Origin of the sequence: Cupriavidus sp. YR651 (assembly GCF_900101625.1) — a bacterium.
Taxonomy (GTDB): Bacteria; Pseudomonadota; Gammaproteobacteria; order Burkholderiales; family Burkholderiaceae; genus Cupriavidus.
Genome location: NZ_FMYZ01000008.1, coordinates 113,135 through 170,805, shown reverse-complemented (window position 1 = coordinate 170,805; position 57,671 = coordinate 113,135). Strand labels below are relative to the sequence as shown.

General features: G+C 66.2%; 45 protein-coding genes (2 of these 45 running past the window's edge). 28 read left to right on the top strand and 17 right to left on the bottom strand.

Annotation, left to right across the window (positions count from 1 at the left end):
* A protein-coding gene (pgl, locus tag BLR29_RS21730) for a 6-phosphogluconolactonase (RefSeq protein WP_092139441.1) crosses the window boundary here: on the bottom strand, positions 1 to 345 show its 5' portion. It extends 336 nt beyond the left edge of the window; only the first 345 of its 681 coding nucleotides appear in the window; the start codon lies at positions 343 to 345; the stop codon falls past the left edge of the window.
* Positions 346 to 401: 56 nt separating this feature from the next.
* Complete coding sequence (zwf, locus tag BLR29_RS21725; protein ID WP_092139439.1) at positions 402 to 1,850, bottom strand: glucose-6-phosphate dehydrogenase; 1,449 nt, start codon at positions 1,848 to 1,850, stop codon at positions 402 to 404.
* A gap of 426 nt (positions 1,851 to 2,276) precedes the next feature.
* Between zwf and edd the strand changes: the two genes are divergently transcribed.
* Entirely contained in the window at positions 2,277 to 4,103 is a 1,827-nt protein-coding gene (gene edd / locus BLR29_RS21720; protein WP_092139437.1) for a phosphogluconate dehydratase, read from the top strand.
* Positions 4,104 to 4,366: 263 nt separating this feature from the next.
* Here the strand turns inward: edd and BLR29_RS21715 are convergent, their stop codons facing one another.
* Positions 4,367 to 5,284 (bottom strand): AraC family transcriptional regulator, encoded by a 918-nt coding sequence (locus BLR29_RS21715; protein WP_092139435.1) that lies wholly within the window; start codon positions 5,282 to 5,284, stop codon positions 4,367 to 4,369.
* A 197-nt stretch (positions 5,285 to 5,481) separates the two neighbouring features.
* Positions 5,482 to 6,738, bottom strand: coding sequence for an MFS transporter (locus BLR29_RS21710; RefSeq protein WP_092139433.1), 1,257 nt, complete (start codon positions 6,736 to 6,738; stop codon positions 5,482 to 5,484).
* Positions 6,739 to 7,081: 343 nt separating this feature from the next.
* Here BLR29_RS21710 and BLR29_RS21705 point away from each other — a divergent pair, with 343 nt between their 5' ends.
* The gene (locus BLR29_RS21705) at positions 7,082 to 9,274 is read left to right on the top strand and encodes a TonB-dependent receptor family protein (RefSeq protein ID WP_092139431.1); all 2,193 of its coding nucleotides are present in this window, start codon (positions 7,082 to 7,084) and stop codon (positions 9,272 to 9,274) included.
* A gap of 134 nt (positions 9,275 to 9,408) precedes the next feature.
* Here BLR29_RS21705 and BLR29_RS21700 read toward each other — a convergent pair whose 3' ends face one another.
* A complete protein-coding gene (locus tag BLR29_RS21700) occupies positions 9,409 to 11,001 on the bottom strand; it encodes a peptide chain release factor 3 (RefSeq protein ID WP_092139429.1) in 1,593 nt (530 codons plus the stop codon).
* A gap of 130 nt (positions 11,002 to 11,131) precedes the next feature.
* The gene (locus BLR29_RS21695) at positions 11,132 to 12,127 is read right to left on the bottom strand and encodes a YihY/virulence factor BrkB family protein (RefSeq protein ID WP_092139427.1); all 996 of its coding nucleotides are present in this window, start codon (positions 12,125 to 12,127) and stop codon (positions 11,132 to 11,134) included.
* 258 nt (positions 12,128 to 12,385) lie between these two features.
* On the opposite strand from BLR29_RS21695, the gene BLR29_RS21690 reads away from it, so the two are divergent.
* Both BLR29_RS21690 and BLR29_RS21680 read left to right on the top strand, forming a co-directional pair.
* Positions 12,386 to 12,574 carry a hypothetical protein gene (locus BLR29_RS21690; protein ID WP_092139425.1) on the top strand — a complete coding sequence of 63 codons (189 nt, stop codon included), beginning with the start codon at positions 12,386 to 12,388 and terminating at the stop codon, positions 12,572 to 12,574.
* Between the two features lie 899 nt (positions 12,575 to 13,473).
* Positions 13,474 to 13,797: a hypothetical protein gene (locus BLR29_RS21680; protein WP_092139422.1), complete on the top strand. Its 324-nt coding sequence runs from the start codon at positions 13,474 to 13,476 to the stop codon at positions 13,795 to 13,797.
* Positions 13,798 to 13,938: 141 nt separating this feature from the next.
* Here the strand turns inward: BLR29_RS21680 and BLR29_RS21675 are convergent, their stop codons facing one another.
* The 3 genes from BLR29_RS21675 to BLR29_RS21665 all read right to left on the bottom strand — a co-directional run bounded on the left by BLR29_RS21675 (position 13,939) and on the right by BLR29_RS21665 (position 17,880).
* Entirely contained in the window at positions 13,939 to 15,312 is a 1,374-nt protein-coding gene (locus BLR29_RS21675) for a sigma-54-dependent transcriptional regulator (RefSeq protein ID WP_092139420.1), read from the bottom strand.
* Positions 15,313 to 15,437: 125 nt separating this feature from the next.
* Positions 15,438 to 15,902, bottom strand: a complete 465-nt coding sequence (locus BLR29_RS21670) for a hypothetical protein (protein ID WP_092139675.1) — start codon at positions 15,900 to 15,902, stop codon at positions 15,438 to 15,440.
* Positions 15,903 to 16,506: 604 nt separating this feature from the next.
* Positions 16,507 to 17,880 carry an NCS2 family permease gene (locus BLR29_RS21665; protein ID WP_092139418.1) on the bottom strand — a complete coding sequence of 458 codons (1,374 nt, stop codon included), beginning with the start codon at positions 17,878 to 17,880 and terminating at the stop codon, positions 16,507 to 16,509.
* A 324-nt stretch (positions 17,881 to 18,204) separates the two neighbouring features.
* On the opposite strand from BLR29_RS21665, the gene BLR29_RS21660 reads away from it, so the two are divergent.
* Complete coding sequence (locus BLR29_RS21660; protein WP_092139416.1) at positions 18,205 to 18,408, top strand: cold-shock protein; 204 nt, start codon at positions 18,205 to 18,207, stop codon at positions 18,406 to 18,408.
* A gap of 1,575 nt (positions 18,409 to 19,983) precedes the next feature.
* Positions 19,984 to 21,078, top strand: coding sequence for a replication protein RepA (locus BLR29_RS21655; protein WP_092139414.1), 1,095 nt, complete (start codon positions 19,984 to 19,986; stop codon positions 21,076 to 21,078).
* Positions 21,079 to 21,200: 122 nt separating this feature from the next.
* Here BLR29_RS21655 and BLR29_RS21650 read toward each other — a convergent pair whose 3' ends face one another.
* The gene (locus tag BLR29_RS21650; RefSeq protein WP_006159056.1) at positions 21,201 to 21,404 is read right to left on the bottom strand and encodes a cold-shock protein; all 204 of its coding nucleotides are present in this window, start codon (positions 21,402 to 21,404) and stop codon (positions 21,201 to 21,203) included.
* A gap of 412 nt (positions 21,405 to 21,816) precedes the next feature.
* Between BLR29_RS21650 and BLR29_RS21645 the strand changes: the two genes are divergently transcribed.
* Positions 21,817 to 22,473: an AAA family ATPase gene (locus BLR29_RS21645; protein WP_092139412.1), complete on the top strand. Its 657-nt coding sequence runs from the start codon at positions 21,817 to 21,819 to the stop codon at positions 22,471 to 22,473.
* A 5-nt stretch (positions 22,474 to 22,478) separates the two neighbouring features.
* On the top strand, positions 22,479 to 23,495 hold the full coding sequence (locus tag BLR29_RS21640; protein ID WP_092139410.1) for a ParB/RepB/Spo0J family partition protein: 1,017 nt from the start codon (positions 22,479 to 22,481) through the stop codon (positions 23,493 to 23,495).
* Positions 23,496 to 23,548: 53 nt separating this feature from the next.
* Here BLR29_RS21640 and BLR29_RS21635 read toward each other — a convergent pair whose 3' ends face one another.
* The gene (locus tag BLR29_RS21635; RefSeq protein WP_092139408.1) at positions 23,549 to 25,201 is read right to left on the bottom strand and encodes a phage integrase family protein; all 1,653 of its coding nucleotides are present in this window, start codon (positions 25,199 to 25,201) and stop codon (positions 23,549 to 23,551) included.
* A 492-nt stretch (positions 25,202 to 25,693) separates the two neighbouring features.
* Here BLR29_RS21635 and BLR29_RS21630 point away from each other — a divergent pair, with 492 nt between their 5' ends.
* The 11 genes from BLR29_RS21630 to BLR29_RS21580 all read left to right on the top strand — a co-directional run bounded on the left by BLR29_RS21630 (position 25,694) and on the right by BLR29_RS21580 (position 37,723).
* Positions 25,694 to 26,554: a helix-turn-helix transcriptional regulator gene (locus BLR29_RS21630; protein WP_092139406.1), complete on the top strand. Its 861-nt coding sequence runs from the start codon at positions 25,694 to 25,696 to the stop codon at positions 26,552 to 26,554.
* Positions 26,555 to 26,938: 384 nt separating this feature from the next.
* Positions 26,939 to 27,481, top strand: coding sequence for a helix-turn-helix domain-containing protein (locus BLR29_RS21625; RefSeq protein WP_255371352.1), 543 nt, complete (start codon positions 26,939 to 26,941; stop codon positions 27,479 to 27,481).
* 95 nt (positions 27,482 to 27,576) lie between these two features.
* Positions 27,577 to 27,852, top strand: a complete 276-nt coding sequence (locus BLR29_RS21620; protein WP_092139404.1) for a hypothetical protein — start codon at positions 27,577 to 27,579, stop codon at positions 27,850 to 27,852.
* Between the two features lie 481 nt (positions 27,853 to 28,333).
* Positions 28,334 to 29,014 carry a phosphatase PAP2 family protein gene (locus tag BLR29_RS21615; protein WP_092139402.1) on the top strand — a complete coding sequence of 227 codons (681 nt, stop codon included), beginning with the start codon at positions 28,334 to 28,336 and terminating at the stop codon, positions 29,012 to 29,014.
* Positions 29,015 to 29,120: 106 nt separating this feature from the next.
* Positions 29,121 to 30,524 carry an undecaprenyl-phosphate glucose phosphotransferase gene (locus tag BLR29_RS21610; protein WP_092139400.1) on the top strand — a complete coding sequence of 468 codons (1,404 nt, stop codon included), beginning with the start codon at positions 29,121 to 29,123 and terminating at the stop codon, positions 30,522 to 30,524.
* 94 nt (positions 30,525 to 30,618) lie between these two features.
* Complete coding sequence (locus BLR29_RS21605; RefSeq protein ID WP_092139398.1) at positions 30,619 to 30,870, top strand: acyl carrier protein; 252 nt, start codon at positions 30,619 to 30,621, stop codon at positions 30,868 to 30,870.
* On the top strand, positions 30,867 to 32,078 hold the full coding sequence (locus BLR29_RS21600) for an acyl-CoA dehydrogenase family protein (protein ID WP_092139396.1): 1,212 nt from the start codon (positions 30,867 to 30,869) through the stop codon (positions 32,076 to 32,078). The genes BLR29_RS21605 and BLR29_RS21600 overlap by 4 nt, the downstream gene beginning before the upstream one ends.
* A 10-nt stretch (positions 32,079 to 32,088) precedes the next feature.
* Positions 32,089 to 33,063, top strand: coding sequence for an amino acid--[acyl-carrier-protein] ligase (locus tag BLR29_RS21595; protein ID WP_092139394.1), 975 nt, complete (start codon positions 32,089 to 32,091; stop codon positions 33,061 to 33,063).
* On the top strand, positions 33,064 to 34,050 hold the full coding sequence (locus BLR29_RS21590; RefSeq protein ID WP_092139392.1) for a DUF1839 family protein: 987 nt from the start codon (positions 33,064 to 33,066) through the stop codon (positions 34,048 to 34,050).
* Complete coding sequence (locus BLR29_RS21585) at positions 34,047 to 36,608, top strand: glycosyl hydrolase 2 galactose-binding domain-containing protein (RefSeq protein WP_092139390.1); 2,562 nt, start codon at positions 34,047 to 34,049, stop codon at positions 36,606 to 36,608. The genes BLR29_RS21590 and BLR29_RS21585 overlap by 4 nt, the downstream gene beginning before the upstream one ends.
* Before the next feature lie 386 nt (positions 36,609 to 36,994).
* Positions 36,995 to 37,723, top strand: a complete 729-nt coding sequence (locus BLR29_RS21580; RefSeq protein WP_092139388.1) for a Crp/Fnr family transcriptional regulator — start codon at positions 36,995 to 36,997, stop codon at positions 37,721 to 37,723.
* A 50-nt stretch (positions 37,724 to 37,773) separates the two neighbouring features.
* On the opposite strand, the gene BLR29_RS21575 is transcribed toward BLR29_RS21580, so the two are convergent.
* The gene (locus tag BLR29_RS21575) at positions 37,774 to 38,844 is read right to left on the bottom strand and encodes a DUF1839 family protein (RefSeq protein WP_092139386.1); all 1,071 of its coding nucleotides are present in this window, start codon (positions 38,842 to 38,844) and stop codon (positions 37,774 to 37,776) included.
* Positions 38,845 to 39,172: 328 nt separating this feature from the next.
* On the opposite strand from BLR29_RS21575, the gene BLR29_RS21570 reads away from it, so the two are divergent.
* The 3 genes from BLR29_RS21570 (at position 39,173) to BLR29_RS21560 (ending at position 45,286) form a co-directional block, all read left to right on the top strand.
* Positions 39,173 to 40,729 carry a mannose-1-phosphate guanylyltransferase/mannose-6-phosphate isomerase gene (locus tag BLR29_RS21570; RefSeq protein WP_092139384.1) on the top strand — a complete coding sequence of 519 codons (1,557 nt, stop codon included), beginning with the start codon at positions 39,173 to 39,175 and terminating at the stop codon, positions 40,727 to 40,729.
* A 77-nt stretch (positions 40,730 to 40,806) separates the two neighbouring features.
* Complete coding sequence (locus BLR29_RS21565; RefSeq protein WP_092139382.1) at positions 40,807 to 43,152, top strand: polysaccharide biosynthesis tyrosine autokinase; 2,346 nt, start codon at positions 40,807 to 40,809, stop codon at positions 43,150 to 43,152.
* An 82-nt stretch (positions 43,153 to 43,234) separates the two neighbouring features.
* Positions 43,235 to 45,286, top strand: coding sequence for a serine aminopeptidase domain-containing protein (locus tag BLR29_RS21560; protein WP_092139380.1), 2,052 nt, complete (start codon positions 43,235 to 43,237; stop codon positions 45,284 to 45,286).
* Positions 45,287 to 45,542: 256 nt separating this feature from the next.
* Here the strand turns inward: BLR29_RS21560 and BLR29_RS21555 are convergent, their stop codons facing one another.
* Entirely contained in the window at positions 45,543 to 46,460 is a 918-nt protein-coding gene (locus BLR29_RS21555) for a glycosyltransferase family 2 protein (protein WP_176861020.1), read from the bottom strand.
* Positions 46,461 to 46,753: 293 nt separating this feature from the next.
* On the opposite strand from BLR29_RS21555, the gene BLR29_RS21550 reads away from it, so the two are divergent.
* From BLR29_RS21550 to BLR29_RS21535, 4 genes are read left to right on the top strand one after another with little or no spacing between them, the layout of a single operon-like run.
* Positions 46,754 to 47,335, top strand: coding sequence for an SCO family protein (locus tag BLR29_RS21550; protein WP_092139673.1), 582 nt, complete (start codon positions 46,754 to 46,756; stop codon positions 47,333 to 47,335).
* A gap of 50 nt (positions 47,336 to 47,385) precedes the next feature.
* Positions 47,386 to 49,323 carry an RICIN domain-containing protein gene (locus BLR29_RS21545; protein WP_092139376.1) on the top strand — a complete coding sequence of 646 codons (1,938 nt, stop codon included), beginning with the start codon at positions 47,386 to 47,388 and terminating at the stop codon, positions 49,321 to 49,323.
* Positions 49,323 to 49,772 carry a c-type cytochrome gene (locus tag BLR29_RS21540; RefSeq protein ID WP_092139374.1) on the top strand — a complete coding sequence of 150 codons (450 nt, stop codon included), beginning with the start codon at positions 49,323 to 49,325 and terminating at the stop codon, positions 49,770 to 49,772. Before BLR29_RS21545 ends, BLR29_RS21540 begins: the two co-directional genes overlap by 1 nt.
* Before the next feature lie 52 nt (positions 49,773 to 49,824).
* Positions 49,825 to 51,495, top strand: a complete 1,671-nt coding sequence (locus BLR29_RS21535) for a hypothetical protein (RefSeq protein ID WP_092139372.1) — start codon at positions 49,825 to 49,827, stop codon at positions 51,493 to 51,495.
* A gap of 49 nt (positions 51,496 to 51,544) precedes the next feature.
* Here BLR29_RS21535 and BLR29_RS21530 read toward each other — a convergent pair whose 3' ends face one another.
* Entirely contained in the window at positions 51,545 to 52,435 is an 891-nt protein-coding gene (locus BLR29_RS21530; RefSeq protein ID WP_092139370.1) for an alpha/beta fold hydrolase, read from the bottom strand.
* Between the two features lie 155 nt (positions 52,436 to 52,590).
* Between BLR29_RS21530 and BLR29_RS21525 the strand changes: the two genes are divergently transcribed.
* Positions 52,591 to 53,232, top strand: a complete 642-nt coding sequence (locus tag BLR29_RS21525; protein WP_255371365.1) for a TetR/AcrR family transcriptional regulator — start codon at positions 52,591 to 52,593, stop codon at positions 53,230 to 53,232.
* Between the two features lie 197 nt (positions 53,233 to 53,429).
* Here BLR29_RS21525 and BLR29_RS21520 read toward each other — a convergent pair whose 3' ends face one another.
* From BLR29_RS21520 to BLR29_RS21510, 3 genes are read right to left on the bottom strand one after another with little or no spacing between them, the layout of a single operon-like run.
* Positions 53,430 to 55,676 carry a polysaccharide biosynthesis tyrosine autokinase gene (locus BLR29_RS21520; protein ID WP_092139368.1) on the bottom strand — a complete coding sequence of 749 codons (2,247 nt, stop codon included), beginning with the start codon at positions 55,674 to 55,676 and terminating at the stop codon, positions 53,430 to 53,432.
* Positions 55,673 to 56,137, bottom strand: a complete 465-nt coding sequence (locus BLR29_RS21515; RefSeq protein ID WP_092139367.1) for a low molecular weight protein-tyrosine-phosphatase — start codon at positions 56,135 to 56,137, stop codon at positions 55,673 to 55,675. Before BLR29_RS21515 ends, BLR29_RS21520 begins: the two co-directional genes overlap by 4 nt.
* A gap of 23 nt (positions 56,138 to 56,160) precedes the next feature.
* A complete protein-coding gene (locus tag BLR29_RS21510) occupies positions 56,161 to 57,249 on the bottom strand; it encodes a polysaccharide biosynthesis/export family protein (RefSeq protein ID WP_092139669.1) in 1,089 nt (362 codons plus the stop codon).
* Between the two features lie 309 nt (positions 57,250 to 57,558).
* Between BLR29_RS21510 and BLR29_RS21505 the strand changes: the two genes are divergently transcribed.
* Positions 57,559 to 57,671: the beginning of a ChbG/HpnK family deacetylase gene (locus BLR29_RS21505; protein ID WP_092139365.1), read on the top strand. It continues 649 nt past the right edge of the window; only the first 113 of its 762 coding nucleotides appear in the window; its start codon is at positions 57,559 to 57,561; the stop codon falls past the right edge of the window.

The window sequence follows — 57,671 nt, the reverse complement described above, 5'->3', positions numbered from 1 at the left end:
CGCGACGGCGCGCAGCGGCTGCGTGGCCTCGGCCGCGTCCTGGATCAGCGGCACCCATGCGGCGACGCCCGCCGCTTCCCGCAGCAGGCTGTTGCGCACCAGCGCGCCATTGCTGGCCGCGTCGTCCGGCGGGACAACGCGTTCGTCGACCAGCGTCACGGTCACCGCTTCCCAGCGGATCGGCCGGTAGCGCAGGCGCTCGAACATCGGCACGGGCGATCGCCCGCCCGATACGGCCAGCACGGCCCAGCCCTTGGCCTGGATCACGAGGTCCAGCGCATGGCTGACGGAAATCGCCAGCGATTCGGCCTGGTCCATCACGGAGGCGTGTTCGAATTGCCGCATGGCGGGTTCCTTTGGTCGGGGTTGTCGGAGTGTCGGGTGGTCGGGGCTGCCGCGAATCAGACCTCTTCGTGCCAGAGCGCGCCGTCGCGCGACATCAGCGCCGAGGAGGCCGCCGGCCCCCAGGTGCCCGCCGTATACGGCTTGGGCGGCACGGTGCTCTCGCCCCAGGTGTCGATGATCGGCTCCACCCAGCGCCAGGCCTGCACCTGCTCATCGCGCCGCACGAACAAACCCAGGCGGCCGCGAATCACGTCCAGCAGCAGGCGTTCATACGCCCCCGCGCGGCGGACCTTGAACGAGTTGGCGAAGTCGAGATCGAGCGAGGTGGGCGTCAGCTCCAGCGTGTCGCCAGGCTGCTTGACCAGGAAGTAGAGCCGGATGCTTTCCTCGGGCTGCAGCTGGATCACCAGCCGGTTCTGCGGCGACAGGGTGAGCGGCTTGGGAAAGATGGCGTGTGGCACATCGCGGAAGTGGATGACGATTTCGGCCACGCGCGACTGCATGCGCTTGCCGGTGCGCAGGTAGAACGGCACGCCTTCCCAGCGCCAGTTGGCGATCTCGGCCTTGATGGCGACGAAGGTTTCGGTCCGGCTGTCGGACGCGATGCCCTGCTCGTCCAGATAGCCCGGCACCGGCTTGCCACCGACCGCGCCGGCGCGATACTGGCCGCGCACGGTCTTCTCGGCCACGTCCTGCGGCGTGATGGGCTTGAGCGCCTTGAGGATCTTGATCTTCTCGTCGCGGATGGCGTCTTCGGACAGGCTGGCCGGGGGCTCCATCGCCACCATGCACAGCAGCTGCACCAGGTGGTTCTGCACCATGTCGCGCAGCGCGCCCGTGCGGTCGTAGAAGTCGCCGCGCGTTTCGACGCCAAGCTCCTCGGCGATGGTGATCTGCACGTCCTGCACCCATTCGCGGCGCCACAGCGGCTCGAACAGCGCGTTGCCGAAGCGGATCGCCATCAGGTTCTGGACCGATTCCTTGCCCAGATAGTGGTCGATCCGGTAGATCTGGTCCTCGGCGAAGTATTGCGCCACGGCGGCGTTGATCGCCTCGGACGACTCGAGGTCGTGGCCCAGCGGTTTTTCCAGGACCACGCGCACGTTGGGGGTGTTCAGGCCGGTGCGCGCCAGTTGCTCGCAGATCGGCACGAAGATGTGCGGGGCGGTGGCCAGGTAGCAGACCACGACCTCCGGCTTGCGGGAGAGCACCTTCTCGGCCAGCGCGTCGAAGTGCGCAGGCTGGCGTGCATCGGCCTGCACGTAGCAGATGCGCGCGAGAAAGGATGCCCAGGCTTCCGGCGGCGCATGCTCCAGGGCCGGCCGCACGGTATCTTCCAGCGTGGCGATGTACTGCTCGGTGGTCTGCGCGTGGCTGCCGGTGGCCAGGATACGCGCGGACGGGTGCAGGATGCCCGCGCGATGCGCGTCAAAGAGGGACGGCAGCAGCTTGCGCCGCGCCAGGTCACCGGTGCCACCAAACAGCACCATGTCGAAATCGGGCATGCTCACCCTGGGCTCCTTGCGGGGATGTGGGAGCGCCCCCCGGGGCGGCGCATTTGTTCCGGCCATGTTACGTCACTCGCTGCCGCTTGGGCAGGGGAAGGTGCCGCAAATGATGCGGCGGCGCGGTGGCAAAAGCGGCCCACGGCACCACGATGCGGCGCGCAGCGTACCCGTTTCTGCGTGGATCCGAAGCGCCATCGGCCGGCGCACACGCGTGCGGCTTTTGCCACAATCCGCCGCGACTCACGACGAGGCCGCCGCGCGGATCGCCATGTCTCGGGGCGCCGGAACATCCCCGTCCGCCATCGATCCCACTGGTATTCGCCGACGTCGACGACGCCCGCCGCAGGCCCCGCCACCGGTGCGCTGGCGGTCACGCAGCGGAGAATTTTCGGCTACGCTGATAGCGCCCTACAGGAGAACTCCATGCCACGTCACCCAGTCCTTGAACGGGTCACGGCCCGCATCGTGTCCCGCAGCGCGGCCACGCGGCAGGCTTACCTCGACCGCACCCGTGCCATGGCCGGCCAGAAGGTCGAACGCGCCAATCTGTCGTGTACCAACCTCGCCCACGCCGTGGCGGCCATGCCCGAGGACGCCAAGATCCGGCTCAAGGCGCAGGCGCGGCCCAACCTGGCCATCGTGTCCGCCTACAACGACATGCTGTCCGCGCACCAGCCACTGGCCGTGTTCCCGCAATGGCTCAAGGAAGCCGCGCTGGAAGCCGGCGGCACCGCGCAGTTCGCGGGGGGCACGCCAGCGATGTGCGATGGCGTGACGCAGGGCCAGGATGGCATGGACCTGTCGCTGTTCTCGCGCGACGTGATTGCGATGGCGACCGCGGTGGCGCTGTCGCACCAGATGTTCGACGGCGCGCTGTACCTCGGGGTGTGCGACAAGATCGTGCCCGGGCTGGTGATGGGCGCGCTGTCGTTCGGCCACCTGCCGGCCGTGTTCGTGCCGGGCGGCCCGATGACCACGGGCATGGGCAACGAGGAAAAGGCCCATATCCGCCAGCTCTACGCCGAAGGCAAGATCGGCCGCGAGGAACTGCTGGAGGCCGAGACCCGGTCGTACCACGGCCCCGGCACCTGTACGTTCTACGGCACGGCCAACTCGAACCAGATGCTGATGGAGATCATGGGCCTGCACCTGCCGGGCACCGCCTTCGTCAACCCGAATACGCCGCTGCGCGAGGCGCTGACGCGTGAATCCGCCCGCCAGGCGTTGCGTCTGGTGCATGGCGGCGACCGGTATACCCCGATTGCCGATGTGCTCGACGAGCGCGCGTTTGTCAACGGGGTCGTCGGCCTGGTGGCGACGGGCGGCTCCACCAACCATACGCTGCACCTGATCGCGATGGCACGCGTGGCGGGCATCCAGCTCACGTGGGACGACTTCGACGAGCTGTCCGCCGTGGTGCCGCTGCTGGCGCGCGTGTATCCCAACGGCCGCGCGGACGTGAACCAGTTCCAGGCGGCGGGCGGACTGCCCGTGGTGATCCGCGGGCTGCTGTCGCTGGGACTGCTGCATGACGACGTGACCACGGTCGTGGGTCGCGGCCTCGGCGACTACACACGCGAACCGGTGCTGCGCGAGGGCCAGCTGACGTGGATCGACGGCCCCGCGACCACGCTGGACGACACCATCGTCCGCGCCGCGGACCAGCCGTTTGCGGCGGATGGCGGCATCAAGCTGCTCGCCGGCAACCTCGGGCGCTGCGTCATCAAGACCTCGGCGGTCAAACCCGAGCATCAGGTCGTGGAGGCGCCGGCCATCGTGTTCCATCGACAGGACGACCTGCTGGCCGCCTTCAAGCGCGGCGAGCTCGAGCGCGATTTCGTGGCCGTGCTGCCGTGGCAGGGCCCGGCATCATGCGGCATGCCGGAGTTGCACAAGCTCACACCCACGCTGACGCTGTTGCAGGATCGCGGCTTTCACGTGGCGATGGTGACGGACGGGCGCATGTCGGGCGCATCGGGCAAGGTGCCCGCGGCGATCCACGTGTGCCCGGAGGCACTGACCGGCGGCGATATCGGCAAGGTGCGCACCGGCGACATCGTCCGCGTGGACGCGCCGGCGGGCGTGCTGACCGTCAAGGTGGACCCGGCGGAATGGGCCGCGCGACCCATCGAGCGGCCCGACCTGACGGCCAACCGGCACGGCGTGGGCCGCGACCTGTTCGGGGGGTTCCGCGCGCATGTGAGCACGGCCGAGACCGGCGCGTGCTCATTGTTTGCCGAGGAAAGCTGATCAGCCCAGCTAGCGCGGCGGTGCCCTGCGGGCGTCCCGGGCGTCGGCCTCGCTGTGGCTGAGCAGCTCCGCATTGCGAAGGAGTGCCACCCGTCACAGCCCGTCAATCCGCCAAAGCGTACCCGTTTCTGCGTGGAACGTTGACCTGCATGGCCGGCATCCGGCGCGGCGACGGCATCACTCCGTCGGCCAGGCCGTTCCCCGTGCCGCGCATGCGCGCAGCCTTTACAGCATGGGAAACGCGCAGGCGGAAATGCCTGCGCTTACCGTCCGGCGCCTGACGATGCCGAGGGAATCGTCGCGACGCGGCCTGCGCGCCATTGGCCTGGCGTCGCGCCATAGACGGCGCGAAAGCGGTTGTTGAAGTGGCTGGGCGACGCGAATCCCGCCTGGGCCGCAACCTGCTGCAGCGACAGTCGCACATCGCCAAGCATCGACTGCGCGCGCTCCAGCCGGGCGCGCAGCACCCACGCGTGCGGCGGCATGCCAAACGAGACGCGGAACATGCGCGCGAAGTGAAATTCGGAAAGGTCTGCCAGCGCGGCCAGCTCTCCCAGCGTCGGGTTGCTGGCCGGATGGGCGTGGATCCAGTCGGCCACGCGGCGGCGCACGGCGGTGGACAGCCCGCCGCGCCAGTCGGTCAGTGGCTTGCGCGCGCCATGCGAGCGCAGCAGATGCGTCACGGCCTCATGCGCCATCGCATTGCCGACCATGCGCGCATCCGGATCGCGCCAGTCGAGCGCCACCAGCCTGCGGCTCAGCGCGACGAGCGTATCGTCTTCGGCAAACAGGCGGTCCTGCAACTGCAACGCCCGAGGCTCCGTATCGAGCACGCGCACGCAATGCCAGGCCAGGTGCTCCGGCTGGAAGTAGAGATGCAGGAAGCGCTGAGTGCCGCCCACATGCCAGCGCGACTCATGCTCGGCGGGCAACAGGCAGACGCGGTCCGGCGCGCCCTTGCGGTCGGGGGCATCGCGGCGATACGTCGAATAGCCGCCCTCGAGGTAGACCGACATCGTATGGTGACCCGGACGCGCGTAGGCGGTGTCGTCGTGGCGGTTGCGCCAGAGCGCGAGGCCCAGGCCATCGCCCAGTGCGCACGCGCGCTCCAGCGACGCACGCGACTGCGTGAGTGCGGAGAACACGGCATTGCCGTCGAGGGGCGTGGAGGCGTCCGGCATGGCGGGACTATAGCGCGACTGCCGTGCGAACGTGGGCAATGCGGCGGGCAATGCGGCAGGCGATTTGGGGGGCGATGTGGGGGACGATGTGGGGAGCAATGCGGGCACGCGGATCGCACGCAGAAACGGGTACGCTCCGGTCTGAGAAAAAGGCGGCCAGGCCGCCCCTTCCTCCACGCGGACAGGTCCGACGCACGTCAGCGCGCTTGCGCGGGATGGTCATGGAGGCGGTCTCGCGTGGCCAGCGCCGGGAACAGCCGCATCCACGCGGCCACCACCAGCAGCGTGCCCGCGCCGCCCAGCATCACCGCCCCCACGGGGCCGAGAAACGCGGCGGTGACGCCGGATTCGAATTCGCCGAGCTGGTTGGACGCGCCGATAAAAACCGAGTTGACGGCGCCAACCCGGCCTCGCATGTCATCGGGGGTATCGAGCTGCACCAGCGTCTGGCGCACGACCACGCTGATCATGTCCGAGGCGCCCAGCACCACCAGCGCGCCCATCGACAGCGGCAACCAATGCGAAATGCCAAACACCATCGTCGCCGCGCCGAAGAGGGCCACCGCGCCGAACATCACGCGGCCCACGCGCCGGTTGAGCGGATGCCGGGCCAGCCAGAGCGCCGTGACCAGCGCACCGATGGCCGGCGCCGAGCGCAGCAGGCCCAGGCCCCACGGGCCGGTATGGAGGATGTCGCGCGCATAGATCGGCAGCAGCGCGGTGGCACCGCCCAGCAGCACCGCGAACAGATCCAGCGACACCGCGCCCAGCAGCACCTGGTGGCTGCGGATATAGGTAAAGCCGGCAAACAACGTCTTGAGGCTGACCGGCGTAGTCAGGCGCTGGGCGGCCTGGCGCAGCTTGAGCGTCGCCACCAGGATCGCGGCGATGGCGAACAGCGCGGCGCTGATCGAATAGACCACGCCCGGCCCGGCCACGTAGGCAAACCCGCCCAGCGCCGGTCCGATGATGATGGCGGTCTGCCCGGCCGAACTCGACAACGCCACGGCACGCGGCAACTGGCGCGGGGTCACCACGCTCGGCAGCAACGCCTGCAGCGTGGGGGTCTCGAAGGCACGGCATGCGCCGATCAGCGCCACGAAGACAAAGATGTGCTCGCGGGTGACCCAGCCCGAGAAGCTGGCCACGGCCATCGCCACGGCAATCACGGCCTCCAGCGCCTGGCATGTGCGCACGATCAGCCGGCGATCGAAGCGGTCCGCCACGTGACCGGACATCAGCAGCAGCACGATCGAGGGCAGGAACTGCACCAGCCCGACCATGCCGAGCATGAAGGCGTCGCGCGTCAGGTCGTACATCTGCCACCCCACCGCCACCGTGAAGATCTGGTACCCGATGGTCGTGCACAGGCGGGCGAACCAGAAATGCCGGAAGGCAGGATCGCGGAAAACGGTGTCCGGCTCGGCGGCCGGCAGCGGTGTGGCGGTGGACATGGGGCGTATGGGTGCGTCACGACACGCACGATGAGCAGGACGGGAGGCCAAAAATGCCTCTTTAGTCATATGACGACGGCAAACGGAGCCGCGTCAGACTGTCCGAAGGCGCCCGGGACAAGCGTCCTCAGGCAAAGCAGGGAATTTTAGCCGAGCCCGTGCCCGGGCGGCGGCGCCTCCATGTATCTAAGTTGATGCATGAATACCACAGGTCAGACACAAATTTGATCCAGTCAGATGTTTTTGCGAATCATTCGTATTTATAATCCGCACCCTCGGTAGATCGAATTGTTGATTCGTACACCAAAAAACACTTGTTGCTGGCTTTCCTGGATTCCTGATCGTGCTGCCCGCTTTCCGTCTGACCCTCGGCGCCACCGGCGTCGCCCTGCTCTGCCTCTCCATTCCCGCCGCGGCCCAAACCGCAACCCCTGCCGCCGGAGACACTCCGGCGCCTGCCTCCGCACCGGCTGCGGCTCCGGCTTCCGGCACCACCCTCAACGCGGTGACCGTCGTCGGCAACTGGCTGGAAGCACCCAATGAGGAAAAGGTTCTTGAGCATCCGGGCGCACGCACGATTGTCGACCGCGAAGCGATCACCGAGACGGGCGCCAACAACGTGCGCGACATCCTGCGCCGCGTACCGGGCGTGCAAGTGCAGGAAAGCAACGGCACTGGCGGCAGCGATATCTCGCTGAACGTGGGCGTGCGCGGGCTGACGTCGCGCCTGTCGCCGCGTTCGACAATCCTGATGGACGGCGTGCCGCTGGCGGTGGCCCCCTACGGCCAGCCGCAACTCTCGATGGCACCGCTGTCGCTGGGCAACCTGGAGGCGATCGACGTGGTGCGCGGCGCCGGTTCCGTGCGCTACGGTCCGCAGAACGTGGGCGGCATCATCAACTTCGTATCGCGCCCGATTCCGAAGACGTTCGCGGCCGACGCCTCCATCGAAACCGACATCTACAGCCACGGCGGCAATGCCAAGGCCAACCCGACGGCATTCATCGGCGGCACCAACGAACAGGGCCTCGGCGGCGCGCTGCTGTATTCGGGCGTGCATGGCAACGGCTACCGCGAGAGCAATGACTACGTCGATATCGACGACCTGATGCTCAAGGGCGGCCTGCGGATCTCCAAGACCGACGAGATCTCGGCGGCCTTCCACTACTACGAGGCGCACGCCGGCATGCCGGGCGGCCTGACCAGCGCGCAATATGCGGCCAACCCGTTCCAGTCGACGCGCCCGTATGACGACTTCTCCGGCCGCCGCTCGGATATTTCGCTCAAGTATTCGCATAACGACGCCAACCGCAAGTTCGAGGTGCTGACGTACTACACGGACAGCTTCCGTGGCAGCACCATCGAGCAGCAGGGCACGGGTGCCCAGGCCGCGCAACGTCGCCTGACCACGGCACCGCGCAATTACCACGTGTTCGCCATCGAGCCGCGCTACTCGCAACTGTTCCGCACCGGCAGCATCAGCAACGAAGTGAGCGTCGGCTACCGTTACCTGCGCGAGTCCAGCGACGAACAAGCCACGCGCACCGCGTTCTACACGCCGGGCACGGTCTTCGCGCCCGACCTGTCCGCACCGGTGTATCAGTGGCGCACGGGCGGCACCACGGCCAATGCGGTGTACATCGACGACACCATCAATATCGGCAACTGGACGATCACGCCGGGCCTGCGCTACGAATTCATCCGCTCCAACCTGACCGACCGGTTCACCAATGTGCGGACGGACGTGTCGTCCAACGAGCCGCTGCCGTCGGTGTCGGTGATGTACCACATCACCGACAAGTGGACCGCTTTCGCCAACGCCGGCGTGTCGTTCGGCCCGCTGCAGTACTTCCAGATCGCGTCGACCACCAACGGCCTGACGCCGGAAAAAGCCAAGACATATGAGGTCGGCACCCACTTCGACAGCATCAATGGCTTTGGCGGCGAACTGACGCTGTTCAACATCGACTTCGACGACGAGCTGCAACTGCGCGGCGGCACGGGTGGCGCGCCGGACGCATGGACGAACCTGGGCGCGACCACGCACCGGGGTATCGAGTCGGCGCTGCGCTATGACTTTGGCGCACTGTCGACGACGCTGGCCGGCCTGTCGGCGTACGCCACGTACACCTTCACGGATGCCTACTACCAGCAGGGCAGCTTCGCCGGCCGCGACCTGCCGTTCTACTCGCGCCACGTGGCCACGCTGGGCATGCGCTATGCGCGCAACCGCTGGTCGGTCAATGTCGATGGCTTCGCGCAATCGAAGCAGCGTTCGCCGGGCGATCCAGCCAGCTCAACGACGTACCAGACCGCGGAGTCCGCGAACGGCGCGCTGGGCGACATCCCCGGCTACGCGCTGATGAACATGCGTTTCGGCTACGACTTCGGCAAGTCGGCGCAGAACCTGAAGCTGGCCGTCGGCGTCAAGAACGTGTTCGACCGCCGCTACTTCACGCGATCGACCGACAACAACTCGGGCAAGTACGTGGGCCAGCCGCGCACGTTCTATATCCAGGCGTCGCTGGCGTACTGATGGCGGCGGCGGGGGACGGCGACGTCCTCCTCCAACACGCAGGGAGGCCGGCAAGCCCGCAACCAGAGTGCTGGAAAAGAAAACGGCCCGCAGTGTGAACTGCGGGCCGTCTTGCTTTCTGGCGGTGCCTCGGATCAGACGATCTCGCGCGTCTCCAGGAACTGCAGGTTCGGGAAGCGCTCCTGCGTCAGGCGCAGGTTCACCATGCTCGGCGCCAGGTACACGTGGTCGCCCGCGCCATCCAGCGCGACGTTGTGGCCGGCCTTTTCGATCAGCTTCTCGATCTCTGCCGAATCGCCCTTCAGCCAGCGGGCCGTGGCGCATTCGTGCGATTCGAAAATGGCGTCCACGCCGTATTCATGCTCCAGCCGGTGGGCCACCACATCGAACTGCAGGATACCCACGGCGCCCAGCACCAGATCGTTGGACGCGAGGGGACGGAACATCTGCGTGGCGCCCTCTTCCGCCAGCTGCTGCAAACCCTTCTGCAGCTGCTTGACCTTGAGCGGGTTGTTCAGGCGTGCGCGGCGGAAGAACTCGGGCGCGAATGACGGAATGCCCGTGAACTTGAGCGATTCGCCTTCGGTAAAGACATCGCCCAGGCGGATCGTGCCGTGGTTGGGCACGCCGATGATGTCCCCGGCGTACGCCTCTTCGGTCGTGTTGCGGTCCTGCGCCATGAAGGTGATGGCGTTGTTGATCGCCACGGTCTTGCCGGCCGACACGTGCAGCAGCTTCATGCCGCGGTCAAACTTGCCGGAGCACACGCGCACGAACGCAATGCGGTCACGGTGGCGCGGGTCCATATTGGCCTGGATCTTGAACACGAAGCCCGTGAACTTGGGCTCCTGCGGCTCCACCACGCGCGTATCCGTCTGCCGTGCCAGCGGCGGCGGCGACAGCTCGCACAGCGCGTCGAGCATCGACTGCACGCCGAAGTTGTTGATGGCCGAGCCGAAGTAGACCGGCGTCTGCTTGCCGGACAGGAACGCCTCCTTGTCGAACGTATGCGAGGCACCACGCACGAGTTCGATCTCCACGCGCAGCTCGTCGGCCTGGCTGCCCAGCATGCGGTCGAGTTCCGGATTGTCCAGCCCGTCGAGGATGGCGGCCGTGCCCTTCTCGCCCTTCGGGTCGAACAGCTGCACCTTGTCGTCGATCAGGTGATACACGCCGCGGAACGCCTTGCCCATGCCGATTGGCCACGTCATCGGTGCGCACTGGATCTTCAGCACGTCCTCGATTTCATCGAGCAACTCGATCGGCGAGCGACCTTCGCGGTCCAGCTTGTTGATGAACGTCAGGATCGGCGTGTCGCGCAGGCGGCACACGTTCAGCAGCTTGATGGTCTGCGCTTCCACGCCGTTGACGGAGTCGATCACCATCACCGCGGAGTCCACGGCCGTCAGCGTCCGGTACGTATCCTCGGAAAAATCCTCGTGGCCCGGTGTGTCGAGCAGGTTGACGATGTTCTCGGGGACGTCCGGGCGCCGGCGGTACGGGAACTGCATCACCGACGACGTCACCGAAATGCCGCGCTGCTTTTCCAGCTCCATCCAGTCGGACGTGGCGTGGCGGTCGGCCTTGCGCGCGCGGACTTCGCCGGCAACCTGGATCGCGCCGCCGAACCACAGCAGCTTTTCGGTCAGGGTGGTCTTACCCGCGTCGGGGTGGGAGATGATGGCGAAGGTGCGACGACGCGAAATTTCGGAAACGAGCGAGCTCACGGCAGCGGGATCTGGTGTCTGACAGGCAGGAACTGTGGATGGGGCCCGGCGCTACAACAGCCGCAAACCGGCACCGGCGCCGGGATGGGCGGGCGCCGCAACGGCGGGCACAGGGGAATGGGCGGCTATTTTACCGGTTCGCGGCCGCCGGCGGGGCGCCGGCAGCGGCCGCCTGGTTCTCTTTGGCGGGATCGTGGCCACGCAGGCTGCCGAACTGCAGGGCGTACTGGCGCGTCAACTCGGCGCCGAAGAAGAAAATCTGCGCCGAGTAATACACCCAGAGCATCAGCGCCACCAGCGATCCGGCGGCGCCGTACGACGACGCCACGGCACTGTTGCCCAGATAGAGGCCGATCAGCCGCTTGCCCACGGCAAACAGCAGCGCGGTAATGACCGCGCCCATCGTCACATCGCGCCAGGCGATGCGGGCGTTGGGCAGCATCTTGAAGATCACGGCAAACAGGGCCGTGACGACCGCAAACGAAAACGCGGTGGAAAGGATGTCCGCCACGGGCGCGAACCAGGACGCGGTCCAGAGCCGCCCCCAGAAGCGGTCCACCACGGCCAGCGCGGCGTTGACGATCAGCGACACCAGCAGCATGAACGCCAGGACCAGCACGAGGCTGAACGACAGCAACCGGGCGCGCAACAACTGTTGCCAGCCTGCGCCCGCCGGCGGCGGCGCGTGCCAGATATCGTCCAGGCTGCTCTTGAGTTCGGCGAATGCGCTCGTCGCGCCGAGGAAGAGGATGCCGGTGGCGATCGCGGCGGCCATGCCGCTGCCGCCCGCGCGGTGCGTGGCTGCCAGGATCTGCTGGATGGCCGCGGCGCCTTTCTCGCCAACCAGTCCGTTCAACTGGGCGAAGATTTCGCCGCGCGCCGCCTCGGCGCCGAAGAAGATGCCGGCGATGGAAATCACCAGCACCAGGATCGGCGCCATCGAGAAGAGCATGTAGAAGGAAAGTGCCGCACCCTTGCTGGCCGCGCGATGGTCCAGCCAGGACTGGAGGGCGGCCGATAACACGCGCGCGGTGCGCGCCGCGGTGTGGCGGTCGGGCAACCAGCGGCCGCGCGCCGGTCGCGGCGGGGCGTTGTCGGTAGGTCCCGGGACGTGTTCGGATGGCATGCCGGTCAGTCTTCCTCAATGCGTCCTTGATGCGTTCCGCACTGCGCGGAACGGCAGGAGCGCCCCTGGGCGCAAGTGTCGGACTCGACACTGTCAGAGCATGGCAATGGCCGGGCGCGCTGTCTGTCGGCCTGCGTCTGACGCCTGCCGTTCATGATAGTGCGCATTTCCGGCGGCGCCGGGGCGACCTGCTACAGTAAATCGAGGCACACCTGCCGGGGCGGGCACCCGACGCGCCGGACGGAAAGGAGGCTTGTCGTGATCCGCACCTCGCTCGGGCGGCCCATCGCCGCATTCTGTCTTTGCCTGATGGCCCTGGCCGGCTGCGAACGCAGCCAACCGGGCCCCAAGCCGATCTCTGGCGGCACCTCCGCGCCGGGCACTCCCAACGCAGCCACCGCGCCAGCCACCACCGGCGCCTCCGCCACGGCGGGCACGCCGCGCTGATTCCACACGAGGCCGACGCGCACCGGGCGTACCCGTTTCTGCGTTCGATGTCGCGTGCAACGTTGCGTCTGTGAGTGGCGTCCGTTGCCGCGCGCGGCGCGCGGCTCCGCTTTCCACCCGCCATCCCCTGGCAGGCGGGAATCGCTGTTTCAGTCATGCAACCGGGTGCAGCGGTTGCATAATTCGCCGCCGATCGCATGCACAGCGCCACCCGGGCAGCCGATCGGGGCGCTTCCCCACCTTGTTTCCGCCAGCGTGATGCGGGTCCGCCATTCGGACACGATCCGGGCGGCGACCTCCCACCTGCCACGCGAGCCCGTCAGGACGGGACAACTTGCTTGCCTTGTCACGAATTGTCTGACTACGCGCGTTTCCGTCCGCTTGCGTTACAGCGGCGAAACCGATTGATGCCGCCTGGCCGGATCGCGACGCTCGCGGTGACTGACGTAACAGGTGCAACCCGCGTAAAACAAGCGTTTGCGGACCATTGGCACGCTTGTCGCTCTGATCCAGTCAGGGAGAAAGCTGAATCAATGTCTACAACATTACTAGAACGCAGGAGAGGACACAGCCATGCGTCATCCGCCAGCGAGAATGACGGCACGCAGGCGATCCTATCGGCTGGCGGGCCCCGCACCGTCAGTGAAGGATCTGCTGTCGCCGCCCCTGCTTCCGTCTCCACGACGGCCTGCTCGACCCGCCTCCTATTGCGCGGCGTCCAGTCGCGCCCTGGCCGTGTCGGCCAGCCGGCAACGCGCCGGGCATCCGGGACGCTGATCCCCGAACGACCCCGGAGAGGGTCTTCGCCTGTTGCGTTCGGGCGCACGCAGGCGTAAACCGGTTTCATGTGCTCCGTCCCCCGGCGGGCACCTTTTTCCAGAGAAGGGAGGGAGCCACCCATGTACGCCAGAGTCTTCACCACCATCGCGCTGGCCCTGCTCTCGACCGTTGCCTCCAGCGCGTTCGCCGGCAACTACGCTTATTTCGACCGACCCGACGACTGCAACCTGATCAACCACGCGGCCGTCAGCAACGATATTTACGTGCGCAGCTTTGGCTGGGCATGGGGCGATGTCCGCTTCAAGCCGGACCAGAGCCCCCCGCAGCAGAACGAACGCCAGGCGCGCGACAACGCCGCCGATCCGCGCGACGCGCTGCCCGGGCCCATCCACGATGGCGTGACGCCGCAGCGCGGCCGGCGCGGCAAGATCAGCATGTCGTAAGCGTTGCGTTGAACGCGCGAGCCAAGGCGCGCTAGCCTGCCGCCGCTGTCCGGGCGACAGGACAAAGGGGAGCTGGCGAGCGGACGTCGCCTGCTCCCCCTTGGCGCCGAAGCGTTGCTTGCGCGGTATGTCCTGGGACGGCTACTCGGCCGCAGCCCCCGGTTGTGGATCGACGCGGATGTTGTGCTTGTGCATGAGCCGGTACAAGGTCACCCGCGACACGTTCAGTTCGCGCGCGGCCGGCACCACGTGAAAGCCGTGGCTGGCCATCACGGTGCGGATGGCTTCCCGCTCCGCTTCCTCGCGGATCGCGTCGAGCGTCTTGCGTGGCACTTCCACCCCACCATGCAGTTGCAGATCCTCCGCTGTGATCTTGCGGTTATCCGTCATCACGATGGCGCGGCGCACACGGTTGATCAGTTCGCGCACGTTACCCGGCCATGTGTACTGCATCATCGCCTGGGTGGCGCACGGCGAGAACCCGCGTATCCGGCGATGGGCTTCGTGGCCATGCTCGGCCAGTACGGCGTTGGCCAGTTGCAGGATGTCTTCGCCCCGCTCCCGCAGCGGCGGGATGGTCAGCGTCAGCACGCAAAGCCGGTGGAACAGGTCCGAGCGGAACCGGCCGTCGGTCTGCGCCACCACCAGGTCCACGTGCGTGGCGGAGATGATGCGCAGGTCGAGCGGGATGGACTGATGACCGCCCAGCCTCGTGATCGTGCCCTGCTGCAGGAAGCGCAGCAGCGCCACCTGGCTTTCCAGCGGCAGGTCGCCGATTTCATCGAGGAACAGCGTGCCGCACTGGGCCTGTTCGATCCAGCCGATCTTGCGCTGGTTTGCGCCGGTGAATGCGCCTTTCTCGTAGCCGAATAACTCGGACTGCACGAGATGGGAAGGAATCGCGCCGCAGTTGATGGCGATGAACGGGCCCTTGCGGCGGCTGGAGGCTTCGTGGATAGCCTGCGCGGCCAGTTCCTTGCCGGTGCCGGACTCGCCCGAGATGAACACGGGCGCTTCGTTGTGGGCCACCTTGGCGAGCGAACGGAACATCGTCCGCATGGGCGCGCATTCGCCGATCATCGGGCCATGCGACGCCTGTTCCTGCACGCGCGCCCCATGCAGAGACGCCATGCCGTGCGCGTGCTTGAGCGTGTAGAGCAGTTCGTCGAACGAAAACGGCGTGCGCACGTAGTCGACGCAGTAGTCGCGAATCAGACGCCGCACACGTTCGTCTTCCAGCATGGCGGTGGAGGTGATGGCCACCCACATCACATGCAGATATTGCAGGCCCTGTTCCAGCTGGGTCAGTTCTGCATCGCTGTACGGGGTCTGCAGGTCGATGATCCCCGCCATCGGTGCGCTGGCGCGCACCACGCGTTCCAGGTCGCGCACCTGTTGCACGCGCCGGATCTCCCATCCCGACCCGAACTGGTTCGCACTGAATCCAAAATCTTCATAACGCGACACGAGCACGATCTGTGCGGAGCGTGCCGGCGCCTTGCACAGTCGGTCCATGACGTTCTCCCTGACGTTGGGCTTCTTGTTTGTAACGGAACTTCCGGGCACATTGCCGGAGACGGACCACACGGCCCGGTCGGGTTCCGCTGGCTGCGGGGATGCTCCCGCGCGCAACGTCGGCATCACGGTCTGGACAGACTGCGAGATTGTTCGTCAAGCACGCTGAGGTAGTCGCGTCCCGCGTGCAGTTGCTCGCGGATGCGTCGGCGCACCATGTCCTTTTCGCGCATCAGCTCCACGCTCGGCGCTTCCGGTGTCTGGCCGGAGTACTGGAGATACAGCGCCTTGTAGGTGAGCTGGCTCAGGATCCATTCCTGCAACAGCTTGCGCTGGCGCGACAACTCATCAGCCAGCAGCCGATGGCGTTGCAGGAGTCCTTCGACGGCATGGCGTGTGCGTGGCGACACATCGCGGTCTTCGGCAAGCAGTGCGGCGACATCCGTGATGGCGTAATCCTCGTGCCCCTCCTCGCGAAGCACGACGTCGGCCGTGGCTTCACTCATGGAAGGCCGGGCGCGATGTATCGATCGGTTGGCGGATTCGCTGTTGGGCCCGATGTCGGTACGCCGGATTTCTCCTGCGGTCATGATCTGTTCCCCGTTGAACAACACCCCCGGCACTACACGTTCGCGATTACCACTTAGTCTGTTTTTGGATTGAGCTGTCTTGTATGGCACGCGTATGTCCGCGCGCTCGTTCTTTCGTGGTGGCGAAGCCGTCCTTGGTCTGACGGTCTTTTCGATTTCCGGGCCCCTCTTCTGGCGGGCCTTCTCGACTGCGGAAACTGCCGAAAGCGTGATGCCGGAAACAATCCGGCAACTCCTCTGATACCGGAGTCAATAAAGGGCGCTCTTGCGCGCCCTGGGTTGTTGCCACGCCTCTAGTTCAGTGCATTTGGACCGGTTTGTCCAGCCCCGAGTGATCGGTTTCAGCCTTATCTCATACTTTTGTATGAGACGCGAACGCCGCCCCACGCACCATTCCCAAGGTTAATTAGCACTCACATAGCCCGCAGAATCGGGTACGCCGTGACGTCTGATGTCGTGCATCTTGCACGCAGAAACGGGTACGCATCGCCCAAATACCGGCGCCCGATGTCGACGTTTTCATTGCTGCCGCGCGGTCTCTAGCTATGAATGCAACAGGGGCGGTCCATGCCGCCCCTGTTGCATTTCCGACGATCGCGGGCGATCAATGCCCCGGCAAGTAATAGAACTTGAACAGGAAGACGGCGGCGATGATCCAGGCCATCACGGGCACATCCCCGGCGCGGCCGGTCAGGAGCTTCAGTCCGGCATAGGTAATGAACCCGAAGGCCACGCCGTTGGCGACCGAGTAGGTGAAGGGCATGCCGAGCGCGGTGAGCACGGCTGGCACGACCTCGGTCACGTCGGACCAGTCGATATCGATCAACTCTCGCAACATCAGGCACGAGACGTAGAGCAGCGCGGGTGCCGTCGCGTAGGCGGGGACCGTACCGGCCAGCGGCGCAATGAACAGGCAGGCCAGGAACAGAACCGCCACGGTCACCGCGGTCAGGCCGGTGCGCCCGCCCGCCTGGACGCCGGACGCGCTCTCGATATACGCCGTGGTGGACGATGTGCCGAGCAGCGAGCCGGCCATGATCGCCGTGCTATCCGCCATCAGCGCCTTGTTCAGGCGGTGCATCTTGCCGGCCTTGAGCAAACCGGCACGGTTGGCCACGCCCATCAACGTCCCGGTGGCATCGAACAGTTCCACGAGGAAGAACACCAGCACGACGTTGACGATGCCGATCGACAGGGCCGCGCTGACGTCAAGCTTGAGGAAGGTCGGGGCAATCGACGGCGGCGCGGAAAACACGCCGTGGAAGGTGTTGCCGCCAAACAGAAAGCTCAGGACGGTGGTCAGCAGGATGCCGATCAGGATGGCGCCCTTTACCTTGAGCCGGTCCAGCGCGACGATCGCGAAGAAGCCGATGATCGCCATGACGGCAGGCGGCTGGTGCAGGTCACCGATCGTCACCAGCGTAGCCGGGCTGGCCGCCACGATGCCTGCATTCTTGAGCGCAATGATGGCCAGGAACAGGCCAATGCCCGCGGTAATCGCCACGCGGATTGCGTGCGGGATGCCGTTGACGATCATCTCGCGCACGCGGAACAGGGTCACCAGCAGGAACAGGCAGCCCGAGATGAAGACGGCTCCAAGCGCGGCCTCCCACGGCAGCCCCATGCCCTTCACCACGGTATAGGCGAAGTACGCGTTCAGGCCCATGCCCGGCGCCAGCGCAATCGGATAGTTCGCATAGAACCCCATGATCAGCGTGCCGATGGCCGCCGCCACGCAGGTGGCGACGAATACCGCATCCTTCGGCACGCCCGCATCGCCCAGGATGCTCGGGTTGACGAAGATGATGTACGCCATGGTCAGGAATGTGGTGATCCCGGCCAGGATTTCCGTGCGAACGTTGGTGTCGTGCTCCGCGAGCCTGAACAGACGCTCGACGAGACTCGGGGCCCCTTGCCCGAGCTGGTTGGACGGCGCGGGATCGCTGCCTGTCCCTGGGGCCTGGTCCGGCATGGACATGTCTGATTCTCCTGATTGTCGCGGCGCTGGCAGGCTGGCGATGTGCGCAACGCCATGTGTGCTGCCTGGAAAATATGCAAAAAGGCGAGATGATCCCACAGGCATCTGTCGACCGGCCAGCGTCCGATGGGGATTCCCCCGCCTTGACGGAGCCCGGAAACCCCCGTATAAACGCAGGCTAGATTCAAGCGACGAGGCAACAGTTCATTCGTTAGCCACCGTCTTGGTACTTCGGTTGTCCATGGTGTCCTTTCCTTGAGTTGGCAGTGCGGTGGTGTGTGCACCATCGGTTTCTTTATTTATTCTTTTTTGGAAAGCAATACCATGCAAACCGGTATCGTAAAGTGGTTCAACGACGCCAAGGGCTTTGGCTTCATCAAGCCGGACGCCGGCGGTGACGATCTGTTCGCTCACTTCTCGGAAGTGCGCGCTGACGGCTTCAAGTCGCTGCAAGAAAACCAGCGCGTGTCGTTCGAAGTGAAGAACGGCCCGAAGGGTCTGCAAGCGGCGAACATCACGCCGATGTAAGACCTGGCGATCCGGGCGTGCCGAAAGGCGCGTCTTCGCCACAAAACCCCGCCATCCCTGGCGGGGTTTTTTTTCGTCCCGACGCCGCCGAGCGATCGGGCGACGCCGCGCGCCACGCGCGATCAGGTGCACATCTGGCGTCCTGACTGGCTCAGTCGGTGACGCAGAAACGGGTACGCTCGTCGCATCGACCAGAGCTCACCCCGTACGGGGTTCGCATCCGCAGGTCTCCGTCCAGGCACGCAGAAACGGGTACGTTTCTAGTGGCTCAGGCGCATCGAAGCGACTTTCCACTGTCGACACGGGCGCGGTCTGTGGGGACTTCATCGCCCACCAAGGGGCAAATTGCCCGGACGCGCGTCGCCAAGACGCAACATCAGGCGCCGCAGAAACGGGTACGCATCGCGCCACGCCACTCGGCTGCCGACCGTCGCTGCAGCGCTCACAACGCGCCTGCGCTTGCCGCACCTTATCCCCAATCCAAGTTTTCCCCGCAGAAACGGGTACACCTTAGTACCTCGGTGGCTGACTCCACGGACCTTCGTTCGCTAAACGCAGAAACAGGTACGCAGCGCGCCCTTCACCGCGCAATTTTCCGCCGCAGAAATGGGTACGCAGCTGATCGTATACGTTCGTGCCGGCCTGCCGTGCTGCTGCGCGTATACCGAGTTGCGCGCAGAAACGGGTACGCACCCGGAAAGCGCATGTTGCTTAGGTATACGTTGAAAGTAAGCGCTGGCATTTATGCAAAGCTAATGATAGAATGACATCGCGTTTTTCATTCTGGGCAAGGTGCGTTCAATTCCGCGCAGAAACGGGTACGCCAATCAGAATTGGGTCGATCGGAGCGAGCGCAGAAATGGGTACGGTTTTTCGCGATGCGGCAGCAATCGCCTGCTTCGCAGAAACAGGTACGCCGCAGAAATGGGTACGCAACGGGGAGTCGAACAGCTCGAACTAGCGTGGCGCAGAAACAGGTACGCTTTCCCCTGGGAGCGCCGCAGAATTGGGTACGCTGGCGATCGACAAGCTCCCGTGGGGATGCGAATTCGTACCTGTTTCTGCGGGGATAACCCAGGCCTGATGGGCGTATACGTGATCGATCGAGGCTTCCAGGTACATCGTGCGCAGAAACTGGTACGCTTTGCGGCGATGAGGCTGTGGAAAAGCCTGTGGAATCAGTCAGTTGTCCACGCAGAATCCGGTTCGCGGTTTGCGCTGAAACGGGTTCGCATTTCCGCAGATTCAGGTTCGGCGCTTCGCAGAAACGAGTACGAAAGCACGCAGAATCGGGTACACACGGCCGCCTTTTCCCTTTTCAAATCAACGCCCTTTCCCTCCCGTATACGGTTTACGAGTAGTTAACCCGTATCGGTATCGTTTACTTGTAGGTGATGAGCCGCCAACCGTGGACAACCCTTGCGGGTTGCCCACCGCATGCCGGCCATCCTGCCAGTCGCCGGATCCCCGGCCTTCAAACCAGAACGCCCGCAAGAAATGCGTATACGTACCTGTTTCTGCGTGACAACGTTTACGGGTTCGCGTACAAAGGCGGGTAATCCGAAGCCCGTCAATATGCCTATCAAACGCTCCCTGGCCACCGAGGGGGAACGCTCCGTCCTGGATGTGGACAACGAGCCTTCCCGCATCATCGTTCCCGGCAACGAGAACGTCCTCGTCCCGTCCGAGAAATTCCAACGCCTGTTCGACGAAGCCCAGGCCATGGAACGCGAAGACGCATGGCAGAGCGGCGAAGTCGGGTTCCTGAGTCGCGCAAGCGTCCAGGTGACGCTGCCATATCGCGCGCCCAAGGGCGCGCCGCCGGTATGGACGCGAACCAGCGGCAACATTTCGCTGATGATCCAGCCCGGGTATTTCACGCAGCAACGGTCCGAGCGGGCAACCAACGGGCGCCAGAAGCTCGTGTCCGAAACCGTCTCGCTTGGCTACCCTTACGGCTCCTATCCCCGCCTGATGCTTGCGTGGATCGGCAAGGAGATCATGGCCAAGAAGAAGCGGGGCGAGTTTACCGGGACCGTTGAGGACCGCCGTATCTCGCTAGGCAACTCGCTGTCCGAGTTCATGTACAACCTTGGCATCCCGATGGCGACGGGTGGCAAGCGCGGCACGATGACGCTGGTGCGCCAGCAGATGATCCGCCTGTTCTCCGCCACGATCGCCATCGTGCAGAACAAGTCCACGCCGGCGCCGAACCAGAATCCCAACCACGAGCCTCTGTCGATCGATCGAGTCGGCTATCTGCTCGCGGACCAACTGTCCACCTGGTGGGACCCGATGCAGCCTGGCCAGGGGTCCATGTTCGAGAGCTTCGTGGTCCTGTCCGAACCGTTCTTCAATGAGCTCGTCAATCGGCCGGTTCCTGTCGACATGCGTGCGCTGAAAGCGCTCAAGCAGTCACCGTTTGCGCTGGACGTTTACTCGTGGCTGACGTATCGCTTCTTCACGATCCAACGCCGGACGGAGATCCCTTGGGAGGCGCTGCAGATGCAGTTCGGGACCGAAACGGAAAGCGAACGCAAGTTCCGCGCGCTATTCCGCAAGGCACTGAAGGATGTGTTGGTGGTTTATCCGGGGGCCAAGGTTGATGCGGATTCCTCGAAGGCCCTGATCCTGCAGCCATCACGAACGAGTGTGCGCAAGCTGGCCTGAGATACCTCCCCGAGTACAACTGGCGGAGGCCAAAACGAAAAAGGCAAGCGAAACTCGCTTGCCTTTTCCTTTTGCCAGTGATGCGCCGGGGCGCACCACTGACCGTTAGCAGTGAATCAGACTCAGGCCGGCTTGATAGCCGATGCCTGCAGGCCCTTGGGGCCCTGCTTCACTTCAAACGTCACACGCTGACCATCCTTCAGGGTCTTGAAACCCGAGCCCTGAATCTCCGAGAAGTGGGCGAACAGATCTGCACCACCATCGTCGGGAGTAATGAAGCCGAAGCCCTTGGTCTCGTTAAACCACTTGACCGTACCGGTTGCCATAGGAATTTCCTTTCGAAGCAAGTTCTTTGTACACAACGCAAACAACCGTTCAAGCACGTTGAGTTCTCGTAGATACCGAACGGAAGCCGACGAGGTGACACGACTTGACTCGACTGTAGCGCGCATCATAACCAGTTTGTTCTGCTGTGTCATGTGCGGGGTAATGCGCACTACCTTTACTTTAGGCGGATTTACTGCCGCATTTCAAGAAGAAGAATCCCCAAGATTCAGGTATGAGGCTTTCCGGCGAATTTCGCAGTGTTTTCGCGCGGCGCATATATGGCATTGGTATTTTTCTGCAATTAAAAATTTGAATTTTGAAAGACAGGTTGTAGCTCACTGGCAATTTGGCTAAAGTGGCGCCTGAAGTGAACTCGACACATGCGCTTTCAGCGCTGAAAGTGAGGCCAGAGTGCCAGCAAAAATCATCACCGTTTTCAACCAGAAGGGCGGCTGCGGAAAAACCACCGTCAGCATGCACCTGGCTGGCACGCTGGGCTTGCGCGGCGCCCGGTCGATGCTCGTCGACATGGACGAGCAGGGCACCGCTACCCGCTGGGCCGCACAGGCCAGCGATGAACGCCCTTTCCCGGCTTCCGTGATCGGCCTTGCGCCTTCCGGCGGGGCAATGCATCGCGAAGTCCGCAAATTCATCCACGACTACGACTACATCCTCGTCGACTGCCCGCCCGCCGTGCATTCGGCCGCGCCATCGAGCGCGCTGCTGATTTCCGACCTGGCGATCATTCCCGTCGTGCCTTCTCCGCCGGATCTTTGGGCCGCCGTTGCGGCGAAGACGCTGGCGCGGCACGCCCAGGTCCAGAATGAAACGCTGCAGATCCGCGTGATGGCCAATATGGTCCAGCGACGGGTTTCCATCGCGCGCCAGGCAATCGAGATCCTGGGCGACGACGGTGACGTCCCGCTGCTGAACGCCATGATCGGCTCCCGCTCCGCATTTCGCGAGTGCCAGGCGATCGGCTGCACCGTCCACGGAGTACCGGGCGCACGCGAGGCCGTGCAGGAGGTCGACATGATGGTCGACGAGATCCTGTCCCTGATTGAGTAAGACGTATGGCAACGAAATTGAAAAGCCTTAAGGCTGGCATGCTGGCCGGGATGGCGGCAGAGAAGACCCGTAGCGACGCGATCGACCGGTTCGCGCGTGCGGAAGCCGCGATTTCCCAGCATCCCAACGGCCTGTTGCAGACCCCGCGTCCGGAGCGTCCGGCGTCCGTTTTCAGCGCTGAAAGTGTGGAAGCGGCAGAGCCCGGTCGCACGCTGATCAAGGTGCCGCTGGCCCAGCTGCACGATAACCCGTTCAACGCGCGCCGCATCTACGACCCGGCCGTCGTGCAGGAACGTGCTGCATCGATCGCGACCCACGGGCAGAAGACGCCCGGCCTGGCCGCGCCGGACCCCACGCGTCCGGGACACTACATCCTGATCGACGGTCACTATCGCAAACGCGCGCTCGCCTCGGCGGGCAAGCTCGAGATGGAATGCTTCATCGAGAGCGACCTTAGCGACCTGGATTTCTACCGGCTCTCATTCCTGCTGAACGAGCAGCGGTCGGACCAGTCGGCGCTGGACAACGCCATCGCCTGGCGGCAGCTCCTCGATGAAGGAAAAGTTCAAAAGGAAGAAGAAATTTGCGAACTGACCGGCATGTCGGCCGGCACCGTGAACAAGACCCTCGCGCTGCTGAAGTTGCCGGAGTCGGTGCTCGCCGTGATGCGCGAGCGGCCCAGCGCGATTGGTATCGCGGCCGGGTATGAGCTGACGCTGTACTGCAAGATTGCTGGCGAGGATCGGACGCGCGACCTCGCCTCGCGGATCATGAGTGACGGTCTGTCGAGTCGTGAGGTGGAAGCCATCCGCAAGCACGCCCAAGAGGGCAAGTCGCGCAAGGTGAAGGAAATCAGCCGTCAGTACAAGATCCGGACGGAAGCGGGCCAGTTGCTCGGCACGATCAAGGAATGGGATTCAGGGCGCGTGATGCTCGATGTCCAACTGACCGACCGCAACGCGCGCGAGGATCTTCTGGAAGTGCTCAAGTCCCGCTTCGGACTCGACAAGACGCTGATCTGAGGCGCGCCGTAGCCAGGGCTAGCCGCAAGGTAGAGGGCTGCCCGAGGCCCCGGCTAGTCCGCAGCAAAAGGTTCGCTCTGAACGGTAGCGCGACCGCCGGAGAGGGAGAGGGCGGGCCGAAGCTCTCGCGGCGTCCGGGCAGGGAAGTGGGGATCGCAGGATTCCCGGTAGCGGGCCAGCACCGTGCTCAATAACGCATGGAGGCCGCGAACCGAATAGCCGGCATGCGGGGCGGTGGTTGCCTTCCGGCGCGCGTGTCCGGTCGGGGGCGGGGCAGGGGGGGCGAGCAGCGGGATGGCGCCGATATCCTCCCCCACAGGACCACCATTCCGGGCGATCGCCAGACCCCGGTCCTGCCAATGGTTATGCAGGGAACGGAGCAAAAGCGTACCCAATGCTGCGTCCGGAATTTCCAGGTTTTTCCATGTTGCCGACGCCAGTTCGGCCATGCCGAAGTTAGCTTCACGCATCAGCTGGACAGCGGCTTCGGCAGCCCGATAGCGCATGCCGTCCACCGCGGAGCCCCGCTCCCGCAGCCAATCGATGAACGGGGCCACGGTCGCATCATCGAGCCTCGTCGCGGGGTTCGATTCGGCCAACGGATTCCCTTCCGCATCTGGCGCCAACGGCACTTTGACGTCGCCAGATTCGTCAAAGCGTACCCAGTTCTTCCGTGGCGACACCCCGTTCCCCAGCCCTTGCGCGTCAATCCAACTGAACAAGGCGCCGAGCACCCGCAAGCTGTGCCGGCGGCTGGTTTCGCCCAGCGGCCCCGAGAACGGACGCCAGGCCGCGGACTCCCGCGAGGCGCGCGGACCGCACCAGCGGTTGACGGGTGCGGGATCGGCCAGAAAATCCCAAAACGTACCTAAATCTTCGGCAGTGAGAGACAGCAATGGCTTGCCCTGGACGACGGCGGACCAGAGCAGAAGCCGCTCCGCTTCCTTCCGATAGGCCAGCCACGTTGGCGAGTTGTCCGCCGACACAGAAGATAGCCACCGATGGACCCACAGCACTCCCTCCTCATAAGTGCCGTTTATAGCACTTTTGAGGAGGTCAGCAGAATCGGTCGATTCCACGCTCATCCGCTCCAGCGGCACCAGTTGGGCCAATTTTGGGCCGAGCGCAGCGGGCGCCAGCGCTTTGAGGTTCCCGACATGCGCACCCAGAAGTGGGGCGCCGTCCTCATCCTTCACGTGTTGCCGGTTCTCAAAAAGCCACTTATTAATCACCTTCGCGGCAAGTGCCCCAATGCGCGGCACCGCTCGCCACCACCCCGTGCCCCGACGATTGGCCACCGCAACCAACCCGCGTAGCGTGCCGATATCCGCAGCCCGCAGCCGCCGGGCCAGCGCCGGCGCAAACCAGAGTTCCACCCCATGGTCCGCACGGGGGAGGGCCATCCCCAGTCGCTCCAGTTCCGCCAGCGCCTCCACCAGGCGATCCATGCCCCGATTGGAGCGCCCGGGGCCCAGCTCCAGCAACTCCGCCAGATCCAGGCGCCCATGCAGGTGTGCCAACTGGACCATCCGGTCCCGGAGCCCCAGCAGCGTCCGGAGGGCAGATTCCGTTGCGCCATCGTCGTCATCCCCGTCGTCCGACAAATATCGCGCCACCACCATCGCCGCCGGCATGCCCTGCACGTAGGCACGAACCGCCGCAAATTCGCTGCGAGTGAGGTTGACGAGGTGATTTCCGGTGAGCATATGGGCGAGGCGTGATCCAGCGCTAACTTATTGATTGATAAGGCACTTCGCCGGAGCCCGAATCGACCCGGGTCCAAATGTCCAGCAAAACGCAATGCCGATAATTCTAATCGAACATAAGGAGAAGTGGCGCACCGATTACCGCATCCCATATTCCAAAAGGTCGGTTGTCATACTTGTGAGGGAATACCCGTTGCACTGCAGCATCACCTTGCATTCACTTCGCGACCTTCCTATGCTGAACAACAGAATTAGATTTAATTTGAATCAGAGTTCAGAGGCATCTAACGCGTTACATACGCAAACGGGGCGGTCTGGCATCCTCCGAGGGAGGGCCGAACGGTAGCGAACCAGGACGGGGTCGCTGCGTGGCTCAGGAGGCGATACCAGATCGTATGGAAATGCAGCCGCACCAAAAGCGGAGCGTTTCCAACTAGCGCGCCAGGGAATCCTTGCAACCTCCCGAAGCGCGCCAATAAGAAGTGAGCGGCCATGGCCACTATCCTCTTGCTCGAGCCACATCCTTTGCTGCGCCTCGGACTGCGCCACCTATTGGCCCAGGCACATGTTCCAGGTGATCTCGTCGATATCGACCCCGCTACCCTGCACGAACCCGATCCGTGGACGCGCCACGCCGATCTGATGATCTACGGCCTGCCCGCGGACGTCGAAGCCGGATGGCAAAGCCTCGCCGAACTCTGCCAGCGCCTGCAGCCGCTGCGGGTGCTGGTGCTGGCGGACCACACGCCGACGGCCCTGCCGGAAGCGGGCCTGCCTGAAGTGGTACGCGGCCTGCTGGCGAAGACCTGCTCCGCGGATGCGCTCGAAGCGGCGATCCGCCTGGTGCTGGCCGGTGGGGAATGCTTCCCGTCGCAGCTGCCCGCCGCGCGCTGGGCCGAGCCGTCGATGCCGCGCACAACCGCGCCCGCCTCCGCGACGCCCACGGAGGCCCGCCTTGCCGCACCCATCGTGGTGCCGCTGCACAGCGTGCCCACCGATGCGATGGCCAACGGCCCCCATGCGCATGCCTTGCCGCTGGAGACACCTTCGGCCGGCGCGCACCTCCTCAATATCACCGAGCGACAGTACGAGGTTCTCGCCTTGCTGGCGCGCGGCTATCCGATCAAGACAGTCAGCCGATTGCTGAACATCTCGGTGGCAACCGCCAAGACGCACGCGTGCACGTTGTATCAGCGTCTGCACGTGCGCAACAAGGGCGAGGCGGTATACGTGGCGCTCCAGCGTGGTGCGTCGCTGAACTGGCCGGGCCCCACGGTGACCAAGCCGGCGTCGTCGCATGTTTCGATGACAACCGTCGCCCTCCATGCGAGGGAGTCCTGTGAGGCCGCCTGATCCGGGCGCCCCGAGGAATACGCCCCGGGCGGCAAGCCATCCCGTTCCACCATCTGCCGGCCCTCCCTCATCCAAAAGCATGAGGCGGCGGCTGGCCGTGGTTGCTAACTTCTGAAGAAGGTCGGTGCGCGGCGCATCTTCGCCGAAATCAAACGCCGCCACTGCCTGTTTTCCTGGCCCGATTGTCAGCCTGTTAGCCCCGTCGCTAGCCGCGTGTTGCTAGCCGCATTACCTGCCGTTGCCGACGCCTCAGGCGGAGGCCCTCCCGCGCATGCGCCTACCCGGCGCCGGCGCATCCCGATTCGACGCCCCGCCCCTGTGCGGGCGCGCCGCCGGCGCACAACGCCGTGCGGTGTCATGCGTACACAATGCCGATCTCTGTCGATGACGACCTACCTGATCGCCAGCAATGAAATGATGTGCCGCATTCTTGCGCGCCGTATGGAGGGGCTGGATATTCCGACCCCGGTTCGATGGCACTCACCGGAATGGCTGCTCGATGACGACCACGCTGCCGCCCGCGTGATCACGATCGACAATCCCGATGAGGCCGAGCCCGTGCCATACGGCCCGGTCGATATCGTGCTGGTCGATTGCAGCGGCGTGGAGGGCGACCCCCGCGTGCTGCTGGACCGCGTGCATGCCCGGCTGGCGCCTCGTCGCTGGCTGGTCCTGTCCGATGCGCTCGATTCAACGCTGATGGTCCATGCCGCCCGCCTCGGTGCCAGCGGCTGTCTGGCCGTGCCGGCGCCCGTGGAGCAGGTATGCGCAGCCGCGGCGCTGGTCTGGGCTGGCGGCCAGTGCTTCCCCCGCAAGGCGCTCTCACTGCTGCGCGCCCATCATCCTCGTACCACCGAGCCGGCGCCCCCCCTCCCACCCTTGCGTACCCAACCCTTTCATCCCGACGGCTCTACTGCGATCGGATGAAGGCGCGGACGCCCCCCGCGGCCTATGCTTGAAATGCCCGCAGTCAGAAGCTGGCGCCATTGCATGGCCGGCCGCTGCGGGACGCAGGGGGTCGTATGGAACACAGTCTGGACATCCTGGTCGTCCACGGTTTTGCCGTGCGCGAGGGCCGGGGCAAGTGGGCATGTTGCTATGAGATCCGGCTCGCCATCGTTGGCGGGCCGTTGTTGTATCGGGGCGAGCTACATGGGCGGCGTTTCGCCACCGAGGCCGCCGCCATCCTGGCCGCGCGCGAGATTGGCGAGCGCGAGGCCAGCCGTCACCTCGACACCGCCCGCGCGATGATCGTCGCCCAGGCGCGCATCGTCAGGCTGGGACCGACAGAATCCTGAGCGACTGGCACCACGTTCGTTCGATGGACGGCCATGACCACCATGGCCGCCGGCCGCTTGCGGCCCGCATCGCATGACTTCCCCTGTCGTGGAAACCCCAAAAAAGAAGCCCGCCGACCGGGGGACCATGCGGGCTTTGAAATGGCCGGTCCTTCAGGGCCGACCATCATGAACGAACATATCGAATCGCGACGCGACTCTCTATCAACCAGAAGACGCATGCCTGCCTTACGTCTCATCCCCGGAAATCAATGCGTGCGAGAGACACGGTGCGAGGCGCGGAAAGGTGCCGAGGGAAAACCGGGCACGCGGCACGCGCGAGAACAGCCCCCGCAAGCCTCATGCTTCGGGATGGGTGGAGGTAGAAATGCGACGCGCAGTGCCATGGATGCGGCCCGGTGCCGGTGTTACGCTGCCGGTTCCGGCCACCCCGTCGAGCCCACCGGACCATCGTCGTGATTCCCCATTCCCTCGTTTTCCCATGAGCCGCTGGCAACTGATTTCCTTCTTCGGCGAATCGGCCTTCCTGCTGCCGTGCGCGGTCTTTCTCTACGGATGGCTGCGCTGGCGCGGCGCCTCGGAACCGGCGCGTCACTGGCTGCTGGCGTTTTCCGTCACGGCGCTGGTGGTGCTGGCGTCCAAGCTGGCCTTCCTGGGATGGGGGATCGGCAGCGCGGCGATCAACTTCACCGGGTTTTCCGGGCACGCCATGATGGCGGCGTCCATCCTGCCCGTGCTGCTCTACCTGGCGACGCCGGCCGGGCACCCGCGGCTGGGATGGCTGGCCGCGGCCGCCGGCGTGCTCGTCGCGCTGGCGGTGGGCGCGTCGCGCCTGATGCTGCACGCGCATTCCATGTCCGAAGTCCTGAGCGGACTCGCGCTCGGGTTTTGCGTCAGCCTGCCGTTCATCATGCGCCGCGAGATGCCGCGCGGGCCGCTGACCATGCTGGTGGCGTCGCTCGCGCTCGCCACGATACTGGTGCTCCCCGTGAGCGGCATGGCCGGCGTGACCCACCAGTGGGTGCAGGAACTCGCCGTATTTCTTTCCGGCCGTGACCGACCCTTCCAGCGCGGCGAGTGGACCTCCATGCGGCCTCGCCATGCGTGCGATCGCGGCGCGTCCGGCTACGGCGGCCCGCCCGCGCTTCCCTGCCGCGGATAGCACGCGCCCCGGGCGCCCGAATCTGTGTGCGCCCGCCAACAGACGCCCCGGGGGCCGTGCGCAACCATGACTCCACGATAGTTCCCGCAAGGGCTTTGGGGCGGTCATGGCATCAAACTGGAATGTTGCCGCCGAGCGGCATACTACGCTTCACTACCTCTACAGGCTCTGCGATGTGGCGCTGATCGCCGCGAGCGGCATCGCGATGGGTGCGCTCTACTTTCCAGGCGGCATTCGCGAGGCGGCACCGGTGCATGGTTTCCTCACCATGCTGTGCTCGCTCGGCGCGCTGGTGGTGTTCCCGGGTTTCGGTGTCTACGAGTCGTGGCGAGGCCGCAGCCAGGCCGCGCTGGCGCTGCGCCTGCTGGCCGGATGGACCACGGTGTTCGTGATCGGCCTGCTGGCCGCGTTCCTGATGCACCAGATCGCCGCCGTGTCCCGGATCTGGTCCATGGGCTGGTTCTCCAGCGTCGGCCTGGCGCTGGTCGCAACGCGTGCCATCGCCTTCCGCATGCTGGCCAACGTGCGCCAGCAGGGCATCAACGCCAAGCGCGTGGTGATCTTCGGCTACGGGCCGCTTGGCCGCGAGATGTACACGCGCGTCCAGGAAATCCGCGCCGCAGGCTACCGGGTGGTTGGCATCTACGACGAGTCGTCCGACGTCATTCCCGCCGGCGTTGCAACGCTGCGCACGATGGATGAAGTCAATGCCTTCGTCCGGGGACACGGCGTGCGGGAAATCTGGCTCACGCTGCCGATGGCGGCCTGCCGCGATCTTTCCGACGTCGTGCGCCAGTTCCGCAACGAACTGATCGATATCCGCTGGGTTCCCGATGTGGCCGCCGTCGAGCTGCTGGGTCACCGCTTCAGCGATTTCATGGGGTTGCCCGTCATCGACCTGAACAGCCCGCCGGTTTCGGGCATCACGGGTCTGCTCAAGGCCAGCTTCGACCGCGCCTTTGCGTTCGGCGTGCTGGTCGCGCTGAGCCCGGTGCTGCTGGTGATCGCCGCGATGGTCAAGCTGTCGTCGCCGGGGCCGGTGCTGTTCCGGCAGCAACGGCTGGGTATCGATGGCAGTCCCTTCAATGTCTACAAATTCCGGACCATGAAGGTGCACCAGGACACCGGTGTCACGCAGGCCGTGCGCGGCGACGCCCGCGTGACCCGCATCGGCGCATTCCTGCGCCGCACCAGCCTCGATGAGCTGCCTCAGTTCCTCAACGTGCTGCGCGGCGAGATGTCGGTGGTCGGCCCGCGCCCGCATGCCATGGAGCACAACGAGCTCTACAAGGAACTGATCGACCGCTACATGCTGCGTCACCGCGTCAAGCCCGGCATCACCGGCTGGGCGCAAATCAACGGTCTGCGCGGCCAGACCGACACCATCGAGAAGATGCGCAAGCGCATCGAGTTCGACATCTACTACATCCAGCACTGGTCGTTCCAGCTCGACCTTCGCATCATCCTGCGCACGGCAGTCCACGGTTGGACCGGCGCGGCGGCGTACTAGGACGACACATCACCACGCAGATTGGTGCGACATCGCACCGAGGCACGCGCCGGAAACGCATGGAATAGAGCGCGCCAACGTGACTGGAGGTGACATGAAAGCAACCATTCGAAATATTCTGGGCGAAGTGGCGCGGCTCGATGTGCCGCTGGCTTCGCTGGCCGACCAGGACGATCTCTACGCCGCCGGCTTGTCGTCGCTGGCGACGGTCCACGTCATGCTCGCCCTGGAGAACGCGTTCGATATCGAGATCCCGGATCAGATGCTGACGCGACAGCTGTTCCGCAGCATCGATTCCCTGGCCGCTGCCGTCGAGGCCATCCGCGCGCAGCAGGAGGCGGCATGAGCCCCGCTGCCAGGGTCACGCTAGCGCATGCGAACCCCGACGCCGGTGCCGGCGCGGTCTCCGCCGAAGCGCTGACTATCGCGGCGCAGGCCGCGGCCGAGGTCGCCCGCCACCATGCGGACGCCGTCGACCACGACGCGCGGTTTCCCCACGAAGCCTTCGACGTCCTGCGCCAGCATCGCCTGCTGGGCGCGATGGTGCCCGTTGCGATGGGTGGCGCCGGCGCTTCGCTCGCCACGGTCGCGGACATCTGCAAGGTGCTGGGCGAGGCCTGCGCTTCCACGGGCATGATCTATGCGATGCATCAGATCCAGGTGGCCTGCCTGCTCGAACACGGCGCCGGCAGCGCATGGCATGCCTCGCTGCTGGCGCGCGTGGCCACGGACCAGCTGCTGCTGGCGTCCGCCACGTCCGAGGAAGCCATCGGCGGCGCGCTGCGCAGCAGCGGCTGCGCGGTCAATGCCGAAGGCGAACGGTTCCACCTGCTGAAGATGGCCCCCACCATTTCCTATGGGGCGCACGCCGACGGCATCCTGATTACCGCGCGCCGGCATGCGGACGCCTCGCCATCGGACCAGGTGCTGGTCTGCGCGCTGAAGGGCGACTACACGCTGCAGAGCCTGAACGCGTGGGACACCCTCGGCATGCGCGGCACGTGCAGCAACGGCTTCCGGCTGGAAGCCACGGGCGATATGGCCCAGATCCTCGCCGTGCCGTTCGGCGAGATCGCCGACAGCACGATGACGCCGGTCTCGCACATTCTCTGGAGCGCACTCTGGCTCGGCATCGCCAGCGATGCCGTGGCGCGCGCCAAGGTCTTCTTCCAGAGTCAGGCGCGGGCGCGGCCGGGATCGCTGCCGCCGTCGGCACCGCGCGTGGCAGAAGCCGTCAGCATGTTGCAGATGATGGAAGGCCGACTGGACCTGGCGCTCGCGCACCAGCGTCAGCGCCACCAGCATGCGGAGATGTCGGTGTCCGCCGCCTTCGCGCTGGCCGCCGAGATGAACGGTCTCAAGACGGCGCTCTCGACCATGGCGCTCGAAGCCGTGCAGCAGGCCATGCTCGTCTGCGGCATGGCGGGCTACAAGCACGGCACGCCGTTCAGCCTGGGCCGGCATCTCCGGGACCTGTGGTCGGCGCCGCTGATGATCAACAACGATCGCATTCAGACCAATACGGCCAACCTGCTGCTGGCCGACCGGTCCTGAAGGAGGCCTCATGGACGCACACGCTTTTCGCGGGGCCGAGGCGATCGGCGGCGCTGGCGGGCTGTTCGCCCGCGCACGGGCGCAGCCGACGTATCTCGATGCGCTGCTCTCGGCGGGTTTGCTGATCGAGAGCGGCGTGCCCGGCCTGTATGGCCGCAGCGCCGTGTTCGAAGCCATCGGCGATGGCCTGAACGCCGCCATCACGCGGCTGGGCGCCGACCAGGAGGCCGAGGTCCTGCGCTTTCCGCCCGCGATGGGCCTGGCGGACTTCGAGACCAGCGAATACCTGAAGAGCTTTCCGCAACTGGCCGGCACGGTGCACAGCTTCTGCGGCGACGAGCGGGCCCACCGCAGGCTGCTCGCCCGTCTGGAAGACCGGCAGGACTGGACCGACCAGCAGGCGCCCACAGGTGTCGTGCTGACGCCCGCCGCCTGCTATCCGATCTATCCCGTCATTGCCCGGCGCGGCCCGTTGCCGATGACCGGCAAGGTCGTGGATGTGCTGTCGTACTGCTATCGCCACGAGCCGTCGCTCGAGCCCACGCGCATGCAGCTGTTCCGCCAGCGCGAATACGTCTGCCTGGGGCCGCCGGCACGCATCCTGGCGTTCCGGCAGGTCTGGATGGAGCGCGGCCTGCAGTTGGCGACGGCCCTCCAGTTGCCGATGGAACTGGACGTGGCCAACGATCCGTTCTTCGGACGCGGCGGCAAGATCGTCGCCGACAGCCAGCGCGAGCAGAAGCTCAAGTTCGAACTGCTGATTCCGGTCAACGACGGCGAGCCGCCCACGGCCTGCATGAGTTTCAACTACCACATGGACCACTTCGGTGCGCTGTGGCGCATCGGCCTGGCGGACGGCGGCACGGCACATACCGGTTGCGTGGGCTTTGGCATCGAGCGGCTGGTGCTGGCCCTGTTGCGGCATCACGGGCTGGACCCGGCACGCTGGCCGCAGCCGGTCCGCGAGACGCTTGGAGGACTCTAAATGTACGGGGATGGCAAGGTGCGACTGCGTTCTGGCGCCCACGCTTTGCACGGCGGCAATCCGGTCTGGTCACACACCAACCGGCATATCGATCTTTGGGTCGAGCTGCTGCACGGATGGGAGCTCGAGCCTATCGCCGCGTTGCCGTTCACGGTGACTCAGGATTTTTCGGGCGATCAGTTCACGTCCTCCAACATCCCCGCCGGGGATATGGAGTGCCTGTACGGCATCGTCAGGGACGAGCTGTCGACGTATGACCGGCTCGAATCCCACGTCGCCGCGCAAACCAGTTGCGGCAACGTGGTGATCCTCGAGGTCGACAACTTCCAGCTGCCGCAGGCGGGCAAGGCCTACCGGCGCCAGCACGCGCGATCGAGCATTGCCATCGATGTGCTGGTGCCGGAGGCCACGGCGGTCGGGTACTACCATCACGACGGCTACCACACGGCCAGCGGCGAAGACTACGAGGCCATTTTCCGCATGCCGGGCGATGACGCCATCAGCCGCGGCGCCGCGTTCTTTCCGCAGGCGGAGGTGGTGCGCCGGCGCTTCACGGCGCAGGCGGACGCCGCGCTGGTGCGGGCATCGCTGGGGCTGCTGCGCGCCCACCTGGTGCGACGGCCGCGCGAAAACCCCATCTGCGCGTTCCGCACGGCCTTTCCGGATCACCTCGACCAGCTGATGGCGCGCGGCGAGCCCAATTTCCAGGCCTATGCCGCGAACGTGCTGCGCCAGCTCGGCGCCAACTTCGAATTACTCGGGCGCTATGTACGCTGGCTGGTGATGCAGGGCCAGGTGCTGCCCGATACCGTGGCCGAAGCGTGCTACACCATGGCGTCGGAAGCCATGGTGATGCAGTTCCGGCTCATGCGGGCCGTGATCAGCCACAAGCCGGACCCCTGCCAGGATTGCCTGGATCAGCTGGAGGCGGCGTACAAGGACACGGTGCCCGCGCTTGCCGCTCATTTCGGGACGGACCAGCCATGACCGCACGCGATCCTGAACCGGCACTGCTGCCCGCGCCGCGGGCGGGCGTGGCGGTGGGCAATGCCCGCCTGGAAGGCAACTGGACCTGCCTCGAAACGTTTGCCGGCGCCGTGGCGCATCCCGGCGAACTGGCCGACAACGGCAACTGGCTGCCGGCCCCCGTACCCGGCACGGTGGCCAGTGCGTTGCGTGCCGCCGGGCGCTGGGATGACACGGCCCCGCCGCCGCTGCATCAGCACGACTACTGGTACCGCCTGCGCTTTGCCGGCAGCGGACGCCGGCTGCTGCGCTTCAACGGGCTGGCCACGCTGGCCGAAGTCTGGCTCAACGGCGTGATGGTGCTGACGACGCACCACATGTTCGCCGCGCATCAGGTACAGGTCGACCTGGCCGGCGCGGAAAACACGCTCTATCTCTGCTTCCGTGCCTTGCATCCGTGGCTGCGCACGCAGCGCGGACCGGTGCGCTGGAAGCCGCGCATGATCGTGCCCCCCACGCTGCGCGCGGTGCGCACCACGCTGCTCGGCCACATGCCGGGCTGGTGTCCGCCCGTGCATGCGGTGGGCCCGTGGCGCGATATCGAATTGCTCGATCCGGAAGGCCCTGACATCACGCATGGCGTGCGCGCGGAGCTTGCCGGTCATCTTGATGGCCGCGACGGTGTGGTGTCGCTGCAATTGCACTTCCCGGGGCCGGCGCCTGCGATTGGCGAGGTGTGCGCCGTGGGGCCCGATCATCGCGCTTGGCATGGCGAGTTGCGGCGCGTCGATACCCACACGCTGGCCGGTGCGCTGCGCGTGCCCGATGCGCGGCAATGGTGGCCGCACACGCATGGCGATCCCGCGCTGTACCGCATTCAGGCCACCGTGATCGGCCATGCCATCGACTGCGGGCAAACGGGTTTCCGCACGATCACGGAAGACCGTGACGGCGAGCCCGGATCGTTCGCGCTGCGCGTCAACGGCGAACGCGTGTTCTGCCGCGGGGCGTGCGTTTCCAGCCATGATCTGCCGGGGCTCGCCGACAGCGACGAGGCCGTGGCGCAATGGCTGCAACTGGCGCGCGATGCCGGCGCCAACATGGTCCGCGTCAGCGGCGTGACCTGCTATCCCGGCGAGGCCTTCTACCGCCAGTGCGATGCGCTCGGCCTGATGGTCTGGCAGGACTTCATGTTCGCCAACTTCGACTATGGCAGCGATACCAGCGCCAGCCCGGCACTGATGCATGACGCCGCGCGCGAAGTGGCGCAATGGCTGGCCTCCACGCGCGCGCACGCCAGCCTGGCCGTGTTGTGCGGCGGCAGCGAGTCCGAGCAGCAGGCCGCCATGATGGGCGCGCCGCGCAGCGCATGGCGCCAGCCGCTGTTCGATACCCTGATCCCGGGGCTGGTGGCCGAGCACCGGCCCGACGTGATCTATGTGCGCAATTCGCCCAGCGAGGGCGCGTGGCCGTTCCAGCCCGATACCGGTGTCACGCACTACTACGGCGTGGGCGCCTATCAACGGCCGCTGGCCGATGCGCGGCTGGCCAACGTGCGTTTTGCCGCCGAATGCCTGGCGTTTGCCAACGTGCCATGCGCGCGCACGCTGGCCGAGGCAGGGCTGGCGCAGCCGCTGCACGATCCGCGCTGGAAGGCCCGGGTGCCACGCGATGCCGGCGCGGCGTGGGATTTCGAGGACATCCGCGATTTCTATCTGCGCGCGCTGTACGAGGTGGACCCGCCGCGCCTGCGCTACGAGCAGCCGGCCCGCTACCTGACGCTGTCGCGCGCGGTGGTGGCCGAGATCATGACCGAGGTCTTCAGCGAATGGCGCCGCGCCGGGTCGACCTGCGCGGGCGGCCTGGTCTGGCAGCTGCAGGACCTGTTGCCGGGCGCCGGCTGGGGCATCGTCGACGCGAAGGCGCGTCCGAAATCCGCGTGGCATGCGTTGCGGCAGGTGTGGCAGCCGCTGCAGGTGCTGATGACGGACGAGGGTCTGAACGGCCTGCATGTCCACCTGATCAACGAAACCGGGCGCGCGCGCACCGTCGCGCTGACGCTGCGCTGCCTGCGTGACGGCGCGGCCGTGGCGGCGCAGGGCACGCTGACGCTCACGCTGGCCCCGCGCGAGGTGCGACGCCTGGCGGCGGCGGACCTGCTCGAGCACTTCTTCGACTTTACCTACGCGTATCGCTTTGGCCCGCCCGCGCACGATGTGGTGCTGGCAACGCTGCACGATGTGGAGACCGCCGCGGACGGCAGCACCGCGTTGCTCAGCCAGGCGGCCTATCTGCCCGACCGGCGCGCAGCCGCGCTGCACCCGCCAGGGTTGAGAGGCGCGGTGGAATGCGTGGAGGGTGAGTGGTGGCTGACTGTCAGCACGGAGCGCTTCGCGCGCTGGGTGCATATTGAGGATCATGCTTTCCGTCCCGCGCAGGACTGGTTCCACCTGGGGCCGGGAGAATCGCGCCGTATCCGCCTGATGCATGAGACGCCCGCACCGGGCGCGGCGGGAGCCATCCCTTCGGGCGAGATCTCAGCCCTGAACGCCGACCGGCCCGTCCCCTACGACGCCTGAATCGATTGTCTCCACCTTCTCCGCCCGAGCCATGTGCCGGGCGGCTGGGCGGGTGCCGGCGGGTCCTTCCGCGGCCCGCTTCCCAGCCGGTCTCCACCCCGCGTTCTCCGCCGTTTATCTCCATCCAACCTACCAAAGCATGACCGCCGCACCAACCGTCTGCCTACTGACGGTTCCGACCCGTATGGCCCTTAATACAGTCAACAACGAGACAACGAACCGGGGCTGGCGCACCGGGGGTAAAACGGGTGGCAACCGCGAGGTTGCCGGAGATCGCCATCAGTCGACAACGGGTGGAGCGGCGAAATCGGGTCACAGGCCTCTCACGGGTTTTCCGTGTGGACCGCTACCGATGTCGCTCCCGGGTCAGTGGGAGGGAAATCACCATGATTACGCATCGGTCGGATCTGCATATCAATCACCTGCTCAATGCACTGCCGCGCCACGAATGGGAGGCGCTGTCGCGCCACTTCGAACTCGTGCGACTGCGTGCCGGCGAACTGCTGACCGATTCCGGCCAGCGCATCGTCCACGTTTATTTTCCGACCACGTCGGTGGTCTCGCTGCTCTCCCTGCTCGAGGATGGCGCCACGGTGGAATTCGCCGCCGTCGGCAATGAAGGGCTGGTGGGCATTCCCGTCGTCACCGGCGGGGACACCATGCCGAGCCGCGTGGAAGTGCGCAGCCCTGGCTTTGCCTACCGCATCCCGGCCCGTGCGCTGCGTGCGGAGCTGACTCACCTGCCCGCGCTGCAACGCGTGACGTTGCTGTACGTGCAGGCCGTGCTGACGCAAATCGCACAGACGGCGGCCTGCAACCGTCACCACTCGCTCAACAAGCAACTGTGCCGCTGGCTGCTGCTGGCCATCGACCGCATGAGCTCCAACGAGCTGGTGATCACGCAGCAGGTCATCGCCAACATGCTGGGCGTGCGCCGCGAGGGCGTGACCGAGGCGGCGGGCAAGCTGGAAGACCTCGGCCTGATCCACCACAGCCGCGGGCACATCACCGTGCTCGACCGCTGCGGCCTGGAAAAGCACTCGTGCGAATGCTACAAGCTCGTCAAGCGCGAGTACGACCGCTTGCTGCCGGCGCTCACCCTGGCCCACGCCTGAACCGACCGTGGCGGGGCGGGCGCCACCGGCGCCCCGCTCCGCACGGCCGCTCAGGCATCGGCGAGGTCGGTGCTGCCGAACGACATCAGCAGGCCGTCGATGGCCCGGTCATAGGCGGACTCCAGCATGTCCAGGCACGCCGTGCACGGATCATGCCGGCGACGCGCCACCGCACGGGCCAGCCGGAACTGGAGCACCTTGCTCTCCGATGCGATGGCCGTGGCCGCGCCGATCACTGGTGCTGGCACCCGGTAGCCATGCTCGCCCAGCCATGTCAGGCAGTGATGGAGCATCTCGAAATTGGCGCCGAGCTGCCGTGGCAGGTTGAATCCATAGTGATGGAAATAGGCGTCGCCGCGCGCCAGCACATTGCCGACCTGATCATGAAACTCATCGCGCCACCGCGAGACGGGATTGCGCAGTGGGCGCCGGCCCAGATGCCGGCGCATCTGCCCGGCCACGGCGTTGGCCAGCGCGCGGCCCTGCAGCGGCGGCCTGATCCGCTTGGCGCACTCCACGTACGGAAACAGGATGTCCCCGTTGTCGCGCAGCGCGGGGTCCAGCCGCAGCAGGCCACGGTAGTCCTCGCCCCCGGCGGTGTAGTAACCGAGGCTGTGGTAGTAGCACAGCCGCTGCGCCGCCGTGTCGATGCGATCGATGGCGATGGTGGTCTTCACGTGGCTGCGGCGGTAGGCCGTGGCGCGGGTATCCGGCAGGTAGAAGCTGTCCACCTCCACCAGCACGGCGTGGCCACGGTCCACCTGCCCGGCGATGTGTGCCTCCAGCGTGTCGTAGATCGCCATTTCCTGGACGACCGTGCCGTAGAGCTGCTCCAGGTCGGCTTGCGGATACTTGAAGAACGTGAAGTGATCGCCTTCGAAATCCTGTGTGACCGTGAACGCCAGCGCCGCGCGGGGGTCCAGCCCCCAGCCGTACAGCAGTTCGATCCACAGATCCATATAGCAGTTGGTTTCCTGCCAGATCGCGTCCTCGCCATGCAGGCCACCCGGGCGCGGCATGCCGGCGGTCTGCGCCCGCGCGCCAACGGCGGCGGTCGTGACGGCGTCCGGCTGGCCGTCGCCGGAGGGCGTCTCCAAGAGGGTTGCAGAACTGCGCTCCATGTCGTTCCTCCGCAAGAATCGGATGCCAGCCGGATCGCTTCCGGCGCGGCAGGCGCATGCGCGGCCACCCGTATTCCAACGCCAGGGCGTGGGCGAATCGGTACGTTGTCCAACAAAGTCCGCGCGGCGATGTGCGGGCGCGGGACCGCCCGGGGTGCGTGTGGAATCGAACAGATACCCATCTGGCTGTGTTCCTACACTGGGCCGCATCCCCTGGACGCGTGCCCGGGATCGTCATGCGTACCCGATTCTGCGTACCGTGCGGGGCACCGGCCAGGATGCGCAACCAGGCCGCGGCAATGATCCGCGCACGATGCAGGCAGGAGAAATGATGAGAACCCGGAGCCGTGAAAAGACCCTGCCACCCAGCACGTTGCAGACGCTCGTCGAAGCGCCTGTGGTGCGCCCCCTCCTGCGGCCGGCGGTGCAGCCGGTGATCCTGGCGGGCGGCGCGGGTACGCGTCTGTGGCCCCTGTCGCGCGAGCAGTATCCCAAGCAATTGCTCAATGTGGTCGCCGAAGACACCCTGCTGGAGGCCACCGCGTACCGCCTGGAAGGCATCGCCGTGCGCGCGGAGCGGCCGGCGGGCATCGAGCCGCCGCAAATCGTGGTCTGCGGCGAGGAACACCGCTTCATGGTGGCGGACATGCTCAAGCGCAAGGGCAAGCGTGCGCGCATCGTGTCCGAGCCGTGCGGCCGCAACACCGCACCGGCGCTCACCATCGCCGCGCTGCATGCCGTTGCCGGTGCCGGCGAGTGCGCCGATGCCGTGCTGGTGGTGTCGCCGGCGGACCACAGCGTGCTCGATACGGAAGCCTTCCGGCAGGCGTCGGCAACCGCCGTCATGCATGCCGAACGCGGCGCCATCGTCACGCTGGGTGTGCGGCCAACCGCGCCCGAGACGGGGTTTGGCTACATCCGCGCCGCCGTGCCCGTGAATCCCGGCGCGTTCGCGCTCGAACGCTTCGTCGAAAAGCCGCATCTGGAGCTGGCCAGGCACTACGTGGAATCCGGCGAGTACTGGTGGAACAGCGGCATCTTCGTGGTGCTGGCATCGGTCTGGCTCAGGGCCATGAGCGAGCTCCAGCCCGAGATGTACCGCCAGTGCCGTGCGGCGTATGAGGCCGGCGAGGGCAGCGGCACCAACGGTGAGCTGTTCCGCATCGAGAAGGAAGCCTTCGACGCCTGCCCGTCCGATTCGATCGACTACGCGGTGATGGAGAAGCTGGAAACCCTGCCGGACATTCCCGGCATGCTGGTGCCGCTCGATGCCGGCTGGTCGGATGTGGGATCGTGGGCCGCCATCTGGGACATCGCGTCGAAGGATGCCTCCGGCAATGCCGCGCGCGGCCGCGTGCTGTTCGACGGCGCGTCCTCGTGCCTGGCCCACTCCGAAGGCCGCCTGATCGCCTGCGTGGGAGTCCAGGACGTGGTGGTGGTGGAGACGGCGGACGCGGTGCTCGTCGTCGACAAGGCCCACGTGCAGGACGTCAAGAACGTGGTGCATCGCCTGCGCACCGAGCATGGCGCGGAGGTCGTCAACCATCGCAAGGTGCATCGGCCCTGGGGCTGCTATGACTCGATCGACCATGGCGAACGCTTCCAGGTCAAGCGCATCGTGGTGGAGCCCGGTGCGAGCCTCTCGCTGCAGATGCACTATCACCGCGCAGAACACTGGGTGGTGGTGCGCGGCACGGCGCGCGTGACCTGCGGAGAGTCGGTCAGCATCCTTTCGGAGAACCAGTCGACTTACATCCCCATCGGCACCCTGCACCGGCTCGAAAATCCGGGCAAGACGCCGCTGGAGATCATCGAGGTGCAGTCCGGCGCCTATCTGGGCGAGGACGACATCGTGAGATTCGAGGATAACTACGGGCGCAAATAGCCCACGGGTGCCGGCCCTGGGTCGGGCGGGCACCAGGGCTGACGCGCCAAGCAGTCAGGGAGCGATTCGTGAGCACAATGTCATCTGCCGGCACCATGCCGGCGCCGGGGGGAGTGTCGCGGAGGCGTGGCGCGCAAGTGCGGGCGTTGCTGGACCACGCGGGCTGGATTCTTGCAGCGGGGCTCGTCGGCGCGATCATCGCCGGGGCGGCCGCGATCTCCAGGCCCTACGTCTATCGCGCGCACACGCTGGTACAGGTCTATCCGAAGGACGAGCCCGCTGCCGCGCAGCAGACCGCGCCGTTCGACGTCGGCATGCTCAGGAGCCGCGCCGTCGTCGGGCCGGTGGTGGAGCGCCTGCGTCTCGATATTTCGGTTGAACCGTTGCGCGCGCCGCTGATAGGCGGCGTGGCCGCGCATTTTGCCGAGCCCGGCAAGCTGATCGGGCCGTGGCCCGCGCAGCTCGGCTACGCCTGGGGCGGCGAGCAGCTCGACGTGCGCACCTTCAATGTGCCCGAGCATCTGCTCAATGTGCCGATGACACTCGAGGTGTTGCCCGCCAACACCTACCGGCTGCGCCTCAGGGATGCGACCGTGCTCGAGGGCAATGTGGGCGAGATCGTGCAGGCCGAGGGCGTGACGTTCCAGGTGGCGCGCATCGACGCGAATCCGGGCACGCGCTTCACCGTCACACGGCATGAAACGGCGCAGACCATCGACACCGTGGCGCGCGAGCTGCGCATCGACAGCGATGGCAACGATGCCAGCACCGTCCGCATTGCGTGGCAGAACGCCGACCGTGCCGTGGTGGCCGCGCTGATCAATGGCATCGCCGATTCGTACATCAACGGGCAGGCCGCGCGCCGGCGCGACGAGGCGGCGGGCACGCTTGCCTTCCTGACCGGCGAGATGCCGCGCGTCAGGAGCGAGCTGGAACGCGCCGAGGCGGCGCTGACGCGCTATCGCTCGCGGGCCGGCTCCATGCAGCCCAGCCAGGACGCCCAGTCCTTCCTGAACGGCAGCATGGACTACCAGCGCCAGATCGCCCTGCTGCGCCTGGAGCGGACCAAGATGCTGCAGCGGTTCACCGAAGAGTCCAACGAGGTGCGCACGATCGACAACCAGATCCAGCAGCTGGCACGCGAACGCCGCGACATGGACACCCGCCTGCAGAACCTGTCCATTTCGGAGCGCGAATCCGTGGCCCTGACGCGCGACGTCAAGGTGGCCGAGGACATGTACATGACGCTGCGCAACAAGCTTGAGCACCTCTCGCTGGCGCAGCTCGACCGTACCCACCAGACGCGCGTGATCGATAGCGCGTTGACACCGGTCACGCCGGTCGGCATGGGCCGGCTGCCGCTGACGGCTGGCGGCGGCCTGCTCGGGATCTGCCTGGCGATGGGGTTCGTGTCGGTCCGCCAGCGCATGAAGCCAACGGTCGCCAACGCCAACGATGCCGAAGAGAGCCTCGGCCTGCCGATGCTGGGCGACATCGCCTACAGCCGCGAGCAGGCGGAACTGGATCGCCTGCTGGATTCCAAGACGCGCACGGATGCCGCGGTGGGTGTGGCGCCCTCGCTGCTGGCCCGGCTCGAACGCCCGCAGCCCGGGCGCGACCTGGCGGAGATCTCGCTGCTCGAAGACGAGGGGACGGAGCGGCTGGTGCGGCTCGGCCTGCACGACCAGTTCCTGCTGGCGCGCAACGCCCCGCATTCCGTCGCCGTCGAGGGTCTGCGCAGCGTGCGTGCCGCGCTGCATTTCTCGCTGCGCGGCACCCGCGACAACGTGGTGGCGGTCACCAGCCCCACCGCCGGCGCCGGCAAGACGTTTGCATCGGTCAACCTGGCGGTGCTGTTTGCCGAGGCGGGCCAGCGCGTATTGCTGATCGATGCCGACCTGCGTCGCGGCCGCGTGGCCAGCTGGTTCGACCAGCCGCCCGGACCCGGCCTGGCCGAAGTGCTCGCCGGCCGCGCGGTGCTGCCGGAAGCAGTGCGGCTGACCGTCGTCAACGGCTTGTCGATGCTGCCGGCAGGCACGCCACCCGCCAACCCGTCAGAGTTGCTGATGCGCCCCGCGCTGGCGGAATGCCTGCGAGCCTGCGCCGAGCGCTTCGACCTCGTCCTAATCGATACCTCGCCGGTGATGGCCGTGGCGGATGCCACGCTGGTCGCCAACCTCGCCGGCTCGACGCTGCTGGTGCTGCGCGCCGAATCCACGCTGCCCACGCAGGTCGAGGACACCCTCAAGCGCCTGGCGCGTGCCGATGCCCGCCTGCTGGGCGGCATTCTCAATGGCGTGACGCCCAAGCGCAGCAATCGTGCCGATTTCGGCAGCATGAATCCCTATCTCGGAATGCCGGTCGCCGCACCGGAGGTCAAGCAGATTGGCCATACGGCAGTTGTAGAAGACAAGAAGGCGTAACCGGCGATTCCCCCGACACCGGCGTACCTGTTTCTGCGTACGCCGGCGCCGGGTCCGACCGGTAGCCGCACAGGAGATGCACATGAAGCGGTTGGTTTTCGGGGGCTGTGTCGGCTGGTTGCACGCCGACACGGGGACTACTGCGGACATTGGCGTCGTACTCTGCGCGCCACAAGGGCACGAAGCGATGTGGACGCATCGCGCGTGGCGCCATCTTGCCGACGATCTGGCGGCCACAGGCGTTCCGGTGCTGCGATTCGACTACGAGGGCACGGGCGACGCCGCCGGCACCGGTGACGAACCTGACTTCATCCCGCGCGCCGTCGCGAACATCACGGCCGCCGCCGCGTTGCTGCGGGCGCAGACGGGCGTCGGGCGCGTGGTGTTGTGCGGGCTGCGGCTCGGCGCCTTGCTGGCCGCACTGGCGGCCGCAAAAATGGCGGACAGCAGCGGGCCGGCGGTTGCGGGCCTCGTCATGCTGGCGCCGGTCGTGGACGGCCGGAGCTACCTGCGCGAACTCCGCGCCCTGCATGCCGGCTGGCGCAACAGCGCGATCCCCGAGCTGGTCCCCCCACCGGCGCCACCCGGCGCGCAGGACGTGCTCAGTTTCCGGATCGACGCCGCCACGGTCACCGCCATCCAGGGTTTGCGGCTCGATGCGCTGCCGGAGGCTCCCGCGCCGCGCATGCTGTGGCTGGACGCCTGGCCGGACCCCGCCTCGCCCGTGGCCGCACTGGCCCGCCAGTACAAGGCGGCCGGGGCACAGGTCGAGGTGGAAGATTTCGCCGAGTATCCGTCGCTGATGCAGTCGGCCGAATACGCCGCAGTGCCCCCGGACGCGTGGGCGCGGGTCATCGGCTGGGTGATGGCCCTGTCGCCAACTTTGGCCACCTCGGCGGCATCGAATGCCCGATTGCAAACGCGATCAGCGCCAACACGGTCTCCGCTTCCGCCGGCACACGCGATGGCGGCTCGTCACATCGGCGTGGAAGCCAGCTTCGACGCCGACGGCGTCATCGAGCAATCAGTGTGGATCGACAACGGGCGGCTGTTCGGCGTCCTGTGCACACCGGGCGCCAGCAGCGGCAGACGGACCCCCGCCACCACCGCCGTGATTTTCCCGAACACCGGCGGCAACCATCACGCGGGCGATGGCCGGATGTTCGTCGACCTGTCCCGGCGTCTGGCACGGCAGGGCATGGCTGCGCTGCGGCTCGATGTCTCGGCGCTGGGCGACAGCCCCGGCGCGTGGCGGCAGATGAACCTGTCGGCCATCTACGCACGGACGCCCAGGCAAGACGTCAGCACAGCGGTCGAGTGGATGCGTGCGCGCGGATTCCGGCACATCGTGCTGGCCGGCGTGTGCTCGGGCGCCTTCCTGAGCCTGCATGCGGCGCTGGCCAATCATTGCGTCAACGGTCTGGTGCTGGCGAATCTCGTCAAGTTCCGCTGGGATGCGGCGGACGACGCCGCGGCCACGGATCAGTTGCGCTCGGCTCGCGTGTATCTGGCCGCGATGGGGAAGTGGGAGAACTGGCGCCGTCTCTGCAGCGGGCAGATCGGGGCGCGGCGGCTGATCACCGCGATGGCCCGCCGGATCTGGTATCGCGTGCGCGAAAGCGGCGCGCAGGCCGCGGGGCCATCGCGCGACGGCGAAGACCACGCCACGGTGGCCGCCTTCGCGCGCGCCGCCGTGCGCGAGCTCGATCGCCGGGGCGTGCGGACGGATTTCCTCTACGGCGCCAGCGACGTGGGTCTGCATGAGGCAAGGCTGGGGCTAGGCAAGCAGATGGAAGGGCTCGACGACCTGCCGCTGGTCAACCTGCGCATCCTGCCGATGCTCGATCACTCGCTGTTCCTGGAGGTCAGCCGGGAGGCCTTTGCCGATCATCTGCTGGAACACCTCAGCCAGGTTCAGGCTCAGGCCCAGGCCCAGGTTCAGGCCCGGGCGCCGTCGCGGCCTGCGGCGGCTCCCGCCAGCGAACCGGCCCGCGCCCCCGTCCGCGAACCCGCTCCACAGCCCGCCCGCCAGCCCGTCCGCCTGGCCCGCGTCGTGCGGCCCAAGGCATCGCCCGTCAGGTTGCGCATCCCGGCAGCAGCCCGCCGCGGGCCGGTGGCGAAATCGAAAGGCTGAAGGGATGGAGAAGCAGAAGGGGATGGAGAGGCAGAGCGCCTTTAAGCCGGTGCCCCCCGGCGCTAGAGGCGCTATAGAAATGAAGCGATAGCGGTTCTGGCTAGGGCGAAGCAGGGGTTTCGGATCGCACGCGATCCGCCTGCGTAGCGGCATGCGCGTGCCAGCGCATGCGCGCCCTGCAAGGGCGCGGCCGCAGACAGTACAAGTGGTACGGCAAGGCCGCGCAACGACGCCAGAATCATTTCTATAGCGCCTCTTAGAGGTCCGCGCCTCGTTCTGGGCGGCAGCGTCCGGATAGCAGTTCGCGCAGGCCGATGAAATTGCCCGCCAGCCGTCCGCGTCGATCGATATGTGGCTCGGGGAAGAACGCCTTGGCGCCATTGACCAGCAGCGCGCGCAGCGTGTTGCTCCAGGCCTCGCGCGCGGTCAGCGCGCCCTTGCCATGCAGATACCAGGCATTGACGATCTGCGAAAAGCCGAAGCGCACGCCAGAGGCGCGTCCGCCGGATCGCAGGCCCAGGTGGACGCCGCGCGCGGCCAGCGCCTTCACCAGCCGTCCCTTGCGGTTCATGGCGCGGGAAAAATCCATATCCTCCAGCCAGCCATACAGCACGAGGCGCTCGTCGAAGCGCAGGCTGCCAATGGCGGCGGTGCGGTATGCCATGTTGCAGCCGTAGAGCTTTTCGAGCGGCGAGGTGGCGGTGATTGCCGTGTCGTCCGCGTCCACCAGATTGTCGCCAACCAGCGCGATGGCTTCGTCCCAGTCGATCGCGTCGCCCCGCACGCCATCGCGGACGACGTCGCCGGTGAGGCCGACCACGTCGGGCCACGCGGAGAACACTTCGGCGCAACGTGCCAGCCAGTCCGGCGCGGGCACGAAGTCGTCGTCGAAGAAGACCACGACATCGAACGCCGGCATCACGCGGACCATGCCCCGGTTGCGCTGCGCCGGCAATCCCGCGGTGCCGAACACGTACTCGATGGGCAAGGTCGTCTCGAACGGCGCCTCGACATCCTGTTGCGAACTGGCCGAGACCACGACGATGTCTGGAGGCAGCGTCTGTGCCTCCAGCAGGCGGAGCACGCGGGTCGCCGCCTGGGGACGCCCCTTGGTGGCGATGATGACGGCAATGCGAGGCGATGCCGTCGCGCAATGCTGGTCTTGGGAGTCCACGGTTTCTCCTTGCTGTGCGCGGTCGGATGCGTTGCGCCGAGTATAAGGACGCCCGCCCGTTGCCTTCAACGGGCTTTCCCCGCCCATTCGTGTGTTTGCCCACCAAGCCGTGGAACGCCAGTCCGCCTGCATTCCGCATGCCCGGCCGGGTACCCGTTGCGTGCGGTAGCGCACAGATGGCCGGCATCGGGAATCGGAAGATGATTCGGTCATCCAGCACCGGCTGTCGCCTCGTCGACCCGCGCCGATGCCTGGAAAAACCACGCCATGATCCAAGCCTGGGAGACGTAGCAATGACTTGGACACGCCGCGCATGGTTGCGCAGCTTCTCCGCCAGCTTGCTGGCCGTCGCGTCGCGCGACCTGTACGCGCACCTCGGTACGGGGCCGGTCGAACCGCTGCTGCCGGCGCCGGACGCGTGGGTGGTCGATCAGACAGGACAACGCCGCCGTCTGGCGGACATGCTGCAGGGCAACGTCACCGCGCTGCAGACCATGTTCACGGGCTGCAGTTCGGTCTGCCCGCTGCAAGGCGCCATGTTTGGCGCGGTGCAAGAGGGGCTGCCGCGCTTGCGTGGCCGTTATCCGTTGCGGCTGGTGTCGCTCAGCATCGATCCGCTCTCCGATACACCGAAAGCCTTGCATGAGTGGCTGCAGCGCATGGGCGCCGGCCCATCGTGGCGCGGCGCCGTGCCGGCCGGCGATGTCGAAAAGCTGAGGACGGCCCTCGCCGGCCGTGCACCGGCCGAGAATATCGACCGCCACTCGACCCAGGTCTACTTCTTCAACGCGGCCGCACAACTCTGCTGGCGCAGCCCACCGCTGCCTCAGCCGGAAGAAGTGCTCGCCGTCATGGGACATCTGGCCAAGGCCTGAGGGCCCGGCCAGTCTGACCGACCCGCACCAACCACTCCACGGGTGCCACCATGAATCCTCTCCCCCGACCCCTGACCGCATCCCGCCTGGCCTGGTTGCCGAGATGGATCGCTGCCTGCCTGCTGATGGCATGGCTTTCATTCGCACCCGCGCAAGCGCAGACGGTGAGCGCGGTGAAACTCAGCGGGACCAATTTTTGCCTCGATATCTCCGGCGCGGTGACGAGCAACGACGCGCCGGCCATCATCTGGACCTGCCACGGCGAGCCCAACCAGCAATGGGCGCTCACGCCGTTCGGCACCCTGTACCAGCTTGCCGCCCAGCACAGCGGCAAATGCCTCGACGTCCAGTACGCCAGCACGGCGGTAGGTGCCCCCGCGCTCCAGTGGACTTGCAGCGGATCGGCCAACCAGCGCTACACGCTGCGGCAGCAGAACGGTGGCTATGCGCTCGTGGCCTCGCACAGCAACCTGTGCCTGGCGCCAGCTTCGGCCACCAACGGACAGGCCGTCGTGCAGGCCACCTGCAACGGCAGCGTGGCGCAGACGTGGTCCATCACCATCACGCAGGCAACGGTCCTGCCATCGAAGTGGGCCGCGCCGAAGACGTTGCCGATCGTTCCCGTGGCGGCGGCCAACCTGCCGAATGGCCGCGTGCTCGTGTGGTCGTCCTTCGATCGCTTCAACTTCGGGGGTGATGGCGGACAGACCTACACCGCCATCTTCAATCCGGCGAATGGCACCTCCACCGAAAAGCTGGTGACCAACACCGGCCACGACATGTTCTGCCCTGGCATCGCCAACCTGCCGGATGGCAGGATCCTGGTCAACGGCGGTTCCAGCAACCAGAAAACCAGCATCTACAACCCCACCACCAATGCGTGGACATCGGCAGCGCTGATGGTGCGCGGACGTGGCTATCAGGGCGCGGTCACGCTGAGCAACGGCGGCGTCTTCACCGTCGGCGGCTCCTGGAGCGGCAACATCGGCGACAAGGACGGCGAGACCTGGCAGTCGGCAACCGGCTGGCGGCTGAACAGCGCGATCTGGGACGATTACATCCTGACCGGTGACGCGGCGGGCATCTATCGCTCCGACAATCACGCATGGCTCTTTGCCGGTGCCAATGGCCGCGTGTTCCATGCCGGCCCGAGCAAGCAGATGAACTGGTTCGACACGACCGGCAACGGCAATGTCACACCGGCAGGCAACCGTGCGGCCGATACCGACGCCATGAACGGCAATGCCGTCATGTACGACATCGGCAGGATCCTCACGGTGGGGGGCGCACCCGACTACGAGAACGCGCCTGCCACGACCAACGCGCACGTGATCGACATCCGGACCGCCACGCCAACCGTGCGCAAGGTGGGTTCCATGTCCTATGCGCGCGCCTTCCACAACAGCGTGGTCCTGCCGAACGGCCAGGTCGTCGTGATGGGCGGCCAGACGTACCCCGTGGTGTTCACCGACGATGGCGCCGTGCTGACGGCCGAGCTGTGGGATCCGGCCACCGAGAAGTTCTCGCGGCTGGCCGCGATGGTGACGCCGCGCACGTACCACAGCGTGGCGCTGCTGCTCACGGACGGGCGCGTGCTGAGCGGTGGCGGCGGCCTGTGCGGGGATTGCACCACCAACCATCCGAACGTGGAGATCCTGACGCCACCTTACCTGCTCAACGCCGACGGATCGGCCGCCACCCGGCCGTCCATCACCGCCGCGCCGGCCGATGCCACCCTCGGCACGACGATCTCCGTGAGTGCGACGAGTGGCATGAAGGCGTTCTCGATCGTGCGGATGTCGTCGTCCACCCACTCGGTGAACAACGAGCAGCGCCGCGTGCCGCTGACCTTCACGGTCGGCACGGCGGGCGAATACCTGCTCCAGATTCCGTCGGATCCGGGTGTGGTGGTGCCTGGCTACTACATGTTGTTCGCGATGAATGCCGCAGGCGTGCCGAGCGTGGCAGCGGTGGTGCGCGTTCACTGATGGGGGGCGCGACGGGCATTGGCGGCGCGCGGTGGCTGCTGGCGTTGGCGCTGACCACCGCCTGCCTGCCGGCGGCCGCGGAAGTGACGCCCACACCCGCGTCGCCCGCCGTGGAGCAGGGGCGGGCGATGTTCTACGGCGAGGCCGCGCTCGCGGCGCATCTGCGCGGTGAGGCGCGGGCACTGCCGGCCGGGGCGTCGCGTTGCGCCAATTGCCACGTGGCGACCCGTGGCACCGAATCGTTCGGGCCACGGCTGACCGCGGATTCGTTGCTCGGCCTCAGCGCGCGCCGCGGGGGGCCGCCCACGGCTTACGACCGCAACACCTTCTGCAGCGTCATGGCCGACAGCGTCGATGTGGCCGGCGTCATGCTGGCGCGGTCCATGCCCCAATACCGGCTGTCGGACCAGGAGTGCACCGCGCTCTGGTCTTACCTGTTGACCCAGTGAGCCCGGGGCCGGGCTGATTCCGGCGGGCCCGCGACTGACACGAGGCAATCGCATGAGCAATCTCCGGCGCAGTTTCCTGACGCGGCTGGGCATCATCACAGGCGCGGGAGCGGCCGTGGCGGCGTCGGGCGGCAGCCGGAGCGCGATGGCGCGCACGGCGGCGGACACCATGGCCGAGCGCGTGGTCTCGATCACGGAATACGAAGGGCTGGACCCGACCGGCCGCAACCCGTCGGACGCCGCATTCACCAGCGCCGTGCGGTACGTCGCATCGCTGGCGCGCAAGTCGGTTGCGGGCGAGAACCCCAACATGATCGGCAACAAGCGGATCGTGCTGCCGCCCGGCACCTACAAGCTGACCCGGCCAGGCGCGCTGCTGGACTCCTCGCTGTTCTCGGCCCGCACCCAGGGGCTGACGATCGAAGGGGACGGGCCACCCGGCTCGGTGGTGCTGCTCTACGAGCCGAAGGGCCCCGGCGCGCTGATGAAGAATCACGACAAGGCGCTGGTCGTGCGCTTTCGCAACATCCAGTTCCATGGCAAGGCACCGGACAACGATCTGATCGACAGTGCCAGCGCGGGCGGCGCGCAGGACTATGCGTTCGATGACTGCATCTTCACCGGCAACTGGCGATACGGCGCGAACCTCATCGGCGAAAACTGCAACAGCGAATGGAAGTTCTGGCGCTGCGCGTGGGCCGGCACCTGGAAGACTTTCCTCTACGTGGGCCGCGACAACACGTCCGATCAGTTCCTGAACTACTGGTTCGATCACTGCAAGTACTGGTCGTCGAGCAACTGGATCACGCTGGAGCGCGGCGGCAACGTCAAGCTGACCGATTGCGATGTCAGCGGGTACGAGCCGGGCGCGCCGACCTTCCTCTTCAATCTGCGCGGCAACAACCATGCGCAGGGCGTGTGCTCGTTCAAGGCGGAGGGTTTGCGCGTCGAGCAGAAATCGCGGCATGCCGGGCTGATCCATTGCGAATGGGAGCAAGGAAACGTCGGCTTCAAGGATTGCGACTTCAGTTCGCAGGGATACCAGCCGTTTGCCGCGGGCACGGTTTCCGCCGTGTTTTCGCCGGGCAACACGGCAGGCGCGCAGGTGGTGTTCGACAACTGCCAGATCATGGGCCGGCACCAGTACACGACCGGGCAGGGGCCTTGGGGGCAGGGCCGCGCCACCTACCGGAACTGCGATTTCCTGAACTACACCCACCCGGACGAAGCACTGATGTTCTCCGAGCCCGGCAATCAGCTCGGACGCCGCAGGGTCGTGACGCTGGAGGGGTGCCGGGGCAACTGCACGGGCGGCGTCTTTGCCGATGCGGAAATAGGCTGGCACGTGGCCGCGTCCGCAACCGTCAGGACGAAGATCATCTCGTTCAAGAACGCGTTTGGCAGGCTGCCGGCCAGCGCCGATGGCGTGCAGACGGTGGTGCTGCCGATGAATGCCATCGTCATGCGCGTGATCCTGGACGTGCCACCCGGCGCGGCGGGGTCCGCAGGGGAGGGCACCTACACCATCCAGACCGGCGAGAGTACGCCCACGGTGCTGGCCACGCTGCGCATGCAGCCCTTCTCCGCCGGCGGGCAGACCGACCGGCGGCTCGTGTTCCGATGCAGCACGCGGCAGCACTGCACCCTCAGCCTCGTGCCCGGCAAGGGCACCGACCAGTCGCCCGGTGGCGGTGCGGTTGCGCTGGTGGAGTACATCGGATAGCGATTGGGGCGCGCGCCGGATGCGACGCGCGGCCCCGCACTACGTAGCACTAGCTAACGCGCGAACGGCGACGCAGGAACTCGACGACCAGGTCCGTCGTTGCCTGCGGCTGCTCTTCCGTGATCCAGTGCCCGCAATCCGGGATGATCACATCTTCGACGTTATCGGCGGCACACCGAATCACCGCGCCGATCATCGGGCCGAATGTAGCTTCGCCACCCAAGGCCAGAACCGGCATCTGAAGCTTGCCCTGCGCAAGCAGCGCTCTGTTGTCGGCGGCATCCTGGCTGAACGCCAGGAACTGGGCAAAGCTCGCCCGCATTGCGCCGGGTTGCGCATAGAGCGCCGCGTAATGCTGGCGCTTCGCTTCATCAAACCGCTTCGGGTTGCGGGAAAGTTCGTTCCAGAAGCGGTCGAGATAGATGCGCTCGCGGCCGGCGACCAGGCGCTCCATGTCCTGGCCACCGAAACCAAAGTGCCACATGGCCGGGTCCCGTGTGATCTGATCCCAGGGTCCGACGCCGGGTAGCGGCGCATCGATCGCCACCCATCGGTTCACGCGCTCGGGATGGGTGGCGGCAACCGCGAAGCCGACCATGATGCCGATGTCGTGCGTCACCAGTTCGGCCGTACGTACACCGAGGGCGTCCAGGACGCCCACCACGTCTGCCGCCTGATTTTTCTTGTCATAGCCGCCATCAGGCTTTGACGAGCGGCCCAACCCACGCAGGTCGGGCACCACAATCATGTGGTCCTCGATGAGTGCGCTCGCCAGATGCCCCCACATGTCGCCCGTTGTGCCGAAGCCGTGCAGCATGACGACCGCTGGACCATGACCGCCGACCCGCACGTGGATGGACGTACCGTTGGTTTCGATCGTCCGCGTCTGCATCACGGCCGGGAAGGGATAAATCCCATCTACGTAGGCATGCTCACTCATCTGTGTACTCCAGGTTTGCTTCTGGTTGGGGATTGGTAGCTCGCTGCGCGGCGGCACAGCGATCGCCGGCCGTCAGTGGTCGAGATTGGACCAGGCATCGGCTGGGCGGATTTTATTACGATCGTCAGAAAACTCGCAAAGGTTTTTTGACGATCGTGATAAAATTGCAACTTGCGTTATTCGCTCTCACCATTGACCGAAGGATCGAGATGGCCAGGCCCAGGGAATTTGACGAAGACACGGTGCTTGAAGCCGCAATGCAACGCTTCTGGAATAACGGCTATGAGGCGACATCGATGCGCGACCTCGCCGACCACACCGGAACGACTACGCCAAGCCTCTACAACGCGTTCGGTGACAAGAGAGCCATCTACCGTCTCGTGCTCGATCGGTATGTCCGTCTGACGCTCGAAACCTGCTCGGCAATCTTCGGAAGCGATGACCCGCCCTTACGCGCATTGGAGCGGTACTTCGACGCAAACGTTGAAGAGGTGCTCGCCGACAGGCTTCACAAGGGGTGTTTTGTCGTGAACACGGCGTTGGAGGTGGCGCCGCACGACCAGGACTTCCGGGACGTTGTCACCGAGGTCTTTGCTGGAATGGAAAAGAGTGTTCGCGACTGTGTCGCGGCCGGGCAGCGCGACGGATCAATCCTTACCTCGCAACCTCCAGGCGACATCGCGCGGCTCGCTCTGAGCACCATCCTGGGCCTCCGGGTTCTGGCCCGCACCAATCCCGACCGTGAATTGCTGACCGGGGTCGTCCGGCCGTTTTTCGTACTGCTAAGGACACCGTGAGAAAGGCCGATCCCGGTCGGATGCTCCCGATCCGGACGACCTTCCCCCCAATCATCGAACAGCCAAAAAAAATCGCCGCCCCATGAGGGCGGCGAATCATTTTGACGACGACTACCGAGAACTACTGGCCACCACCGTTCGCCGGAGGAGACGCGAGCGGTCGTGGCGATCCCCGTGGCGATCCCCGGGGTGATCCTTTACGCCCGTTTGGCCTGAGTCGCGCCATACCGGTTCAGGTAGCGATACTTGCCGAACTGGTAGTGCGCGCGGTACCAGCGGCCCTCGACCTTGAGGCCATTGAACAGCACGCCCTTGACCTCCGCGCCGGACTGCTCGATCAGCCGGCGTGCCGCGCTGAGCTCGCCGGTCGTCGTCCTGTCGGCACGCGCCACCAGGAACACGGCGCCTGCCTTGGGTGCCAGGATGCCGGCATCGGCTGCCGCCAGCACCGGTGGCGTATCGATCAGGATGAGGTCATAGCGGGCGCGCACCTCGCTCAATAGCGCGTCCATGCCCGGGCTCTGCAGCAAGTCGGCCGCGAGTGGCGGCACCGAACCGGTCGGGATGAAGTCGACGCCCGGGGCGACATCGTGCTGGATCACATCGTTCAGGCGCGTACCCGTCAGTGCCTCGGTGAGGCCGGGCTTGCGCGTGACATCGAACCGGCTGTTGAGGACGCCGCGGCGCAGGTCGCCGTCGATCAGCAACACCCTGCGGCCCGAGCTTGCCGCGACGACGGCGAAGTTGGCGCAGATGAACGACTTGCCGGCGTCCGGCGCAGGGCCCGTGACCACCACGACATGGTTGCGCATCGAGTTGAGCAGCGCGAACTGCAACGCGGTGCGGAAGCCGCGCAGGCTCTCGATGGCCGGATCGTCCGGCTGCTGCACGGCCAGCAGGTCGCCGCCGCCCTCCTTGTTGCGGGCGAGGCGTGCCTGCTGCGGGCTCATCGGGATGGTGGCGTAGACGGTCAGGCCGCACTGCGCTTCGATCTCGTCGGCGTCGGTGACGCCGCCATCGAGCAGGCGCCGCGTCGCCACCACCAGCAGCGCCATCACCAGTGCCAGCGCCACCGAGGTGCCACTGATCAGCAGACGGTTCGGCCGGATCGGCTTGAGCGGCACTTCGGCAGGATCGACCAGGCGCGCCGTGCCCACCTTGCTGGCCTTGACGAGCCTGAGTTGCTGCACGTCATTGAGCAGCGACTGGTAGAGCTCCGTGTTGACCTTGACGTCACGCATCAGGCGCACCACGTTCTGCTCGACTTCCGGCAGCTTCTGGATCTTGCCGGTCACGCCGTTGAGCTGCCCGGTGAGTCCGGCGATCTGGTTGTCGAGGATCTCGATCGTCGGATGATTGCCGGTGAACCGGGCAATCAGCTCCTGCCGCTTCTGGCGCAGTTCCTGCAGCTTGGTCTGGATCTGGACCGACTGCGACAGGATGAGCTTCGATTCCTCGCTGAGGTCGATGGTGCCGCGCTGGTTGCGCATCGCGTTGTAGCGGGACTCCGCGGCTTCCATCTGCTGCTTGAGCTGCGGCAGCTGGCCTTCCAGGAAGTTGACCGATTTCTCGGCCTCGGCGGCCTTGCGGCGAACGTTCTGGTCGACGTACTCGTTGCCGATCTCATTGAGGATGGCCGCGGTCTTGCCCGGCGAAGCCCCTTCCAGCGCAACGCCGATCACACCGCTCTGCTTGCCGCGCTCGGAGATGGCCAGCTGGTCCTGCAGCAGAGAGATGGCCGTTGCGCGCGGGATGTGGGTGACCGTGAACTGCGTGCCGGGCCGGCCATCCAGCCGGCTGACGAGGATGGTGACGTCGCCGCCTGTGATGGCCACGGTCAGTGGCGATCCCACCGTGCCGTCCGCCGTGAGCTCGCTGCTGGCGAAGCTGAGCCGGTACTTGTTGTCGCCGGTGGCGGTCACCGTCATGCGGCGGCCTTCCATCTGCGCGGGCACGTCGAGCCGTGCGACGGAGATCGACTCGCCGCCCCAGGCATAGCCGCCAAAGCCGAACAGGCCGGGTTTGGACAGCTCGGGGTTATAGCTGGCGATCGCCGCGCCAATCATCGGGAAGTATCGTGGCGAAGCCTCGATATCGAGCCGCAGCGTGTCCACCGCCTTGCCGACCACCATGCGCGAGCGCAGCAGTTCGATCTCGGCCGTCGCTGCCGGCTTGACGTCGAACACCGGCGAGATGCTGGCCGCCAGCTTGCTGGCATTGTTGCCGGGGTTGGTCTCCTCCACCTGCACCATGATGTCCGCGCGGTAGACCGGCGTGGCCAGGAACGCGTAGAGCAGGCCAATACCGACAATCGATGCGGCGACGATGAAGAATGTCCACCGGTAGCGAATCAGCACGTCCAGGTAGGACGTCATGTCAATTGGCTTATCGGCCTCTTCCCAAGTGTCGGGCCCGTGGTCCCGGAAACTCCGAACGTTGCTCATGACGCCCCTCCGTGGCGGTGGGCCGGCTCTGCCGCAAGGATTCTTGCCGACCACGATTCAACACCCATTTTGATCAACCCAAGCACGATGACGAACATGTTCTGCGACCCCCCGTAGGGGTCGGGTACATCGGTTTGTTCGCGTTCGCACAGGCGGTATGTCTTGCCGCGCGCGGCCGGGAACATGTCTTCCAGGACTTCGCGCTGCTCGTCGTCCATCACCAGCACAAGGTCTGCACCGGCGACCAGCGCGGCATCGATGGCGCGCGCGCGATGCGCCGCGAGGTCGCCGCCTTCCGTCGCCAGCAGCCGCACCGCCCGGGGGTCCGCCGTGGCGCCGACCGGCGGCTCAAGCCCGGCGGACACCACGTTGCACTCCGGCAGTGCGCGCTTCAGGAGATCGGCCGCCATCGGGCTTCTGCACCGGTTGCCGAGGCAGACCACCAGGATCGTCCGGACCATCGTCGCTCCATGCGCGCGTTGCATCATGGGCGCGCAATGCTGGCCGTGCCGACGATCGGCTGGATCAGCAAGGTCATCACCCGACTCCAGCGCACGAGGTCGCGTGCATCGACGTACACCACGTCCTTCGGTTCCAGCTCGAAGCTCTCCGCGATGGCCAGCGCCACCGGCGAGGTGCCATCCAGGTGGTAGACCTTCGGGTTGCCGGCGTCCGTCTTGCGGATGACGAAGATCTGCTCGGCGTTGGCCGACGCAGGATTCACGCCGCCCGCGTCGCCCAGCGCCTCGTTCAGCGTCATGCGCCCATTGCGCATGAGCAGCGACGACGGCTTGACCACCTCGCCAGTCACGAAGATCTTGCTGTCCTCGCGTTGCTCCACGCGGACGATGTCGCCCGAGCGCAGCAGGATCTGCGACGGATCCACGCCCTTCGCCAGCAGCGCCGGGATGTTCACGTACCAGCTGCGCTCGCCGCGCGTGACGCGGACGCGGCTGTTGTCGCCGGTCAGGTTCAGCACGCCGCCCGCGCGGTTCAGCGCTTCGACGAGCGTCATCGGCGCGTCGTCGATGGCCAGCATGCCCGGGGTCTTCACTTCGCCATCGACGTAGACGCGCTGGCTGCGAAAGCCCAGCACGCGCACGGTCATCTGGGGATCGCGGACCACGCGGGAGAGGATGCGGGCCATCTCGTCACGCACCTCGTTGGCGGTCTTGCCGGCGACCTTCATCACGCCGGCATAGGGAAACTGGATGTCGCCAGCCGGGCTCACGACGTAGCCAGGCATGTTCGATCCACCGCTCGACGTAGGAATCTCGAAGGCCGCACCGATGCTGTAGGTCTGCGTCGGAAACACGAGTTCGGGGTGATCCCACACCACGACCGAGATGATGTCGCCGCCGCCGATGCGATACGGCTCCGGCTTGCCGTAGAGCTCTTCCACGTTCGCATTGGTGGGCTTGGCCTTGGCGCGCTGCTCGCGGACCAGATCCAGCGTGATCGGCGTGACGTCGGGCTTCGTCTCGGGGCTGACGGCGCTGACCGGTGCGTTGGCGCTGAACATCATGCCCGGCGATGCCGCGCAGGCGGAGAGCAGCATCGCGGCGCCCAGCATGGCCAGCGTCGCGCCCATCGGGCGGCGCGATCCGGCTTCGGATCTGCGGGCAGTCTGGAATTCACTAGTTTTCACGGCAATCTCCCTCGCGTTGGCAACGTGACGGCGCATGGCCGCCATGCCGTCGTTACAGCCATCCTAGGAGCCGGAAAGTGCAGCCTCGGTGCGCTCTCGCACATTGATGCCGGAGGGCTTCCGGACAACGTGGCGTATCGCACCGAAGGGGGGGCGAATGCGGCATACCGTACGTAACACACGGCCCGCACCCCTTCGCGCGGCGGGCGTTTTCACCGCTTTGGGGAGGAACGGATGAGAGGCGTGATCATCAATGCCGACGATTTCGGCTACGACGACGACACATATCGAGCGACGGTCGCCTGCTTCGAGGCGGGGCTTCTCACCAGCGCGACCATCCTTGCGGG

Excerpts from the sequence above, each read along its gene's own strand:
- BLR29_RS21615 (WP_092139402.1), top strand. The coding sequence starts at position 28,334 with ATGAGCCGCTGGCAACTGATTTCCTTCTTCGGCGAATCGGCCTTCCTG.
- BLR29_RS21605 (WP_092139398.1), top strand. The coding sequence starts at position 30,619 with ATGAAAGCAACCATTCGAAATATTCTGGGCGAAGTGGCGCGGCTCGAT.
- BLR29_RS21625 (WP_255371352.1), top strand. The coding sequence starts at position 26,939 with ATGACGACCTACCTGATCGCCAGCAATGAAATGATGTGCCGCATTCTT.
- BLR29_RS21540 (WP_092139374.1), top strand. The coding sequence starts at position 49,323 with ATGGGGGGCGCGACGGGCATTGGCGGCGCGCGGTGGCTGCTGGCGTTG.
- BLR29_RS21660 (WP_092139416.1), top strand. The coding sequence starts at position 18,205 with ATGCAAACCGGTATCGTAAAGTGGTTCAACGACGCCAAGGGCTTTGGC.
- BLR29_RS21675 (WP_092139420.1), bottom strand. The coding sequence starts at position 15,312 with ATGGACCGACTGTGCAAGGCGCCGGCACGCTCCGCACAGATCGTGCTC.
- BLR29_RS21670 (WP_092139675.1), bottom strand. The coding sequence starts at position 15,902 with ATGACCGCAGGAGAAATCCGGCGTACCGACATCGGGCCCAACAGCGAA.
- BLR29_RS21545 (WP_092139376.1), top strand. The coding sequence starts at position 47,386 with ATGAATCCTCTCCCCCGACCCCTGACCGCATCCCGCCTGGCCTGGTTG.
- BLR29_RS21610 (WP_092139400.1), top strand. The coding sequence starts at position 29,121 with ATGGCATCAAACTGGAATGTTGCCGCCGAGCGGCATACTACGCTTCAC.
- BLR29_RS21635 (WP_092139408.1), bottom strand. The coding sequence starts at position 25,201 with ATGCTCACCGGAAATCACCTCGTCAACCTCACTCGCAGCGAATTTGCG.
- edd (WP_092139437.1), top strand. The coding sequence starts at position 2,277 with ATGCCACGTCACCCAGTCCTTGAACGGGTCACGGCCCGCATCGTGTCC.
- BLR29_RS21510 (WP_092139669.1), bottom strand. The coding sequence starts at position 57,249 with ATGCTGGGCGCCGCGATGCTGCTCTCCGCCTGCGCGGCATCGCCGGGC.
- BLR29_RS21630 (WP_092139406.1), top strand. The coding sequence starts at position 25,694 with ATGGCCACTATCCTCTTGCTCGAGCCACATCCTTTGCTGCGCCTCGGA.
- BLR29_RS21650 (WP_006159056.1), bottom strand. The coding sequence starts at position 21,404 with ATGGCAACCGGTACGGTCAAGTGGTTTAACGAGACCAAGGGCTTCGGC.
- BLR29_RS21565 (WP_092139382.1), top strand. The coding sequence starts at position 40,807 with ATGTCATCTGCCGGCACCATGCCGGCGCCGGGGGGAGTGTCGCGGAGG.
- BLR29_RS21585 (WP_092139390.1), top strand. The coding sequence starts at position 34,047 with ATGACCGCACGCGATCCTGAACCGGCACTGCTGCCCGCGCCGCGGGCG.
- BLR29_RS21695 (WP_092139427.1), bottom strand. The coding sequence starts at position 12,127 with ATGCCATCCGAACACGTCCCGGGACCTACCGACAACGCCCCGCCGCGA.
- BLR29_RS21520 (WP_092139368.1), bottom strand. The coding sequence starts at position 55,676 with ATGAGCAACGTTCGGAGTTTCCGGGACCACGGGCCCGACACTTGGGAA.
- zwf (WP_092139439.1), bottom strand. The coding sequence starts at position 1,850 with ATGCCCGATTTCGACATGGTGCTGTTTGGTGGCACCGGTGACCTGGCG.
- BLR29_RS21560 (WP_092139380.1), top strand. The coding sequence starts at position 43,235 with ATGAAGCGGTTGGTTTTCGGGGGCTGTGTCGGCTGGTTGCACGCCGAC.
- BLR29_RS21680 (WP_092139422.1), top strand. The coding sequence starts at position 13,474 with ATGTACGCCAGAGTCTTCACCACCATCGCGCTGGCCCTGCTCTCGACC.
- BLR29_RS21715 (WP_092139435.1), bottom strand. The coding sequence starts at position 5,284 with ATGCCGGACGCCTCCACGCCCCTCGACGGCAATGCCGTGTTCTCCGCA.
- BLR29_RS21600 (WP_092139396.1), top strand. The coding sequence starts at position 30,867 with ATGAGCCCCGCTGCCAGGGTCACGCTAGCGCATGCGAACCCCGACGCC.
- BLR29_RS21590 (WP_092139392.1), top strand. The coding sequence starts at position 33,064 with ATGTACGGGGATGGCAAGGTGCGACTGCGTTCTGGCGCCCACGCTTTG.
- BLR29_RS21710 (WP_092139433.1), bottom strand. The coding sequence starts at position 6,738 with ATGTCCACCGCCACACCGCTGCCGGCCGCCGAGCCGGACACCGTTTTC.
- BLR29_RS21530 (WP_092139370.1), bottom strand. The coding sequence starts at position 52,435 with ATGAGTGAGCATGCCTACGTAGATGGGATTTATCCCTTCCCGGCCGTG.
- BLR29_RS21640 (WP_092139410.1), top strand. The coding sequence starts at position 22,479 with ATGGCAACGAAATTGAAAAGCCTTAAGGCTGGCATGCTGGCCGGGATG.
- BLR29_RS21575 (WP_092139386.1), bottom strand. The coding sequence starts at position 38,844 with ATGGAGCGCAGTTCTGCAACCCTCTTGGAGACGCCCTCCGGCGACGGC.
- BLR29_RS21665 (WP_092139418.1), bottom strand. The coding sequence starts at position 17,880 with ATGTCCATGCCGGACCAGGCCCCAGGGACAGGCAGCGATCCCGCGCCG.
- BLR29_RS21655 (WP_092139414.1), top strand. The coding sequence starts at position 19,984 with ATGCCTATCAAACGCTCCCTGGCCACCGAGGGGGAACGCTCCGTCCTG.
- BLR29_RS21620 (WP_092139404.1), top strand. The coding sequence starts at position 27,577 with ATGGAACACAGTCTGGACATCCTGGTCGTCCACGGTTTTGCCGTGCGC.
- BLR29_RS21535 (WP_092139372.1), top strand. The coding sequence starts at position 49,825 with ATGAGCAATCTCCGGCGCAGTTTCCTGACGCGGCTGGGCATCATCACA.
- BLR29_RS21595 (WP_092139394.1), top strand. The coding sequence starts at position 32,089 with ATGGACGCACACGCTTTTCGCGGGGCCGAGGCGATCGGCGGCGCTGGC.
- BLR29_RS21580 (WP_092139388.1), top strand. The coding sequence starts at position 36,995 with ATGATTACGCATCGGTCGGATCTGCATATCAATCACCTGCTCAATGCA.
- BLR29_RS21570 (WP_092139384.1), top strand. The coding sequence starts at position 39,173 with ATGATGAGAACCCGGAGCCGTGAAAAGACCCTGCCACCCAGCACGTTG.
- BLR29_RS21550 (WP_092139673.1), top strand. The coding sequence starts at position 46,754 with ATGACTTGGACACGCCGCGCATGGTTGCGCAGCTTCTCCGCCAGCTTG.
- BLR29_RS21515 (WP_092139367.1), bottom strand. The coding sequence starts at position 56,137 with ATGGTCCGGACGATCCTGGTGGTCTGCCTCGGCAACCGGTGCAGAAGC.